This window comes from Pseudomonas sp. BMW13 (assembly GCF_013357275.1).
In the GTDB taxonomy this organism is placed as follows: Bacteria; Pseudomonadota; Gammaproteobacteria; order Pseudomonadales; family Pseudomonadaceae; genus Aquipseudomonas; species Aquipseudomonas khazarica.
In genome coordinates, this window is the sequence record NZ_SUKD01000002.1 from 1 (window position 1) to 52,513 (window position 52,513).

The 52,513-nt window shown below is 64.1% G+C and carries 67 protein-coding genes, 1 pseudogene and 2 riboswitches (1 of these 70 cut by a window edge); of the genes and pseudogenes, 55 read left to right on the forward strand and 13 right to left on the reverse strand.

Translation table 11 applies throughout. The features are described 5' to 3' along the window. The 31 genes and pseudogenes from E4487_RS00995 to bfr form a co-directional block, all read left to right on the forward strand. Positions 1 to 76, forward strand: a pseudogene (locus E4487_RS00995) (elongation factor Tu); the annotation flags it as partial. A gap of 155 nt (positions 77 to 231) precedes the next feature. Next, positions 232 to 543, forward strand: a complete 312-nt coding sequence (rpsJ, locus tag E4487_RS01000) for a 30S ribosomal protein S10 (protein WP_003243886.1) — start codon at positions 232 to 234, stop codon at positions 541 to 543. Between the two features lie 83 nt (positions 544 to 626). After that, positions 627 to 1,256: a 50S ribosomal protein L3 gene (gene rplC, locus E4487_RS01005; protein WP_013717347.1), complete on the forward strand. Its 630-nt coding sequence runs from the start codon at positions 627 to 629 to the stop codon at positions 1,254 to 1,256. 14 nt (positions 1,257 to 1,270) lie between these two features. Beyond that, positions 1,271 to 1,873: a 50S ribosomal protein L4 gene (gene rplD, locus E4487_RS01010; RefSeq protein ID WP_037055711.1), complete on the forward strand. Its 603-nt coding sequence runs from the start codon at positions 1,271 to 1,273 to the stop codon at positions 1,871 to 1,873. After that, positions 1,870 to 2,169, forward strand: coding sequence for a 50S ribosomal protein L23 (gene rplW, locus E4487_RS01015; protein ID WP_021444331.1), 300 nt, complete (start codon positions 1,870 to 1,872; stop codon positions 2,167 to 2,169). Before rplD ends, rplW begins: the two co-directional genes overlap by 4 nt. A gap of 14 nt (positions 2,170 to 2,183) precedes the next feature. After that, positions 2,184 to 3,008 (forward strand): 50S ribosomal protein L2, encoded by an 825-nt coding sequence (gene rplB / locus E4487_RS01020; protein WP_037055713.1) that lies wholly within the window; start codon positions 2,184 to 2,186, stop codon positions 3,006 to 3,008. Positions 3,009 to 3,024: 16 nt separating this feature from the next. Then, positions 3,025 to 3,300 carry a 30S ribosomal protein S19 gene (rpsS, locus tag E4487_RS01025; protein WP_003243896.1) on the forward strand — a complete coding sequence of 92 codons (276 nt, stop codon included), beginning with the start codon at positions 3,025 to 3,027 and terminating at the stop codon, positions 3,298 to 3,300. Between the two features lie 11 nt (positions 3,301 to 3,311). After that, the gene (rplV, locus tag E4487_RS01030) at positions 3,312 to 3,644 is read left to right on the forward strand and encodes a 50S ribosomal protein L22 (protein ID WP_003103908.1); all 333 of its coding nucleotides are present in this window, start codon (positions 3,312 to 3,314) and stop codon (positions 3,642 to 3,644) included. 13 nt (positions 3,645 to 3,657) lie between these two features. Continuing rightward, the gene (gene rpsC / locus E4487_RS01035) at positions 3,658 to 4,344 is read left to right on the forward strand and encodes a 30S ribosomal protein S3 (protein ID WP_003243898.1); all 687 of its coding nucleotides are present in this window, start codon (positions 3,658 to 3,660) and stop codon (positions 4,342 to 4,344) included. Between the two features lie 12 nt (positions 4,345 to 4,356). Beyond that, the gene (gene rplP / locus E4487_RS01040; protein ID WP_003243901.1) at positions 4,357 to 4,770 is read left to right on the forward strand and encodes a 50S ribosomal protein L16; all 414 of its coding nucleotides are present in this window, start codon (positions 4,357 to 4,359) and stop codon (positions 4,768 to 4,770) included. After that, on the forward strand, positions 4,770 to 4,961 hold the full coding sequence (gene rpmC / locus E4487_RS01045) for a 50S ribosomal protein L29 (RefSeq protein ID WP_003243902.1): 192 nt from the start codon (positions 4,770 to 4,772) through the stop codon (positions 4,959 to 4,961). Before rplP ends, rpmC begins: the two co-directional genes overlap by 1 nt. Before the next feature lie 2 nt (positions 4,962 to 4,963). Then, complete coding sequence (gene rpsQ / locus E4487_RS01050; protein WP_003243904.1) at positions 4,964 to 5,230, forward strand: 30S ribosomal protein S17; 267 nt, start codon at positions 4,964 to 4,966, stop codon at positions 5,228 to 5,230. Positions 5,231 to 5,253: 23 nt separating this feature from the next. Beyond that, the gene (rplN, locus tag E4487_RS01055; RefSeq protein WP_003243907.1) at positions 5,254 to 5,622 is read left to right on the forward strand and encodes a 50S ribosomal protein L14; all 369 of its coding nucleotides are present in this window, start codon (positions 5,254 to 5,256) and stop codon (positions 5,620 to 5,622) included. An 11-nt stretch (positions 5,623 to 5,633) separates the two neighbouring features. Further along, on the forward strand, positions 5,634 to 5,948 hold the full coding sequence (gene rplX / locus E4487_RS01060) for a 50S ribosomal protein L24 (RefSeq protein WP_003463290.1): 315 nt from the start codon (positions 5,634 to 5,636) through the stop codon (positions 5,946 to 5,948). 19 nt (positions 5,949 to 5,967) lie between these two features. Further along, the gene (gene rplE / locus E4487_RS01065) at positions 5,968 to 6,507 is read left to right on the forward strand and encodes a 50S ribosomal protein L5 (protein ID WP_003243911.1); all 540 of its coding nucleotides are present in this window, start codon (positions 5,968 to 5,970) and stop codon (positions 6,505 to 6,507) included. A gap of 14 nt (positions 6,508 to 6,521) precedes the next feature. Beyond that, positions 6,522 to 6,827 (forward strand): 30S ribosomal protein S14, encoded by a 306-nt coding sequence (rpsN, locus tag E4487_RS01070; RefSeq protein ID WP_037055718.1) that lies wholly within the window; start codon positions 6,522 to 6,524, stop codon positions 6,825 to 6,827. A gap of 194 nt (positions 6,828 to 7,021) precedes the next feature. After that, entirely contained in the window at positions 7,022 to 7,414 is a 393-nt protein-coding gene (gene rpsH / locus E4487_RS01075; protein ID WP_003243915.1) for a 30S ribosomal protein S8, read from the forward strand. Between the two features lie 12 nt (positions 7,415 to 7,426). Further along, positions 7,427 to 7,960 carry a 50S ribosomal protein L6 gene (gene rplF / locus E4487_RS01080; RefSeq protein ID WP_037055721.1) on the forward strand — a complete coding sequence of 178 codons (534 nt, stop codon included), beginning with the start codon at positions 7,427 to 7,429 and terminating at the stop codon, positions 7,958 to 7,960. Between the two features lie 11 nt (positions 7,961 to 7,971). Continuing rightward, on the forward strand, positions 7,972 to 8,322 hold the full coding sequence (gene rplR / locus E4487_RS01085; RefSeq protein WP_017675612.1) for a 50S ribosomal protein L18: 351 nt from the start codon (positions 7,972 to 7,974) through the stop codon (positions 8,320 to 8,322). A gap of 3 nt (positions 8,323 to 8,325) precedes the next feature. Continuing rightward, on the forward strand, positions 8,326 to 8,826 hold the full coding sequence (gene rpsE / locus E4487_RS01090; RefSeq protein WP_037055724.1) for a 30S ribosomal protein S5: 501 nt from the start codon (positions 8,326 to 8,328) through the stop codon (positions 8,824 to 8,826). A gap of 2 nt (positions 8,827 to 8,828) precedes the next feature. Beyond that, positions 8,829 to 9,008, forward strand: coding sequence for a 50S ribosomal protein L30 (gene rpmD / locus E4487_RS01095; RefSeq protein ID WP_003243922.1), 180 nt, complete (start codon positions 8,829 to 8,831; stop codon positions 9,006 to 9,008). A 2-nt stretch (positions 9,009 to 9,010) separates the two neighbouring features. Continuing rightward, positions 9,011 to 9,445 (forward strand): 50S ribosomal protein L15, encoded by a 435-nt coding sequence (rplO, locus tag E4487_RS01100; RefSeq protein ID WP_037055727.1) that lies wholly within the window; start codon positions 9,011 to 9,013, stop codon positions 9,443 to 9,445. Then, positions 9,446 to 10,774, forward strand: a complete 1,329-nt coding sequence (gene secY, locus E4487_RS01105; RefSeq protein WP_037055730.1) for a preprotein translocase subunit SecY — start codon at positions 9,446 to 9,448, stop codon at positions 10,772 to 10,774. A gap of 28 nt (positions 10,775 to 10,802) precedes the next feature. Continuing rightward, positions 10,803 to 10,919 (forward strand): 50S ribosomal protein L36, encoded by a 117-nt coding sequence (rpmJ, locus tag E4487_RS01110; protein ID WP_002555468.1) that lies wholly within the window; start codon positions 10,803 to 10,805, stop codon positions 10,917 to 10,919. Positions 10,920 to 11,052: 133 nt separating this feature from the next. Continuing rightward, complete coding sequence (gene rpsM, locus E4487_RS01115) at positions 11,053 to 11,409, forward strand: 30S ribosomal protein S13 (RefSeq protein ID WP_003463275.1); 357 nt, start codon at positions 11,053 to 11,055, stop codon at positions 11,407 to 11,409. Positions 11,410 to 11,439: 30 nt separating this feature from the next. After that, a complete protein-coding gene (gene rpsK, locus E4487_RS01120) occupies positions 11,440 to 11,829 on the forward strand; it encodes a 30S ribosomal protein S11 (protein ID WP_003243933.1) in 390 nt (129 codons plus the stop codon). A 17-nt stretch (positions 11,830 to 11,846) separates the two neighbouring features. Further along, positions 11,847 to 12,467 (forward strand): 30S ribosomal protein S4, encoded by a 621-nt coding sequence (gene rpsD / locus E4487_RS01125; RefSeq protein ID WP_003243935.1) that lies wholly within the window; start codon positions 11,847 to 11,849, stop codon positions 12,465 to 12,467. Between the two features lie 22 nt (positions 12,468 to 12,489). Continuing rightward, complete coding sequence (locus E4487_RS01130; RefSeq protein WP_037055733.1) at positions 12,490 to 13,491, forward strand: DNA-directed RNA polymerase subunit alpha; 1,002 nt, start codon at positions 12,490 to 12,492, stop codon at positions 13,489 to 13,491. Positions 13,492 to 13,535: 44 nt separating this feature from the next. After that, entirely contained in the window at positions 13,536 to 13,922 is a 387-nt protein-coding gene (gene rplQ, locus E4487_RS01135; protein ID WP_037055738.1) for a 50S ribosomal protein L17, read from the forward strand. Between the two features lie 260 nt (positions 13,923 to 14,182). Further along, positions 14,183 to 16,333, forward strand: a complete 2,151-nt coding sequence (katG, locus tag E4487_RS01140) for a catalase/peroxidase HPI (RefSeq protein ID WP_037055741.1) — start codon at positions 14,183 to 14,185, stop codon at positions 16,331 to 16,333. A 135-nt stretch (positions 16,334 to 16,468) separates the two neighbouring features. Beyond that, a complete protein-coding gene (gene bfr, locus E4487_RS01145; protein WP_037055744.1) occupies positions 16,469 to 16,933 on the forward strand; it encodes a bacterioferritin in 465 nt (154 codons plus the stop codon). 80 nt (positions 16,934 to 17,013) lie between these two features. Here bfr and uvrA read toward each other — a convergent pair whose 3' ends face one another. Beyond that, positions 17,014 to 19,875 (reverse strand): excinuclease ABC subunit UvrA, encoded by a 2,862-nt coding sequence (gene uvrA, locus E4487_RS01150; protein WP_037055746.1) that lies wholly within the window; start codon positions 19,873 to 19,875, stop codon positions 17,014 to 17,016. 134 nt (positions 19,876 to 20,009) lie between these two features. On the opposite strand from uvrA, the gene E4487_RS01155 reads away from it, so the two are divergent. The 4 genes from E4487_RS01155 to E4487_RS01170 are packed head-to-tail and all read left to right on the forward strand — an operon-like array spanning position 20,010 to position 23,725. Next, positions 20,010 to 21,404 (forward strand): MFS transporter, encoded by a 1,395-nt coding sequence (locus tag E4487_RS01155; protein WP_037055747.1) that lies wholly within the window; start codon positions 20,010 to 20,012, stop codon positions 21,402 to 21,404. A 9-nt stretch (positions 21,405 to 21,413) separates the two neighbouring features. Beyond that, entirely contained in the window at positions 21,414 to 21,905 is a 492-nt protein-coding gene (locus E4487_RS01160; RefSeq protein ID WP_125881396.1) for a single-stranded DNA-binding protein, read from the forward strand. A 19-nt stretch (positions 21,906 to 21,924) separates the two neighbouring features. Next, positions 21,925 to 22,809 (forward strand): sugar nucleotide-binding protein, encoded by an 885-nt coding sequence (locus tag E4487_RS01165; protein WP_134675805.1) that lies wholly within the window; start codon positions 21,925 to 21,927, stop codon positions 22,807 to 22,809. Then, positions 22,802 to 23,725: an NAD-dependent epimerase/dehydratase family protein gene (locus E4487_RS01170; RefSeq protein ID WP_037055754.1), complete on the forward strand. Its 924-nt coding sequence runs from the start codon at positions 22,802 to 22,804 to the stop codon at positions 23,723 to 23,725. The genes E4487_RS01165 and E4487_RS01170 overlap by 8 nt, the downstream gene beginning before the upstream one ends. A gap of 54 nt (positions 23,726 to 23,779) precedes the next feature. Here E4487_RS01170 and E4487_RS01175 read toward each other — a convergent pair whose 3' ends face one another. Next, a complete protein-coding gene (locus tag E4487_RS01175) occupies positions 23,780 to 24,472 on the reverse strand; it encodes an OmpW family protein (RefSeq protein ID WP_037055756.1) in 693 nt (230 codons plus the stop codon). A 193-nt stretch (positions 24,473 to 24,665) separates the two neighbouring features. On the opposite strand from E4487_RS01175, the gene E4487_RS01180 reads away from it, so the two are divergent. Genes E4487_RS01180 through E4487_RS01205 form a run of 6 tightly spaced genes read left to right on the forward strand, consistent with a single transcriptional unit; the run spans position 24,666 to position 29,531 of the window. Further along, entirely contained in the window at positions 24,666 to 25,439 is a 774-nt protein-coding gene (locus tag E4487_RS01180; protein ID WP_047584896.1) for a DUF3450 domain-containing protein, read from the forward strand. Continuing rightward, a complete protein-coding gene (locus tag E4487_RS01185) occupies positions 25,436 to 26,785 on the forward strand; it encodes a MotA/TolQ/ExbB proton channel family protein (RefSeq protein ID WP_037055759.1) in 1,350 nt (449 codons plus the stop codon). The genes E4487_RS01180 and E4487_RS01185 overlap by 4 nt, the downstream gene beginning before the upstream one ends. Beyond that, the gene (locus E4487_RS01190) at positions 26,778 to 27,326 is read left to right on the forward strand and encodes a MotA/TolQ/ExbB proton channel family protein (protein WP_037055760.1); all 549 of its coding nucleotides are present in this window, start codon (positions 26,778 to 26,780) and stop codon (positions 27,324 to 27,326) included. Before E4487_RS01185 ends, E4487_RS01190 begins: the two co-directional genes overlap by 8 nt. 11 nt (positions 27,327 to 27,337) lie before the next feature. Continuing rightward, complete coding sequence (locus E4487_RS01195; protein ID WP_003463247.1) at positions 27,338 to 27,748, forward strand: biopolymer transporter ExbD; 411 nt, start codon at positions 27,338 to 27,340, stop codon at positions 27,746 to 27,748. Next, positions 27,748 to 28,431, forward strand: a complete 684-nt coding sequence (locus tag E4487_RS01200; RefSeq protein WP_037055761.1) for an energy transducer TonB — start codon at positions 27,748 to 27,750, stop codon at positions 28,429 to 28,431. The genes E4487_RS01195 and E4487_RS01200 overlap by 1 nt, the downstream gene beginning before the upstream one ends. A 2-nt stretch (positions 28,432 to 28,433) precedes the next feature. Then, complete coding sequence (locus E4487_RS01205) at positions 28,434 to 29,531, forward strand: tetratricopeptide repeat protein (RefSeq protein WP_134675802.1); 1,098 nt, start codon at positions 28,434 to 28,436, stop codon at positions 29,529 to 29,531. A 117-nt stretch (positions 29,532 to 29,648) separates the two neighbouring features. Here the strand turns inward: E4487_RS01205 and E4487_RS01210 are convergent, their stop codons facing one another. The 4 genes from E4487_RS01210 to E4487_RS01225 all read right to left on the reverse strand — a co-directional run bounded on the left by E4487_RS01210 (position 29,649) and on the right by E4487_RS01225 (position 32,914). Then, positions 29,649 to 30,170 (reverse strand): DUF3299 domain-containing protein, encoded by a 522-nt coding sequence (locus tag E4487_RS01210; protein ID WP_152489698.1) that lies wholly within the window; start codon positions 30,168 to 30,170, stop codon positions 29,649 to 29,651. A 58-nt stretch (positions 30,171 to 30,228) separates the two neighbouring features. Continuing rightward, positions 30,229 to 31,494, reverse strand: coding sequence for an ABC transporter permease (locus E4487_RS01215; protein ID WP_175252543.1), 1,266 nt, complete (start codon positions 31,492 to 31,494; stop codon positions 30,229 to 30,231). 1 nt (position 31,495) lies between these two features. Next, positions 31,496 to 32,203, reverse strand: a complete 708-nt coding sequence (locus E4487_RS01220; RefSeq protein ID WP_175252544.1) for an ABC transporter ATP-binding protein — start codon at positions 32,201 to 32,203, stop codon at positions 31,496 to 31,498. Between the two features lie 111 nt (positions 32,204 to 32,314). Then, a complete protein-coding gene (locus tag E4487_RS01225) occupies positions 32,315 to 32,914 on the reverse strand; it encodes a DUF2796 domain-containing protein (protein WP_175252545.1) in 600 nt (199 codons plus the stop codon). Positions 32,915 to 33,027: 113 nt separating this feature from the next. Between E4487_RS01225 and E4487_RS01230 the strand changes: the two genes are divergently transcribed. Beyond that, a complete protein-coding gene (locus E4487_RS01230; RefSeq protein ID WP_047584876.1) occupies positions 33,028 to 33,375 on the forward strand; it encodes a hypothetical protein in 348 nt (115 codons plus the stop codon). 72 nt (positions 33,376 to 33,447) lie between these two features. On the opposite strand, the gene trxA is transcribed toward E4487_RS01230, so the two are convergent. From trxA to E4487_RS01245, 3 genes are read right to left on the reverse strand one after another with little or no spacing between them, the layout of a single operon-like run. After that, complete coding sequence (gene trxA, locus E4487_RS01235) at positions 33,448 to 34,320, reverse strand: thioredoxin (RefSeq protein WP_175252546.1); 873 nt, start codon at positions 34,318 to 34,320, stop codon at positions 33,448 to 33,450. A 54-nt stretch (positions 34,321 to 34,374) separates the two neighbouring features. Next, a complete protein-coding gene (locus E4487_RS01240; RefSeq protein WP_134675799.1) occupies positions 34,375 to 35,034 on the reverse strand; it encodes a methyltransferase in 660 nt (219 codons plus the stop codon). Continuing rightward, a complete protein-coding gene (locus E4487_RS01245) occupies positions 35,031 to 35,465 on the reverse strand; it encodes a hypothetical protein (RefSeq protein ID WP_175252547.1) in 435 nt (144 codons plus the stop codon). Before E4487_RS01245 ends, E4487_RS01240 begins: the two co-directional genes overlap by 4 nt. 101 nt (positions 35,466 to 35,566) lie before the next feature. Between E4487_RS01245 and nrdR the strand changes: the two genes are divergently transcribed. The 13 genes from nrdR (at position 35,567) to E4487_RS01310 (ending at position 45,443) form a co-directional block, all read left to right on the forward strand. Beyond that, positions 35,567 to 36,031 carry a transcriptional regulator NrdR gene (gene nrdR / locus E4487_RS01250; RefSeq protein WP_037055795.1) on the forward strand — a complete coding sequence of 155 codons (465 nt, stop codon included), beginning with the start codon at positions 35,567 to 35,569 and terminating at the stop codon, positions 36,029 to 36,031. Continuing rightward, complete coding sequence (gene ribD / locus E4487_RS01255) at positions 36,031 to 37,149, forward strand: bifunctional diaminohydroxyphosphoribosylaminopyrimidine deaminase/5-amino-6-(5-phosphoribosylamino)uracil reductase RibD (protein ID WP_175252548.1); 1,119 nt, start codon at positions 36,031 to 36,033, stop codon at positions 37,147 to 37,149. Before nrdR ends, ribD begins: the two co-directional genes overlap by 1 nt. A 150-nt stretch (positions 37,150 to 37,299) precedes the next feature. Then, positions 37,300 to 37,454: riboswitch (FMN riboswitch) on the forward strand. 126 nt (positions 37,455 to 37,580) lie between these two features. Further along, positions 37,581 to 38,243, forward strand: coding sequence for a riboflavin synthase (locus tag E4487_RS01260; RefSeq protein ID WP_037055799.1), 663 nt, complete (start codon positions 37,581 to 37,583; stop codon positions 38,241 to 38,243). An 11-nt stretch (positions 38,244 to 38,254) separates the two neighbouring features. Then, a complete protein-coding gene (gene ribBA, locus E4487_RS01265) occupies positions 38,255 to 39,334 on the forward strand; it encodes a bifunctional 3,4-dihydroxy-2-butanone-4-phosphate synthase/GTP cyclohydrolase II (protein ID WP_037055800.1) in 1,080 nt (359 codons plus the stop codon). Between the two features lie 258 nt (positions 39,335 to 39,592). Beyond that, positions 39,593 to 40,069: a 6,7-dimethyl-8-ribityllumazine synthase gene (gene ribE / locus E4487_RS01270; protein ID WP_012019761.1), complete on the forward strand. Its 477-nt coding sequence runs from the start codon at positions 39,593 to 39,595 to the stop codon at positions 40,067 to 40,069. Then, on the forward strand, positions 40,066 to 40,545 hold the full coding sequence (nusB, locus tag E4487_RS01275) for a transcription antitermination factor NusB (RefSeq protein ID WP_175252549.1): 480 nt from the start codon (positions 40,066 to 40,068) through the stop codon (positions 40,543 to 40,545). The genes ribE and nusB overlap by 4 nt, the downstream gene beginning before the upstream one ends. Positions 40,546 to 40,590: 45 nt before the next feature. Then, the gene (gene thiL / locus E4487_RS01280) at positions 40,591 to 41,544 is read left to right on the forward strand and encodes a thiamine-phosphate kinase (protein ID WP_175252550.1); all 954 of its coding nucleotides are present in this window, start codon (positions 40,591 to 40,593) and stop codon (positions 41,542 to 41,544) included. A gap of 15 nt (positions 41,545 to 41,559) precedes the next feature. After that, on the forward strand, positions 41,560 to 42,087 hold the full coding sequence (locus E4487_RS01285) for a phosphatidylglycerophosphatase A (RefSeq protein WP_037055806.1): 528 nt from the start codon (positions 41,560 to 41,562) through the stop codon (positions 42,085 to 42,087). 9 nt (positions 42,088 to 42,096) lie between these two features. Beyond that, positions 42,097 to 42,831 carry an ABC transporter substrate-binding protein gene (locus E4487_RS01290; protein WP_037055809.1) on the forward strand — a complete coding sequence of 245 codons (735 nt, stop codon included), beginning with the start codon at positions 42,097 to 42,099 and terminating at the stop codon, positions 42,829 to 42,831. An 18-nt stretch (positions 42,832 to 42,849) separates the two neighbouring features. Continuing rightward, a complete protein-coding gene (locus tag E4487_RS01295; RefSeq protein WP_175252551.1) occupies positions 42,850 to 43,494 on the forward strand; it encodes a TIGR02281 family clan AA aspartic protease in 645 nt (214 codons plus the stop codon). 124 nt (positions 43,495 to 43,618) lie between these two features. After that, entirely contained in the window at positions 43,619 to 44,239 is a 621-nt protein-coding gene (gene ribA / locus E4487_RS01300; protein WP_037055814.1) for a GTP cyclohydrolase II, read from the forward strand. Beyond that, the gene (locus E4487_RS01305) at positions 44,236 to 44,649 is read left to right on the forward strand and encodes an MFS transporter (protein ID WP_150606691.1); all 414 of its coding nucleotides are present in this window, start codon (positions 44,236 to 44,238) and stop codon (positions 44,647 to 44,649) included. The genes ribA and E4487_RS01305 overlap by 4 nt, the downstream gene beginning before the upstream one ends. Continuing rightward, positions 44,649 to 45,443: a cobalamin-binding protein gene (locus E4487_RS01310; protein WP_134675793.1), complete on the forward strand. Its 795-nt coding sequence runs from the start codon at positions 44,649 to 44,651 to the stop codon at positions 45,441 to 45,443. Before E4487_RS01305 ends, E4487_RS01310 begins: the two co-directional genes overlap by 1 nt. 204 nt (positions 45,444 to 45,647) lie before the next feature. On the opposite strand, the gene E4487_RS01315 is transcribed toward E4487_RS01310, so the two are convergent. From E4487_RS01315 to E4487_RS01330, 4 genes are all read right to left on the reverse strand, one after another. Further along, positions 45,648 to 47,513, reverse strand: coding sequence for a TonB-dependent receptor domain-containing protein (locus tag E4487_RS01315; protein WP_175252552.1), 1,866 nt, complete (start codon positions 47,511 to 47,513; stop codon positions 45,648 to 45,650). An 83-nt stretch (positions 47,514 to 47,596) separates the two neighbouring features. Next, positions 47,597 to 47,800: riboswitch (cobalamin riboswitch) on the reverse strand. Between the two features lie 122 nt (positions 47,801 to 47,922). Beyond that, complete coding sequence (dxs, locus tag E4487_RS01320; protein ID WP_175252553.1) at positions 47,923 to 49,824, reverse strand: 1-deoxy-D-xylulose-5-phosphate synthase; 1,902 nt, start codon at positions 49,822 to 49,824, stop codon at positions 47,923 to 47,925. Positions 49,825 to 49,906: 82 nt separating this feature from the next. After that, complete coding sequence (locus E4487_RS01325) at positions 49,907 to 50,857, reverse strand: alpha/beta fold hydrolase (protein ID WP_175252554.1); 951 nt, start codon at positions 50,855 to 50,857, stop codon at positions 49,907 to 49,909. Positions 50,858 to 50,863: 6 nt separating this feature from the next. Further along, on the reverse strand, positions 50,864 to 52,513 hold the 3' portion of the coding sequence (locus E4487_RS01330) for a carboxyl transferase domain-containing protein (protein ID WP_175252555.1). 1,623 nt of this gene lie beyond the right edge of the window; the window shows 1,650 of its 3,273 coding nt (coding positions 1,624-3,273); the start codon falls outside the window, past its right edge; it ends in the stop codon at positions 50,864 to 50,866.

Sequence of the window (52,513 nt, forward strand, 5' to 3'; positions counted from 1 at the left end):
AGACGGCCTGCGCTTCGCGATCCGCGAAGGCGGTCGTACCGTCGGCGCCGGCGTGGTTGCCAAGATCGTCGAGTAATCAACGATCCGCTTGAAAGAAAGGGGCCCTTCGGGGCCCTTTTCTTTTGAACTGGTTAAAAGTTGACACCCCTGGGGGGCATCCGTACAATTGCGCCTCCCTCGAACGGGCGTAGTCCGTCTGTGGGGATTAGCAGCTTGGAATCTGAGGTCAAAATGCAAAACCAACAAATCCGTATTCGGTTGAAGGCTTTTGACCATCGCCTGATCGATCAATCTACCCAGGAAATCGTGGAAACCGCGAAACGTACTGGTGCTCAGGTGCGTGGTCCGATTCCTCTGCCTACTCGTAAGGAGCGGTATACCGTTCTGATTTCCCCGCACGTCAACAAAGACGCGCGTGATCAGTACGAAATCCGCACTCATAAGCGTGTTCTGGACATCGTCCAGCCGACGGATAAAACCGTTGATGCGCTGATGAAGCTCGACCTTGCGGCAGGCGTGGAAGTGCAGATCAGCCTCGGCTAAAACCTGGCGGTTTTAGTCGTGTAACGCTCTGAAATGGGCGGCCATAGCGGGTGAAAGCCCCGTACACTCATGAGGTTTACAACATGACTATTGGTGTAGTCGGTCGTAAGTGCGGTATGACCCGCATTTTCACCGAAGAAGGTGTCTCCATTCCGGTCACGGTCATCGAGATCGAACCGAATCGCGTCACCCAGTTCAAAAACGAGGAGTCCGATGGCTATCGTGCAGTGCAGGTCACTGTCGGCGAGCGTCGCGCTTCGCGTGTTAGCAAGGCTCAGGCTGGCCACTTCGCCAAGGCGAACGTCGCGGCAGGTCGTACTGTTCTGGAATTCCGTCTTGAAGAAGGCGACTACCAGGCTGGCGATCTGATCAACGCTGAAATTTTCCAAGCTGGTCAACTGGTCGACGTGACCGGTCAGTCCAAAGGTAAAGGCTTCGCCGGTACCATCAAGCGTTGGAACTTCCGCGGCCAGGACAACACTCACGGTAACTCCGTTTCGCACCGTGTACCGGGTTCCATCGGTCAGTGCCAGACTCCGGGTCGTGTATTCAAGGGCAAGAAGATGTCCGGTCATATGGGCGCCGAGCGCGTGACCGTGCAGTCCCTGGAAGTTGTTCGCGTAGACGCCGAGCGTAACCTGCTGCTGGTCAAGGGTGCCGTTCCGGGCGCTACTGGCGGCGACGTTATCGTTCGTCCGGCTGTCAAGGCGTAAGGGGAGAATCTGAGATGCAATTGAATGTAAATGGCGCTCAGGCGATCGAAGTGTCCGAAGCGACCTTTGGTGGCGAGTTCAACGAGACCCTGGTTCACCAAGCAGTCGTGGCCTACATGGCCGGCGGCCGTCAGGGCACCAAAGGCCAGAAGTCCCGTTCCGACGTTTCCGGTGGCGGTAAGCGCCCGTGGCGTCAGAAGGGCACCGGTCGTGCTCGTGCGGGTACCACCCGTGGTCCGATCTGGCGTGGCGGTGGTGTGACCTTCGCAGCGTCCACCCGTAACCATGATCAGAAGCTGAACAAGAAGATGTACCGCGCAGCCCTGCGCTCCATCCTTGCTGAGCTGGTTCGTACCGACCGTCTGGTAGTGGTTGAAGACTTCGCTGTCGAAGCGCCGAAAACCAAGGCTCTGCTGAGCAAGCTGAACGGCCTGGGTCTGAACGATGTGCTGATCGTATCCGACGCGGTCGATCAGAACCTGTACCTGGCTGCCCGCAACCTGCCGCACGTCGATGTACGTGACGTCCAGGGTTCCGATCCGGTCAGCCTGATCGCGTACGAAAAAGTGCTGGTCACTGTTTCGGCCGTGAAGAAATTCGAGGAGCTGCTGGGATGAACCAGGAACGCGTATTCAAAGTGCTGCTTGGCCCGCACATCTCCGAGAAGGCCACGGTTCTGGCTGACAAGCAAGGTCAGTTCGTTTTCAAAGTCGCTACCGATGCGACCAAGCTGGAAATCAAGAAGGCCGTCGAAAGCCTGTTCAGCGTGAAGGTTGAGCGCGTTACTACCCAGAACGTTCTGGGCAAGAGCAAGCGCACCGCTCGCGGTCTGGGCAAGCGTAACGACTGGAAGAAGGCAGTTATCTCCCTTCAGCCGGGCCAAGATCTCGATTTCACCAGCAGTGCTGAGTAAGGAAGGGGTGCATCATGGCAATCGTTAAATGCAAACCGACTTCCGCTGGCCGCCGTTTTGTGGTCAAGGTGGTCAATCAGGAGCTGCACAAAGGCGCTCCGTACGCTCCGCTGCTCGAGAAGAAGTCGAAGTCCGGTGGTCGTAACAACAACGGCCGTATCACCACGCGTCACGTTGGTGGTGGTCACAAGCAGCATTACCGTCTGGTCGACTTCCGTCGCAACGACAAAGATGGCATCCCTGCCACTGTCGAGCGCGTGGAATACGATCCGAACCGTACTGCTCACATCGCTCTGCTGAAGTACGCCGACGGTGAGCGTCGCTACATCATCGCCCCGAAAGGCGTTGTAGCTGGCGACCAACTGATCGCGGGCATCATGGCTCCGATCAAGGCCGGTAACAGCCTGCAGCTGCGCAACATTCCGGTGGGTTCGACCGTTCACGGTATCGAGCTGAAGCCGGGTAAAGGCGCGCAGATCGCTCGTTCCGCCGGTGCTTCCGCTCAGCTGATCGCGCGTGAAGGTGCTTATGTGACTCTGCGTCTGCGCTCCGGCGAAATGCGCAAAGTCCTGGCTGAGTGCCGTGCGACCCTGGGCGAAGTCTCGAACTCCGAGCACAGCCTGCGTTCGCTGGGTAAGGCTGGCGCCAAGCGCTGGCGTGGTGTTCGTCCGACCGTTCGTGGTGTTGCCATGAACCCGGTTGATCACCCGCACGGTGGTGGTGAAGGTCGTACCTCCGGTGGTCGTCATCCGGTGTCGCCATGGGGCTTCCCGACCAAGGGCGCGAAGACCCGTGCTAACAAGCGCACCGACAACATGATCGTCCGTCGTCGCAAGTAAATAGAGGGATACGACAGTGCCACGTTCTCTGAAAAAAGGTCCTTTTATCGATCTTCACCTACTGAAGAAGGTCGAAGCGGCGGTGGAAAAGAACGATCGCAAGCCGGTTAAAACCTGGTCGCGTCGTTCGATGATCCTGCCGCAGATGGTCGGTTTGACCATCGCCGTGCATAACGGTCGTCAGCATGTCCCGGTTCTCGTGAACGAAGACATGGTCGGCCACAAACTGGGCGAATTTGCCGGCACTCGTACCTATCGTGGTCACGTTGCCGACAAGAAAGGCAAGCGTTAAGGGGTTTGGAAATGGAAGTAGCCGCTAAGTTGTCGGGCGCTCGCATCTCCGCCCAGAAAGCTCGCCTGGTCGCCGACCAGATCCGCGGGAAGAAGGTGGGCGAAGCGCTCAACCTGCTGGCTTTCAGTAGCAAGAAAGCCGCCGAGATCATGAAGAAAGTGCTGGAGTCGGCCGTTGCCAACGCCGAGCACAACGAAGGCGCAGACGTTGATGACCTGAAGGTCAGCACCGTTTTCGTCAACGAAGGGCGTTCGCTTAAGCGCATCATGCCGCGTGCCAAAGGCCGTGCTGATCGCATCGTCAAGCGGTCTTGCCATATCACTGTCAAGGTTGCGGACAAGTAACGGAGTCGATCAGATGGGTCAGAAAGTACATCCCGTTGGCATCCGCCTGGGAATCGTCAAGGATCACACCTCGGTCTGGTACGCAGACGGTCGCAATTACGCCGACTATCTGAATGCCGACCTGAAGGTTCGTGCATACCTGCAAGACAAACTAAAAAGCGCGTCCGTTAGCCGTATCGACATCGCTCGTCCGGCTCAAACCGCACGCATCACCATCCACACCGCTCGTCCCGGCATCGTGATCGGCAAGAAAGGTGAAGATGTTGAGAAGCTGCGTCAGGACCTGACCAAGCAAATGGGTGTGCCGGTGCACATCAACATCGAAGAGATCCGCAAGCCGGAGCTCGACGGTATGCTGGTTGCGCAGAGCGTAGCTCAGCAGCTGGAGCGTCGCGTTATGTTCCGTCGCGCCATGAAGCGCGCTGTACAGAACGCCATGCGCATTGGTGCCAAGGGCATCAAGATCCAGGTGAGTGGTCGTCTCGGCGGCGCTGAAATCGCTCGTACCGAGTGGTATCGCGAAGGTCGTGTGCCCCTGCACACCCTGCGTGCCGACATCGATTACGCCACCTACGAAGCGCACACCACTTACGGTGTGATCGGCGTCAAGGTTTGGATCTTCAAGGGTGAGGTCATTGGTGGCCGCACTGAAGAGCTGAAGCCGCAAGCGCCCGCTCCTCGTAAAGCTGCTAAGAAATAAGGAGTACGCATCATGTTGCAACCAAAGCGTACGAAGTTCCGCAAGCAGATGACCGGCCACAACCGTGGTCTGGCTCAGCGCGGTAGCAAAGTCAGCTTCGGCGAGTTCGCGCTGAAGTCTGTCGCCCGCGGTCGTCTCACCGCTCGTCAGATCGAGTCCGCTCGTCGTGCTCTGACTCGTCACGTAAAACGTGGCGGCAAGATCTGGATCCGCGTCTTCCCGGACAAGCCGGTTACCAAGAAGCCTCTCGAAGTGCGTATGGGTAAAGGTAAGGGTGGCGTTGAATACTGGGTAGCCCAGATCCAGCCAGGCAAGGTCCTGTACGAGATCGAAGGCGTATCCGAAGAGCTGGCGCGCGAGGCCTTCGCCCTGGCTGCTGCAAAGCTGCCGCTCGCCACCACCTTTGTTAAGCGGACGGTGATGTGATGAAAGCGACCGAACTTCGTGAAAAAAGCGCACAGCAGCTGAACGAGCAACTGCTCGAGCTGCTGCGCGACCAGTTCAATCTGCGTATGCAGAAGGCAACTGGCCAGCTGGGGCAGTCGCACCTGCTCTCGCAAGTGAAGCGCGACATCGCTCGCGTCAAGACTGTCCTCAGCCAGCAGGCAGGTAAGTGATCATGGCCGAAGTTGAAAAAACAGTCCGTACGCTGACCGGCCGTGTTGTCAGCGACAAGATGGACAAGACCATCACCGTTCTGATCGAGCGTCGCGTGAAGCACCCGATCTACGGTAAATACGTCAAGCGTTCGACCAAGCTGCACGCTCACGACGAATCCAACCAGTGCAAGATCGGCGACAAGGTTTCCATCCGTGAAACCCGCCCGCAGTCCAAGACCAAGTCCTGGGCGCTGGTTGAAGTCGTTGAACGCGCCGTAGAAGTCTAAGAGCTAAGGGTCGGAGAAATTTTATGATTCAGACTCAATCCATGCTCGATGTGGCTGACAACAGTGGTGCACGTCGCGTCATGTGCATCAAGGTGCTGGGCGGCTCGCATCGTCGCTACGCCGGCATCGGCGACATCATCAAGGTCACCGTCAAGGAAGCAATTCCGCGCGGCAAAGTGAAGAAAGGTCAGGTCATGACCGCAGTGGTCGTTCGTACCCGTCACGGCGTTCGCCGTGCCGACGGTTCGATCATCCGCTTCGACGGCAACGCTGCTGTTCTGCTGAACAACAAGCAAGAGCCGATCGGTACCCGTATTTTCGGGCCAGTGACCCGTGAACTTCGTTCCGAGAAGTTCATGAAGATCGTCTCGCTCGCCCCTGAAGTGCTTTAAGGAGATCCGACATGCAAAAGATTCGTCGTGACGACGAGATCATCGTGATCGCCGGCAAAGACAAAGGTAAGCGTGGCAAGGTGCTCAAGGTTCTCGCTGACGACCGTCTGGTCGTTGGCGGCATCAACCTGGTGAAGCGCCACACCAAGCCGAACCCGATGTCGGGCGTTCAAGGCGGTATCGTCGAGAAAGAAGCGCCGCTGCACGCTTCCAACGTTGCCATCTTCAACTCTGAAACCAACAAGGCTGATCGCGTTGGCTTCAAGGTCGAAGACGGCAAGAAAATTCGTGTCTTCAAGTCCACCCAAAAGCCGGTTGGCGCTTGAGAATCATAGGTAGAACACCATGGCACGACTGAAAGAGATTTACCGGAAGGAAATCGCGCCCAAGCTGAAGGAAGAACTGAAGCTGGCCAACGTGATGGAAGTTCCGCGCATCACCAAAATCACCCTGAACATGGGCCTGGGCGAAGCGATCGGTGACAAGAAAGTCATCGAGAACGCCGTTGCCGACCTCGAGAAGATCACCGGTCAGAAAGTCGTCGTGACTCATGCCCGCAAGTCGATCGCAGGTTTCAAGGTTCGTGAAGGCTGGCCGATTGGCGTCAAGGTCACTCTGCGTCGCGAGCGTATGTACGAGTTCCTGGATCGTCTGCTGTCCATCTCCCTGCCGCGCGTGCGTGACTTCCGCGGCCTGAATGCCAAGTCCTTCGACGGCCGCGGCAACTACAGCATGGGCGTGAAAGAGCAGATCATCTTCCCGGAAATCGATTACGACAAGATTGATGCGCTGCGTGGTCTGGACATCACCCTGACTACCACTGCCCGTAACGATGATGAAGGCCGCGCTCTGCTGCGTGCTTTCAACTTCCCGTTCCGCAACTGATCGGAGTCTGGAAAATGGCCAAAATGAGCATGAAGAACCGTGAGCTGAAGCGTCAGCAAACGGTTGCCAAGTACGCCAAGAAGCGTGCCGAGCTGAAAGCGATCATCGTTAACCCGAACTCCACTCCGGAAGCTCGTTGGGAAGCGCAGGTCGCCCTGCAGAAGCAGCCACGTGACGCCAGCGCCTCGCGCCTGCGTAACCGTTGCCGCATCACCGGCCGTCCGCACGGCGTTTACCGCAAGTTCGGTCTGTCGCGTAACAAGCTGCGCGAAGCCGCCATGCGCGGTGACGTACCGGGCCTGGTGAAAGCCAGCTGGTAATCAGCGGTAGCTGAAAGCAGAGCCGGCCTTGTGCCGGCTTTGCCTTTTATTGAACAAGCCCCTTTTGGGGCTTGCTTCATTTTTGATCGGTCTCTAGAATGTCCGGCTCTCCTGAGCCTGGTATTTCCGTGCCGAGCTTTTGGATGATCCCACAGCCCTCGGGCTGTTCTTTTTGTATCAGGAGCGTCTAGCCCATGAGTATGCAGGACCCGTTAGCGGACATGCTAACTCGTATCCGTAATGCCCAGATGGCTGAAAAGTCCGTCGTAAGCATGCCGTCTTCCACTCTGAAGGTGGCTGTAGCCAAAGTTCTGAAGGACGAGGGTTACATTGCGGGTTACGAAGTAAATGGCGAAGCCAAGCCACAACTGTCCATCGAGCTGAAGTACTTCGAAGGCCGTCCGGTCATCGAGGAAGTCAAGCGCGTGAGCCGTCCTGGCCTTCGTCAATACAAATCCGTCGATGACCTGCCGAAGGTTCGTGGCGGTCTCGGTGTTTCCATCGTCTCCACCAACAAAGGTGTGATGACGGATCGCGCTGCGCGCGCTGCCGGTGTCGGCGGCGAAGTGCTCTGCACCGTGTTCTAAGGGGGGATAAGCATGTCTCGCGTTGCTAAGAACCCCGTCGCGCTGCCAGCTGGTGTCGAGATCAAACTCGCCGGTCAGCAGCTCTCGGTGAAGGGTGCCAAGGGCACTCTGGAACTGAACGTTCATTCGTCCGTGGAAGTGATCCAGGAAGGTAGCGAGCTGCGTTTCGCTGCTCGTAACGGCGACCAGCAGAACCGTGCCATGGCCGGTACTACTCGCGCTCTGGTGAACAACATGGTCATCGGTGTCAGCCAAGGCTTCGAGCGTAAGCTGCAACTGGTAGGTGTGGGCTACAAAGCTCAAGCCAAAGGCCAGGTGCTGAACCTTGCTCTGGGCTTCTCCCACCCGATCGACTACGAACTGCCGGAAGGTGTCGTGGCCGAAACCCCGAACCAGACCGAAATCCTGATCAAGGGTATCGACAAGCAACTGGTGGGTCAGGTGGCTGCGGAGATCCGTGACTTCCGTCGTCCTGAGCCGTACAAGGGCAAAGGCGTTCGTTACGCGGATGAAGTTGTCCGTCGTAAAGAAGCCAAGAAGAAGTAAGGGGCTGAGAAATGACCGACAAAAAAGTTACTCGTCTGCGTCGCGCTCGCAAAGCACGCCTGAAAATGCACGAGCTCGAAGCCGTGCGTCTGTGCGTGTATCGCTCTTCGCAGCACATCTATGCCCAGGTCATCTCGGCCGACGGCAGCAAGGTTCTGGCCAGCGCCTCTACCTTGGACAAAGCTCTGCGTGATGGCGCCACCGGCAACGTCGACGCAGCCAAGAAAGTTGGTGCGCTGGTTGCTGAGCGTGCGAAAGCCGCTGGTGTGACTCAAGTGGCATTCGACCGTTCTGGCTTCAAGTACCACGGCCGCGTCAAGGCGCTGGCTGATGCTGCTCGTGAAGGCGGGCTGGAGTTCTAAGTTATGGCAAATAACGACCAAAAGCGCGACGAAGGCTACATCGAGAAGCTGGTTCAGGTTAACCGCGTTGCCAAGACCGTCAAAGGTGGCCGTATCTTCACCTTCACCGCACTGACCGTAGTGGGTGATGGCAAGGGTCGCGTCGGTTTCGGCCGTGGCAAGTCCCGTGAAGTACCGGCTGCCATCCAGAAGGCGATGGAAGCTGCGCGTCGCAACATGATCCAGGTGGATCTGAACGGCACCACTCTGCAGTACCCGATCAAGTCCGCTCACGGCGCCTCCAAGGTGTTCATGCAGCCGGCTTCCGAAGGTACCGGTATCATCGCCGGCGGCGCCATGCGTGCCGTGCTGGAAGTGGCTGGTGTGCAGAACGTTCTGGCCAAGTGCTACGGCTCGACCAACCCGGTGAACGTGGTTCATGCCACTTTCGAAGGTCTGAAGACCATGCAGTCTCCGGAATCCGTTGCGGCCAAGCGTGGCAAGAGCGTCGAGGAGATTCTCTAACCATGGCTAACACCGTCAAAGTGACTCTGATCAAGAGCACCAATGGCCGTCTGGCCAATCACAAAGCTTGCGTCAAGGGCCTGGGCCTGCGCCGCATCGGTCACACCGTAGAGGTTCTGGATACTCCGGAAAACCGCGGCATGATCAACAAGGCTTACTACCTGCTGAAGGTGGAGGGTTAATCATGCAACTGAACGATCTGCGTTCCGCGCCGGGTGCCCGTCGCGAAAAGCACCGTCCGGGCCGTGGTATCGGTAGCGGTCTGGGCAAGACTGGTGGCCGTGGTCACAAAGGTCAGACCTCCCGCTCCGGTGGCTCCATCGCTCCGGGCTTCGAGGGTGGTCAGCAGCCGCTGCACCGCCGTCTGCCGAAGTTCGGCTTCGTTTCCCTGAAGGCTATGGATCGCGCTGAACTGCGTACCTCCGAGCTGAACAAGGTTGAAGGCGATGTCGTTACTCTGCAGGCTCTGAAGGATGCCAACCTGGTAGGCCAACACGTACAGCGCGTCAAAGTCATGCTGTCCGGTGAGGTTACCCGTGCGGTCACCCTGAAAGGTATCGCCGCCACCAAGGGTGCGCGTGCGGCTATCGAAGCAGCTGGCGGTAAGTTCGAGGACTAAATGGCTAAGCAAGGTGCTCTCTCAGCGCTGGCAGGTGGCGGGTTGTCCGAACTCTGGGCTCGACTGCGCTTCCTGTTCCTGGCGATCATCGTCTACCGGATAGGTGCGCACATCCCGGTTCCTGGCATCAACCCAGACCGACTGGCGGATCTGTTCCGGCAGAATGAGGGGACCATTCTTAGCTTGTTCAACATGTTTTCCGGCGGCGCGCTGGAGCGGATGAGCATCTTTGCACTGGGGATCATGCCGTACATCTCGGCATCGATCATCATGCAGCTGATGACCGCCGTCAGCCCGCAGCTGGAGCAGTTGAAGAAGGAAGGTGAAGCTGGCCGTCGCAAGATCAGCCAGTACACCCGCTACGGCACTCTCGCCCTGGCATTTGTCCAGGCCATCGGCATGTCCGTTGGTCTGGCCAGTCAGGGCGTAGCGTTCTCGGTCGATTTCGGCTTCCACTTCGTGGCGGTCACCACTTTTGTGGCGGGCGCGATGTTCATGATGTGGCTGGGCGAGCAGATCACCGAGCGTGGTGTCGGCAACGGTATCTCGATGCTGATTTTTGCTGGCATCGTGGCCGGTCTGCCGGCGGCAATCGGGCAGTCTTTCGAGTCTGCCCGTCAAGGCGATATCAATATCTTCGCCCTGATTGCCATCGGCCTGCTGGCAGTAGCGATCATCGGTTTCGTGGTGTTCATCGAGCGTGGTCAGCGTCGCATTGCGGTGCACTACGCCAAGCGTCAGCAGGGCCGCAAGGTCTTCGCTGCGCAGACCAGCCACTTGCCGTTGAAGGTGAACATGGCGGGCGTGATCCCGGCCATTTTCGCCAGCAGCCTTCTGCTGTTCCCGGCCTCGCTGGGGTCTTGGTTCGGTCAGTCCGAAGGTCTGGGCTGGCTGCAGGACATTTCGCAGGCTATCGCTCCTGGTCAGCCGTTGAACATTCTGCTGTTTAGTGCAGGGATCATTTTCTTCTGCTTCTTCTACACAGCGCTGATGTTCAACCCGAAAGACGTAGCGGAAAACCTGAAGAAGTCCGGTGCCTTTATTCCGGGCATCCGTCCGGGCGAGCAGTCGGCACGCTATATCGATGGCGTACTGACCCGCTTGACCATGTTCGGTGCTCTGTACATGACGGCCGTGTGCCTGTTGCCCCAGTTCCTGGTGGTGGCGGCCAACGTTCCGTTCTACCTTGGCGGGACCTCGTTGCTGATCGTGGTCGTGGTTGTCATGGACTTCATGTCCCAAGTGCAATCTCACCTCGTGTCTCACCAGTACGATTCCCTGATGAAGAAAGCCAACCTGAAGGGTTATGGCAGCGGCATGCTCCGCTGATCCACCCGTAAGGTTCGAGGAGTTGGTAATGAAAGTTCGTGCATCGGTGAAAAAGCTGTGCCGTAACTGCAAAATTATCCGTCGCGAAGGTGTCGTGCGGGTGATCTGCAGCGCAGAGCCGCGTCACAAGCAGCGCCAAGGCTGAGTGTGAACCACGCGTGATAAGCCCGGCAGCTAGTGCGCTGCCGGGTTGATTATTTGTTTTTACAGCGTTAATATCTCGCGCCCTATTTCTTGGCTTCCGGGGCGTAGGTAGCTGTCAATTGGAGTTCCACTGAATGGCCCGTATTGCAGGCGTTAACATTCCGGATAACAAGCACACTGTTATCTCGCTGACCTACATCTTCGGTGTTGGTCGCACCACTGCACAGAAAATCTGTGCCGCTACCGGCGTAAATCCGGCTGCGAAAATCAAGGATCTGACTGACGAGCAGATCGAACAGCTGCGTGGCGAAGTAGCCAAGGTGAATACCGAAGGCGACCTGCGTCGTGAAGTGAATATGAAGATCAAGCGCTTGATGGATCTGGGTTGCTACCGCGGCCTGCGTCATCGTAAAGGTCTGCCGGTTCGCGGTCAGCGTACCAAGACCAACGCTCGCACCCGTAAGGGCCCGCGTAAGCCGATCCGCAAGTAATCGCATTCGCGAATCGACAGGAATTTAGTCATGGCAAAACCTGCTGCTCGTACTCGTAAAAAAGTCAAAAAGACAGTGGTTGATGGCATCGCCCACATCCACGCGTCTTTCAACAACACTATCGTGACCATCACCGACCGTCAGGGCAACGCCCTGTCCTGGGCTACCTCCGGTGGTTCGGGCTTCCGCGGCTCGCGTAAGTCCACTCCGTTCGCCGCCCAGATCGCCGCCGAGCGCGCTGGTCAGGCTGCACTGGAGTACGGTCTGAAGAACCTCGACGTGAACGTCAAGGGTCCAGGCCCAGGTCGCGAATCCGCTGTGCGTGCTCTGAACGCCTGCGGCTACAAAATCGCCAGCATCACCGACGTGACGCCTATCCCGCACAACGGGTGCCGTCCGCCGAAGAAGCGTCGCGTGTAAACAGGAGACAGTGAGAAATGGCTCGTTACATTGGTCCCAAGTGCAAACTGTCTCGTCGTGAAGGCACCGATCTCTTCCTGAAGAGTGGTGTTCGCGCGCTTGAATCTAAGTGCAACATCGAAGCAGCTCCCGGTATTCACGGTCAGCGCCGTGGTCGTCAATCCGACTACGGTACCCAGCTGCGTGAGAAGCAGAAAGTCCGTCGTATCTACGGCGTTCTGGAGCGTCAGTTCAGCGGTTACTACAAGCAAGCTGCCAGCCAGAAGGGCGCCACCGGCGAAAACCTGCTGCAACTGCTGGAGTGCCGTCTGGATAACGTGGTTTACCGTATGGGCTTTGGCGCTACCCGTGCCGAATCCCGTCAGCTGGTTTCGCACAAAGCAATCAGCGTCAACGGTCAGACCGTAAACGTACCGTCCTACCAGGTTAAAGCTGGCGACGTAGTTGCTGTTCGCGAGAAATCGAAGAACCAGCTGCGCATCGCTCAGGCTCTTGAGCTCTGCGCCCAGCGCGGCCGCGTTGAGTGGGTAGAAGTAGACGCCGAGAAGAAGTCTGGTGTGTTCAAGAACGTACCGGCTCGTGGCGATCTGTCCGCTGACATCAACGAGAGCCTGATTGTCGAGCTCTACTCCAAGTAAGGGCTAGAAAATAGGTGCATCCATGCAGATTTCGGTAAATGAGTTCCTGACCCCCCGTCACATCGATGTGCAGGAGGTCAGTCCGACCCGCGCCAAGATCACCCTCGAGCCTCTCGAGCGTGGTTTCGGCCATACCCTGGGCAACGCGCTGCGTCGCATCCTGTTGTCCTCCATGCCTGGCTGTGCAGTAGTCGAGGCCGAGATCGACGGCGTACTCCACGAGTACTCCGCGATCGAAGGTGTGCAGGAAGACGTCATCGAGATCCTGCTCAACCTGAAAGGTCTGGCTATCAAGCTGCACGGCCGTGACGAAGTGACCCTGACTCTGTCCAAGAAGGGCCCGGGCGTCGTTACCGCTGCCGATATTCAGCTGGATCACGATGTCGAAATCGTCAACGGCGACCACGTAATCGCCAACCTGGCCTCCAATGGCTCGCTGAACATGAAGCTCACCGTAGCTCGTGGTCGCGGCTATGAGCCAGCCGACGCTCGCCAGAGCGACGAAGATGAAAGCCGCAGCATTGGTCGCTTGCAGCTGGATGCTTCGTTCAGCCCGGTACGTCGTGTTGCCTACGTGGTGGAAAACGCTCGTGTCGAGCAGCGCACCAACCTGGACAAACTGGTTATCGACCTGGAAACCAACGGTACCCTGGATCCTGAAGAGGCCATCCGTCGTGCCGCGACCATCCTGCAGCAGCAGCTGGCCGCGTTCGTCGACCTCAAGGGTGACAGTGAGCCGGTTGTGGTCGAGCAGGAAGACGAGATCGATCCGATCCTGCTGCGTCCTGTCGATGACCTGGAGCTGACCGTACGTTCGGCCAACTGCCTCAAGGCAGAGAACATCTACTACATCGGCGACCTGATTCAGCGTACCGAAGTAGAGCTGCTCAAAACCCCGAACCTGGGCAAGAAATCCCTGACCGAAATCAAGGATGTTCTGGCTTCTCGCGGTCTGTCCCTCGGTATGCGCCTCGACAACTGGCCGCCGGCAAGTCTGAAGAAAGACGATAAGGCCACTGCCTGATCGTCATCATCACCGAACGAAACAGTTTGGTAAGGAATTGAACCATGCGTCATCGTAAAAGTGGCCGTCACCTCAGCCGCACCAGCGCTCACCGCAAGGCCATGTTCCAGAACATGGCGGTCTCGCTGTTTGAGCACGAGCTGATCAAAACTACCCTGCCGAAAGCCAAGGAACTGCGTCGCGTTGCCGAGCCGCTGATCACCCTGGCCAAGGAAGACAGCGTTGCCAACCGTCGTCTGGCCTTCGACCGTACCCGTTCGAAAGCCATCGTTGGCAAACTGTTCAACGATCTGGGCAAGCGCTACGCCACCCGTAACGGCGGCTACCTGCGCATCCTCAAGTGCGGTTTCCGCGCTGGCGACAACGCCCCGATGGCTTACGTCGAACTGGTTGACCGTCCGGTCGCCGGCTCGGTAGAAGCTGCCGAGTAAGTCGTTTGCTGTACGAGAAACCGGGCCTAGTGCCCGGTTTTTTGTTGCCTGTCATTTCTGCCAGGCCCTCCCGACGTTCTGCGGCCCCACGGCGGGTGGTGCTGCCGCTCGCTCGGCATTCACGGCCTCCTTAGACGAAAGAAAATAGCTATCGGCTCGTTACACTTCATGAATTGGTTCGCCTGACAAAGCGGGTCTAGGCTTGTCCCATTGTTGATTGCACAGGCTGCAATCGACCCGATGAGGAGAAGGAGAGAAGCATGTCGAACCAAGGTAAATGTCCGTTCAACCACGTTGCAGGTGGCGGCACGACCAATCGAGATTGGTGGCCGAATCAGCTTCGTGTGGACTTGCTGAACCAGCATTCCGACCGATCCAACCCGCTCGGCGAGACGTTCAATTACGCCGAAGCGTTCAAGAAGCTCGATTACAAGGCGCTCAAGGCCGACCTGGTCAGGCTGATGACCGACAGCCAGGACTGGTGGCCGGCGGACTTCGGTCACTATGGTCCGCAGTTCATCCGCATGGCCTGGCACTCGGCCGGTACCTATCGCACCACCGATGGCCGTGGCGGCGGTGGTCGTGGCCAGCAACGCTTCGCTCCGCTGAACTCCTGGCCGGACAACGTCAATATCGACAAGTCGCGCCGCCTGCTGTGGCCGATCAAGCAGAAGTATGGCCAGGCGATTTCCTGGGCCGACCTCTACATCCTCGCCGGTAACGTGGCGCTCGAGTCCATGGGCTTCCGTACCTTCGGCTTTGCCGGTGGTCGCGAGGACGTCTGGGAACCGGATCAGGACGTCAACTGGGGCGCCGAGATCGCCTGGCTGGGTGTCGATCCCAAGCGCGTCAACGACGAGCGCGAGCTGGCCGCACCGTTCGGTGCCACCCACATGGGCCTGATCTACGTGAACCCGGAAGGTCCGAACGCCAGCGGTGACTACCTGGAGGCCGCCAAGGACATCCGCGCCACCTTCAACCGCATGGCCATGGATGACGAAGAGATCGTCGCGCTGATCGCGGGTGGTCACACCTTCGGCAAGTGCCACGGTGCAGCCCCTGAATCGCACAAGGGACCGGAGCCGGAAGGCGCGCCCATCGAGGCCCAGGGCCTTGGCTGGACCAGCGACTTCGGCACTGGCCATGGCAAGGACACCGTATCCAGCGGCCTCGAGGTTACCTGGACGAAGACCCCGGCGCTGTGGAGCAACAACTTCTTCGAGAACCTGTTCAAGTTCGAATGGGAGCTGACCAAGTCGCCGGCTGGTGCCAAGCAGTGGGTGGCCAAGGATGCACCGGAGATCATTCCCGATGCACACGTGCCCGGTAAATTCCACAAGCCGACCATGCTGACCACTGACCTCAGCCTGCGTTTCGACCCTGGGTTCGGCAAGATCTCCAAGCACTTCTACGAAGATCCGCAGGCGTTCGCCGATGCCTTCGCCCGTGCCTGGTACAAGCTGACGCACCGCGACATGGGGCCGAAAGCGCGCTACCTCGGCCCGGAAGTGCCGAAGGAAGACCTGATCTGGCAAGACCCGTTGCCAGCCGCCACGCACAACCCGAGCGCCGCCGATATCGCCGACCTGAAGGCGAAGATCGCGGCCTCCGGTCTGTCGGTCGGTGACCTGGTGTCCGTGGCCTGGGCTTCGGCCTCGACCTTCCGCGGTGGTGACAAGCGCGGTGGCGCCAATGGTGCGCGTCTGGCCCTGGCGCCGCAGAAGGATTGGGCGGTCAACCAGCGTGCGATCAAGGTGTTGCCGAAGCTGGTGGAGATCCAGCAGGCCTCCGGCAAGGCGTCGTTGGCGGATGTGATCGTGCTCGCCGGTAACGTGGGCGTGGAGCTGGCTGCCAAGGCTGCTGGCGTCACGGCTGAGGTGCCGTTCGCTGCTGGCCGTGTCGATGCACGTCAGGACCAGACCGATGTCGAGTCGTTCGATGTGCTGGAGCCGGCAGCCGATGGCTTCCGCAACTACAGCAAGGGCAATCTGGGTGTGCCGACCGAAGCGATGCTGGTCGACAAGGCGCAGATGCTGACCCTGACAGCGCCCGAGCTGACGGCGCTGGTGGGTGGCCTGCGTGTACTGGGTGCCAACCATGACGGCAGCCAGCATGGCGTGTTCACCGACAAGGTCGGCGTGCTGTCCAACGACTTCTTCGTCAACCTGCTGGACATGGGCACTGAGTGGAAGGCCACCGACAGCAGCAGCGAGGTGTTCGAAGGGCGGGCTCGCAAGGATGGCCAGGTGAAGTACACCGCCACCCGTAACGACCTGGTGTTCGGCTCCAACTCGGTACTGCGTGCCTACGCCGAGGTCTATGCCAGTGGCGACGGCAAGGAGAAGCTGGTCAAGGACTTCATCGCCGCCTGGACCAAGGTGATGAACCTGGATCGTTTCGACCTGGCCTGAGCCTGAAGGACGCACAGCCGTGCGTCAGTAGACCGCAACGCCTCCCCCGTGGAGGCGTTGTGCTTTTGCTTGACCGAATCAGGTGTGAGGCGGAGCATTGCACTCTGCCAACGAACGCTACAAGGATTGCCCGGCATGAAAGGCCACACCGAAGTCATCGACTACCTCAAGCACCTGCTCAAGGGTGAGCTGGCCGCCCGCGACCAGTACTTCATCCATTCGCGGCTGTATGAGGACTGGGGCTTCAGCAAGCTCTACGAGCGCATCAATCACGAGATGGAAGAGGAAACCCAGCACGCTGATGCCCTGCTCAAGCGCATCATCTTCCTGGAGGGCGTGCCGGACATGGCGCCGAACGCCTTCACCTACGGGCAGACGGTGCCCGAGGCGCTGAAGCTGGACCTGGCCCTGGAGTACGAAGTGCGTGCGGCCCTCAGCAAGGGCATCGAGCTGTGCGAGCAGCATCAGGATTACCCGAGCCGCGACATCCTGCTGGCGCAGCTCAAGGACACCGAGGAAGATCATGCCTACTGGCTGGAAATCCAGCTGCAACTGATCGACAAGCTGGGGCTCGAGAAGTACCTGCAAAGCCAGATGTGAGCGGCAAGCTGCAAGCCACAAGAAAAAGCCAGAGCTAATGCTCTGGCTTTTTGTTTCCGCTCTGGCTTGCCGCTTGCGACCTATCGCTTGTCGCTGTCTCTTTCCAGCAGTGGCTTGAGGAAGTGCCCGGTATGCGATGCCGGGTTCGCCGCCACCTCTTCGGGCGTACCGGTCGCGATGATCATGCCGCCCTTGGAGCCACCCTCCGGACCGAGGTCGACCAGCCAGTCGGCGGTCTTGATCACGTCCAGGTTGTGTTCGATGACCACCACGGTGTTGCCGTGGTCGCGCAGGCGATGCAGCACGTCCAGCAGTTGCTGGATGTCGGCGAAGTGCAAGCCGGTGGTCGGCTCGTCGAGGATGTACAGGGTCTTGCCCGTGTCGCGCTTGGACAGCTCGCGGCTCAGCTTGACTCGCTGCGCCTCGCCGCCGGACAACGTGGTCGCGCTCTGGCCCAGCTTGATGTACGAGAGGCCGACGTCCATCAGGGTCTGCAGCTTGCGGGCGATCGCCGGCACGGCGTCGAAGAAGGCGCGGGCATCCTCGATGGTCATGTCGAGCACTTCGGTGATGCTCTTGCCCTTGTACTTCACTTCCAGGGTTTCGCGGTTGTAGCGCTTGCCCTTGCACACGTCGCACGGCACGTAGATATCCGGCAGGAAGTGCATCTCCACCTTGATCACGCCGTCGCCCTGGCAGGCTTCGCAGCGCCCGCCCTTGACGTTGAAGGAGAAGCGCCCCGGCCCGTAGCCGCGCGAGCGTGACTCCGGCACGCCGGCGAAGAGTTCGCGGATCGGCGTGAACAGGCCGGTATAGGTCGCCGGGTTGGAGCGTGGCGTACGGCCGATCGGGCTCTGGTCGATGTCCACCACCTTGTCCAGGTGCTGCAGGCCGTCGAACGAGTCGTGCGGCGCGGCTTCCAGGCTGGTGGCGCCATTCAGCGCGGTAGCGGTGATCGGGAACAGGGTGTTGTTGATCAGCGTCGACTTGCCCGAGCCGGAGACACCGGTGACGCAGGTGAGCAGGCCGACCGGAATCTCCAGGTCGACCTTGCGCAGGTTGTTGCCGCGCGCACCCTTGAGTTTCAGCGACTTCTTCTTGTCGCGCGGGGTGCGGGTCGCCGGGTACTGGATCTTCTTGCGCCCGGACAGATAGCTGCCGGTCAGCGACTCGGGGTCGGCCATGACCTGGTCCGGTGTGCCCTGGGAGACGATCCGACCACCGTGCACGCCGGCGCCCGGGCCGATGTCCACCACGTAGTCGGCCAGGCGAATGGCGTCCTCGTCGTGTTCGACCACGATCACCGTGTTGCCCAGGTTGCGCAGGTGGGTGAGGGTGGCCAGCAGGCGCTCGTTGTCGCGCTGGTGCAGGCCGATGGACGGCTCGTCGAGGATGTACATGACGCCGACCAGGCCGGCGCCGATCTGGCTGGCCAGGCGGATGCGCTGCGCCTCGCCGCCGGAGAGGGTGTCGGCGCTGCGGTCGAGGGTCAGGTAGTCGAGGCCGACATTGACCAGGAACTGCAGGCGCTCGCGAATCTCCTTGAGGATCTTCTCGGCGATCTCGCCGCGTCGTCCGCTCAGGTGCAGCTCGCCGAAGTAGTCGCAGGCATCGCCCACCGGCAGGCCGGTGACCGCCGGCAGGGTCTTCTCGCCGACCCAGACGTGGCGTGCCTCGCGGCGCAGGCGGGTGCCGCGGCAATCCGGGCAGGGCTGGGTGCTGAGGAACTTGGCCAGCTCTTCGCGCACGCTGGCCGACTCGGTTTCGCGGTAGCGGCGCTCGAGGTTGGGGATGATGCCCTCGAAGGGGTGCGAGCGCTTGACGATGTCGCCACGGTCGTTGAGGTACTTGAAGTCGACGCTCTGCGTGCCGCTGCCGAACAGGATCACCTTCTGGTGCTCGGCCGCCAGTTCGTCGAACGGCTCTTCCAGGCTGAAGCCGTAGTGGCTCGAGAGCGAGCCGAGCATCTGGAAGTAGTAGACGTTGCGGCGGTCCCAGCCGCGAATGGCGCCTTCAGCGAGGGTCAGCTCGCCGTTGACCAGGCGCTTGGTGTCGAAGAACTGCTTCACCCCCAGGCCGTCGCAGGTGGGGCAGGCGCCAGCGGGGTTGTTGAAGGAGAACAGCTTGGGTTCCAGCTCGCTGATCGAGTGGCCGCAGTGCGGGCAGGCGAAGCGTGCGGAGAAGATGATCTCGTCACCTTCCTCGCCCTGCTCTTTGTCGCCTTCGGCTGGGAGGGGCGCCACCAGGGCGATGCCGTCGGCCAGGCCGAGGGCGGTCTCGAAGGATTCCGCCAGGCGCTGCTGCAGGTCTTCGCGCACCTTGAAGCGGTCGACCACCACGTCGATGGAGTGCTTCTTCTGCTTGTCCAGCTTGGGCAACTCGTCCAGCTCATGCAGCTTGCCGTTGATCCGGGCGCGTACGAAACCCTGCGCGCGCAGCTCCTCGAACACCGAGAGGTGCTCGCCCTTGCGTTCGCGGATCACCGGGGCCAGCAGCATCAGCTTGCGCCCTTCCGGCAGGGCCAGCACCTGATCGACCATCTGACTGACGGTCTGTGCCTCCAGCGGCACGTCATGGTCCGGGCAGCGCGGGGTGCCGACGCGGGCATAGAGCAGGCGCAGGTAGTCGTAGATCTCGGTGATGGTGCCGACGGTCGAACGCGGGTTGTGCGAGGTGGATTTCTGCTCGATGGAAATCGCCGGGGACAACCCCTCGATGGTGTCGACGTCAGGCTTCTCCATCATCGACAGGAACTGCCGGGCATAGGCCGACAGCGACTCGACGTAGCGGCGCTGGCCCTCGGCGTAGAGCGTGTCGAACGCCAGGGAGGACTTGCCGGAGCCGGACAGGCCGGTGATCACGATCAGCTTGTCGCGCGGCAGGGTCAGGTCGATATTCTTCAGATTGTGGGTGCGGGCCCCACGGATCAGGATTTTGTCCACTTACAACGGCCTCGCTGGGCGGGCGGAAAACGGTCGAGTATAGGGCTTGCGCCTAGCCTGCGGCAAAGTGTGTGCCTGTGCCGAAACGGCGGCGGCTGCTAGAATCGCCGGCTGATTTCCTCGGGATTGATTCGATGCACGATCCGCACAGCGAGCGCATGAGCAGTAGCGAGACCCGCGCGGCCGGTGGCCTGGCGATGGTCTTCGCGTTTCGTATGCTGGGCATGTTCATGGTGTTGCCGGTGCTGGCCACCTACGGCATGGATCTGGCCGGCAGTACACCGGCACTCATCGGGCTGGCGATTGGCGCCTACGGTCTGACCCAGGCCGTGCTGCAGATTCCGTTCGGCATCATCAGCGACCGCATCGGGCGGCGCCCGGTGATCTATGTGGGCCTGCTGATCTTCGTCGCCGGCAGCCTGGTAGCAGCCAACGCCGATTCCATCTGGGGCGTGATCGCCGGGCGCGTGCTGCAGGGCGCGGGCGCCATTTCGGCGGCGGTGATGGCGCTGCTGTCCGACCTGACCCGCGAGCAGCACCGCACCAAGGCCATGGCCATGATCGGCATGAGCATCGGTCTGTCGTTCGCCGTGGCCATGGTGGTCGGCCCGCTGCTGACCCGCGCGTTCGGTCTGTCCGGCCTGTTCTGGGCGACGGCGGGCATGGCGCTGCTGGGCATCCTGATCGTCGCCGGCGTGGTGCCCAGGGATGCCGGGCCGCTGCAGCATCGCGAGTCCGGCGTGGCCGCCCAGGCGCTATGGCCGACCCTGAAGCATGGCGACCTGCTGCGCCTGGACTTCGCCATCCTGGCGCTGCATGCGGTGCTCATGGCCAGTTTCGTCGCGCTGCCGCTGGCGCTGGTGGAAGAGGGCGGGCTGGTCAAGGAGGAGCACTGGTGGGTCTACCTGACCGCGCTGCTGATCGGCTTCTTCGGCATGGTGCCGTTCATCATCTATGGCGAGAAGAAACGCCAGATGAAGCGCGTGCTGCTCGGCGCCGTCAGCGTCCTGCTGGCCTGCGAGCTCTATTTCGCCCTGTTCGGCCACAGCCTGCGTGCGCTGGTGCTGGGCATCGTGGTGTTCTTCACCGCGTTCAACCTGCTCGAGGCGTCGCTGCCGTCGCTGGTCAGCAAGGTGGCACCGGCCGGTGGCAAGGGGACGGCGATGGGGGTCTATTCCACCAGCCAGTTCCTCGGCGCGGCGCTGGGCGGCATTCTCGGTGGCTGGCTGTACCAGCATGTCGGCCTGGGCGGGGTGTTCATCGGCTGTGCAGTGCTCTGTGCGATTTGGCTGGCCATTGCTGTTACTATGCGCGAACCGCCGTACGTGACCAGTTTGCGCCTGCCGCTCGATGCCGCGGCACTGGCCGATGTCGAACTGGTCGAACGCCTCAAGGCGACGCCGGGAGTGGCGGACGCCGTGGTGGTGGCCGATGAAGCGGCCATCTATATCAAAGTCGATACCCAACAAGTGGATCGCACGTCTCTGGAGCGCCTGATCGCATCGGCACCAGTGGCGTGCCGAGTCTAGGAGAACGTTATGGCCCGTGGGGTTAACAAAGTCATTCTGGTCGGCACCTGCGGCCAGGACCCGGAAACACGCTACCTGCCCAGCGGCAATGCGGTCACCAACCTGAGCCTGGCCACCAGCGAGCAGTGGACCGACAAGCAGACCGGTCAGAAGGTCGAGAAGACCGAGTGGCACCGCGTTGCCCTGTTCGGCAAGGTCGCCGAGATCGCCGGCGAATACCTGCGCAAGGGTTCGCAGGTGTACATCGAGGGCAAGCTGCAGACCCGCGAGTGGGAAAAGGACGGTATCAAGCGTTACACCACCGAAATCATCGTCGACATGCAGGGCACCATGCAGCTGCTCGGCGGTCGTCCGAGCGGTGACGACGGCGGCGCACCGCGCCAGTCGCGCCCGGCGCCTCAGCGTGAGCCGCAGCAGGCCCCGCGTCAGGAGCGTCCGGCTCCGCAGCAGGCCCAGCCGGCGCCTGACTACGACAGCTTCGACGACGATATCCCGTTCTAAGCGGAGCGGGCTCTAGCCTATGCGAATGCGCCTGATGCTGCTGGGCGGCGGCAGTGCCCTGGGGCAAGCGCTGATCCGTCTGGGTGCCGAGGAGGACATTGGCTTCCTCGCGCCCAGGCCGCCGGAGAACGGTTGGGATGCCGCGAGCCTGACCGACCTGCTCGACGACACGCGTCCTGACGCGCTGATCAACCTGGCGTACTACTTCGACTGGTTCCAGGCCGAGTCGGTCGCCGAGTCGCGCCTGGCGACCCAGGAGCGTGCGGTGGAGCGTCTGGCCGAGCTGTGCCAGCACCATTCCATCGTGCTCTTGCAACCTTCCAGCTACCGGGTGTTCGACGGCTCGCGGGTGACGGCCTACAGCGAGAAGGAAGAACCCATCCCCCTTGGCGTGCGCGGCCAGGCCCTGTGGCGCCTGGAGCAGAGCGTGCGGGCGATCTGCCCGCGGCATGTGCTGCTGCGCTTCGGCTGGCTGCTCGATGACAGTCGCGAGGGCCGCCTGGGGCGTTTCCTGCTGCGTGCCGAGCGTGACGACGCCTTGTTCCTGGCCGATGATCGGCGCGGCAACCCGACGCCGGTGGACGACGCCGCGCGGGTGATTCTCGCCGTGCTCAAACAACTCGATTGCGAGTCACCGCTGTGGGGTACCTACCACTATGGCGGGCATGAGGCGAGCACGTCGCTGAGCCTGGGTCAGGCGGTGCTGACGGAGGCGCGCAACTACCGCAGCAACCTGGTCGAGGACGTGTCGGCGCAAGCCCATGCCGCTCGCCCGGATGCCGCCGATGAACCGCAGCATGCGGTACTGGCCTGCAAGAAGATTCTTCACACTTTCGGTATCAAGCCGCGCGCCTGGCGTGCGGGTCTGTCCAACCTACTGGATCGCTACTATCGCCATGGCTGAATTTCTCGTAACGGGCGGGGCCGGCTTCATCGGCTCGAATCTGGTCGACGCACTGCTTGCGGCCGGTCATGACGTGCGCGTGCTGGACAACCTGTCCATGGGCAAGCGCAGCAACCTGCCGCTGGACAACCCGCGCCTGCGCTTCATCGAGGGCGACGTGGCCGACGCGCAGATCGTCGCCGAAGCCGTCGCCGGCTGTGCAGGGGTCGCGCACCTGGCAGCGGTGGCCTCGGTACAGGCCTCGGTGGATGACCCTGTCGCGACGCACCAGAGCAATTTCATCGGTACCCTGAACGTCTGCGAGGCCATGCGCCAGCAGGGCGTGCGGCGTGTCGTCTACGCCTCCAGCGCGGCCATCTACGGCAACAATGGCGAGGGCGTGGCGATCGACGAGGCCACCGCCAAGGCGCCGTTGACGCCCTATGCCTCGGACAAGCTGGCCGGCGAGCATTACCTCGATTTCTATCGTCGCCAGCATGGCCTGGAGCCGGCGGTGTTTCGGTTCTTCAATATCTTCGGGCCGCGCCAGGATCCGTCCTCGCCGTATTCCGGGGTGATCAGTATCTTTACCCAGCGTGCGCAGCAAGGCCTGCCGATCAGTGTCTTCGGCGATGGCGAGCAGACGCGCGATTTCTTCTATGTGGGCGATCTGGTCGCGTTGCTGATGCAGGGCCTGCTCAACCAGCAGGCAGTGCTCGAACCGGTCAACGTCGGCTGGAGCCAGGCGGTCAGCCTCAACCAGCTGCTGGCCGAGATCGGCACGCTGTACGGCGGCCTGCCACAGGTGACGCACCTGCCGGCACGGGCTGGCGATATCCGCCATTCGCGGGCCGACAATTCGCGCCTGCAGGCGCACTATGCCATGCCGGAGCAGACGCCCTTGCGCGAAGGGCTGCGACTGTTGCTCGGGCTCTGAGCAGAGGAAAAGAAAAAGCCGGCGAAAGCCGGCTTTTTCTTTTGCCCGGGGTTATCAGAACTTGTAACCCAGACCCACCATGTAGACGAAGGGGTCGACGTCCACGTCCACCTTGGCCCGTACGCCAAGCGCGGTGTTATCGACGTAGGCGGTGGTGTCGATATCGATGTAGCGAACCTGGGCGTTGATCATCAGGCTGTCGGTCAGCATGTAGTCGGCGCCCACCTGCCAGGCCAGGCCCCAGGAGTTCTTGGCGCGGAAGTTGTCGAAGCCGTTGGCGCTGGCGTCGCTGCCGACATGTTCGTCGAAGATCCAGGTGTAGTTGATACCGGCACCGAGATAGGGCTGGAAGGCCGACTTGGCGTCAAGCGGGTAGTACACCAGGCTCAGGGTCGGCGGCAGGTGCTTTAGGGTGCCCAGCTTGCCATTGGCGGCATCGAGGACGGTGCCCTTGATCTTCACGTCGTGCTCGAACGGTGTGGCCGCCAGCAGCTCGATGCCCAGGTTGTCGGTGAGCATGTAGGCGAAGTTCAGACCCAGCTGAGTGTCACTGCTCATGGTCGCCTTGCCGCCGAGGTCGGTACCGGCGAGGCCGCCACGGTCGACCTTGACGCTGGAGGAGTCAGCGTCCGGATTGACGGTGATGGCACCGGCCCGAACGATGATGTCGCCAGCCTGGTGGGCCTGAGCGACGGGGGCAGCGATGGCGAGGGCCAGCAGTGAGGCAGTGAACAGTGACTTGTACATAGCGAGCTCCAGTTCGAGTCGGTTGTGTCTTTGGCTGGAATCAATGCTAAGCCAAGCAACAATTCGCTTTTTGACCTGGCTCAATAGATCGGTGGGCTCTGCCACGGAGCTTTGTCCCATTGCTTAGAATGCATCTCTAGATGATAATGTTTCTCTTTTTGAAGCAAGCCTGTCTGTCGAGGACCCCCTGCGCATGAATCGCTTCCCCCTCCGTTCCCTGGCCGTCGCCCTGCTGTTGGCGAGCGGCTCGCTGGCTGCTGCGCCGCTGGATGCCGCGCTGGACGAAAGCCAGCGTCTGGCCGCCGAGGCCAAGGCCTCCCAGGGCCGCGTCGAGCAGCTGGATGATGCCAGCCGCGAGATGCTCAATGAGTACCGCAATGCCTTGCAGCAGGCTGAAGCTTTGAAAGGTTATAACAGTCAGCTGCGCGACCTGGTCGACGCCCAGCGCCAGGAGCTGGCCAGCTACCAGAAGCAGCTCGACGGCATCGAACGTACCCAGGAGGCGGTGAGCCCGCAGATGGTCCGGATGGTCGAGGTGCTGGGCGAGTTCATCGCCGCCGACCTGCCGTTCCTGCCGGAGGAGCGTGAGGATCGCCTGGCCCAGCTCAAGGACCTGCTGCCGCGTGCCGACGTCAGCCTGGCCGACAAGTACCGCCGCATCCTCGAGGCCTATCAGATCGAAAGTGACTATGGCCGCACCCTGGAAGCCTGGCGCGGCGAGCTGAGCCAGGCCGACGGCAGCTCGCGCAGCGTCGAGTTCCTGCGTCTTGGCCGCAGCATGCTGTATTACCAGACCCTGGATGCGCACGAGAGCGGCTGGTGGAACCCGCAGGCCAAGGCCTGGCAGGTGCTCGACGGCGGTGCTCGACGTCCGCTGACCCAGGCCATCGCCATCGCCCGCCAGCAGCAGGCGCCCGCCGTGCTGTCCCTGCCGATCAAGACCCTGGCCGAGGAGGCCGCACAATGAGTCGTCGTGTTGTAGCCGTACTGGCGCTCAGCCTGTTGCCGGCATTGGCCGCCGTGGCCGAAACCCTGAGTCCCGATCAACTGCTGCAGCGCATTCGCAGCGAGCGTGCGGCCGAAGCCAGCGCCATGCAACAGCGCGAGCAGGCATTTCTGGCCAAGCGCAGCGAGCAGGCGCAACTGCTCGCGAGCGCTCGTTCCGCGCTGAATGCGCAGAAGGCCGAGAGCGAACGCCTGAAGGCCGAATTCGACCGCCAGGAGGCCGAACTGGCCGAGCAGGAGAAACTGCTGGCACAGCGTGTCGGCCACCTGGGTGAATTGTTCGGCGTGGTTCGCCAGAGCGCCGGGGATGTTGCCGGTCAATGGCAGGACAGCCTGCTCAACGCGCAGTACCCGGAGCGCCTGAAGCGTCTCAAGGCATTGGCCGAGAGCCGTTCGCTGCCGTCCGCCGATGACCTCGACAGCTACTGGATGCTGCTGCTCGAAGACCTGGCCGCCAGTGGCCGCATCGAGCGCGTGACGCTGCCGGTGGTCAATGCCGATGGCTCGCGCCAGGAGCAGCAGGTGCTGCGTGTCGGCACCTTCGGCGCCTATGGCGAGGATGCCTTCCTGCGTTACGACGCCGACGCCGGGCAGCTGGTCGCTCCGCCGCGCCAGCCGTCGGGCCTGGGACAGGTCGAGGATTATCTGAGCAGCACCGAGGCGCTGGCGACCCTGCCTGTCGATCCGAGCCGTGGCAGCCTGCTGGCGCAGCTGCAGCAGCAGCCGACGTTGTGGGATCGCCTGCAGCAGGGCGGCCTGGTCGGTTGGGTGATCGTCGTGCTGGGCGGCCTGGGCCTGCTGCTGGCGTTGTGGCGGATGGTCTATCTGGCTCGCGTGGGCAGTGGCGTCAAGGCGCAGATGCATGACCTCAGCGCGCCGCGTGACGACAATCCGCTCGGGCGGGTGATCGGCGTGCTGGGCGCCAAGCCGCAGCTGGCCGACCTGGAAACCCTGGAGCTGAAACTGGACGAGGCGATCCTCCAGGAAACACCGCCGCTGGAGAAAGGCCAGGGCCTGCTCAAGCTACTGGCCGCCGTCGCCCCGCTGCTGGGGCTGCTGGGTACCGTGACTGGCATGATCGTGACCTTCCAGGCCATCACCCAGAGTGGTGGCGGGGACTCGCGCCTGATGGCCGATGGTATTTCCCAGGCGCTGGTGACCACCGTGCTGGGCCTGGTGGTGGCGATCCCGCTGCTGTTCCTGCACAGCCTGCTGGCCAGCCGCAGCAAGGGGCTGATCCAGGTTCTGGAGCAGCAGAGCGCGGGCCTGATCGCCCTGCACCTGTCGGGAGCGTCGCGCCGTGACTGATCTGTTCGCCTTCTGGCTGCGTGCGGTCGACAGCGCCTATGCGCTGCTCGACTTCATGAGCGCCGGTGGCGTGGTGATGTGGGCGCTGGCGGTGCTCTGCATCCTGTTCTGGACCCTGGTGTTCGAGCGCTTCTGGTACATGCGCAGGATCTTCCCGCTCTGGGTCCACGAGCGCCGCGAGGCCTGGCAGCAGGTGCTGGCGGACGACAACGGCAACTGGCAGCGCGCCGTGCGCCTGGCCTGGCTGGCGCAGGCGCGCCAGCAGCTGGCGGCGCCATTGCGCCTGGGCAAGACCCTGGTGGCGTTGTATCCGCTGCTGGGCCTGCTCGGCACCGTGCTGGGCATGATCGCGGTGTTCGATGTGCTTGCCCTCAACGGCACCGGTAACCCGCGCGGCATGGCCGCAGGCGTCTGGCAGGCGACCCTGCCGACCATGGCCGGCATGGTCCTGGCCATTCCCGGATTGTTCAGCCTGGCGCGCCTCGAGCGCGAAGCCAGCCAGGCCATCGAGCGGCTGGCCGACCAGCTGCGTCACGACTGAGATCGCCCAACATGAGAATGCGTCGCCACCACCAGCAGGACGAAGACACCGGCATCGACCTTACGCCGATGCTCGACGTGGTCTTCATCATGCTGATCTTCTTCATCGTCACCAGCTCCTTCATTCGTGAGTCCGGGGTCGAGGTCCAGCGCCCGCAGGCGGAAACCGCCAGCCCGCAGGACAAGGGCAACATCCTCATCGCCGTCACGGCCGACGGGCAGATCTGGATGGACAAGCAACCCGTGGATATCCGCAGCGTGCGTGCGCACGTCGAGCGCATGCGCGTCGACCAGCCGGATGGCGCGGTGGTGGTGCAGGCCGACCAGGACGCACGCACCGGCCTGGTGGTCCAGGTGATGGATCAGGCGCGTCTGGCCGGTGTGCAGGACGTCGCCCTGGCTGCCGGTAGCGGAGTCAACTGATGCGCCTGCCGCTGTCGTTTCTCGGTGCCTGCCTGATGGCCCTGGGGCTGTTCGCCCTGATGCTCTACATGGTTGCACCGCCCAGCGCGAAGGTCAGCCAGGACCCGGTCAGCGTGGCCAACTTCGTGCGCATGGATGGCAACGCCAGCGAGACGGCCAGCCGCACTCGCCAGCAGGCGCCCCAGCCACCGCAACCGCAGACCCCGCAACCGCCCACGCCGCCGACCCCGCAGACGGCCACGCCGAATGCCAACCTGCCGGCACTGGACATCCAGCTGCCCAGCCTGGCCAGCGGCATCGCCGTCAACAGCGCGCCGGCGCCGAGCCTGTCCGGGCTGGCTCCGGGTGCGCCGGCACCGACCCCGCCGAGCAATGCCAGCGAGTCGGGCGGACAGATGGGCGGTATGGAAAGCGAAGTCATGCCGCTCAACGACGTGCGTCCCAAGTACCCGGATCACGCCCTGCGCCGTGGCATCGAAGGTTTCGTCAAACTGGCTTTCACCATCAATCGTGCCGGCAGCGTGGAGAACATCCGCGTGCTGGAGGCCAGCCCCCGTAACGTGTTCGAGCGCGAAGCGCGTCGGGCTGCTGCACGCTGGCGCTTCGCACCTCGGACCGAGGGCGGTCTCGCGGTGGATCGCGAAGCGGTGAAAACCCTCTACTTCCGACTGGAAAGGAGCTGACCATGTACCGTTGGTTGTTGCTCGTGATGCTCAGTGCTACGGCCGTGCCCGGCATGGCCCAGCAAACCGTCGACCCGGCCGTGTTCCGTGCCCTGAACAGCGCGCAGGTCGCGCAGCAGAAGGGCGACTATGCGGCGGCCCGCAAGGCACTGGACGCGGTCAAGGCGTCTGGCGGCAGCCTCGAGGAGGCGCTGATCTGGCGCAGCAAGGCCTATGTGGCCTGGTCGGCGGGCAACAACGCGCAGGCCATCGACTGGCTGGACAAGGCGGTACGCAGCGGCAAGCTGGACGACGAGATGCTGGTCGTCGAACGCCTCAACCTGGCCAAGCTCAACCTGGGCGAGCGGCGTTACGCCAAGGTCGTCGAGCTGCTGGCGCCGGGCCAGGGCAGTGCCTCCGAGGAAGTGCTGCAGATGCTGGTGCAGGCCTATCAGGGCATGAACCAGCCAGCCAAGGCGCTGCCGCTGGCCGAGCGCTACGTGCAGGCCAACCCGCGTGCTGCGGATATCTGGCTGCAGTTCCTGGTGGGCGCCAATGCCGATCTGAAGCGTTATGCCCAGGCCGAGCGCTGGCAGCGCCAGTTGCTGGCGCGCAAACCGGACGATGCCAAGGGCTGGCGCCAGCTGGCCGGCCTGCAGCAGATGGCTGGCAGCAACGACAAGGCCCTGGCCACCCTGCGTGCAGCGCACAGCAAGGGCCTGCGTTTCAGCGAGTCGGAACTGGACAACCTGGTGCTGCTGGCAGGCGCTGCCGACCAGCCCTGGCAGGGCGCGAAGCTGCTCAAGGGCATGCTCGACAGTGGCCTGCTGGCCAACACGGCTGCCCGTCAGGAGCGCCTGGGGCTGTTCTGGTGGCAGGCGCGTGACCGCGTCGCCGCCGTGCGTGTGCTGCGGCCGCTGGCCGAGCGCAGCGGCAACGGCAAGCACTGGCTGTACGTGGCGCAGCTGGAACTGGAGCAGTCGCGCTGGCAGGCCGGCCTGGAGGCGCTGGCGCGTGCCGAGCGCAACGGCGCCGAGCGGTCCAAGGTGCGCTCCTGGCGGCAATGGGCGGAAAGCGAGCTGCGCTTCGAGCGAGACAAGCGCGTCGCCAGTCGTGGCTGATGCTGACGGACATGAAAAAGCCAGACGCGATGTCTGGCTTTTTCATGTCCGGGATCTGTTCGTCGTTCATTTCGCGGCTGAAGCCGCTCCTACAACCGCTCCTACAGCCGATCCGGATCAACTGTCGGGCAGTTCGTAGGCGTAGATCTTGTCCGCTTCCATCTGGTAGCCGACCTCGGCCAGTTCGCTGGTGACGTGCTCCACCTTCATCGGTCCCTCGATCCAGAACGGCTGGTACAGCGCATCGAGCAGCACGCCGAGCTCACTGGTGACATGCACGATCTGGTTCGACGGCGGTGGCGGTACGTGGATGCAGGCACCGAAGTAAGGCACCAGCAGGAATTCCACGACCCGCCCTTCATCGGTAACGTCGAGCGGTACGATGTAGCCTGGCAACTTGACCTTCTGCCCGTTCAGCTCCTTCACCACCGGTGCTGCCGGCGCCTGCTGCGTGGCGGCCGGGCCCGACTCGGACAGGGCATCCGCCAGCTGCGAGAGGTCGTGGATGGGCGCCGGGTCGACAATCTGCGGCGGGGCGTTGGGCGGAATCAGTTCGGACCAGGTGAGTTCGCGCACCTCGGCGGCGGCCAGTGGCAGTGCCAGAGTCAGCAGCAGGGTGGCGAGCAGGGGGCGGGACATGAAGAACCTCGTTTCAGGGGCGCCCGCGCAGTGTACGCCAGACGCCCCCTGTTTGGCCTCAGAGCCTGATCGACAGGCCGTCGGCCAGTGACTGCCGGTAGGCGCGCCAGGCGGGCACGCTGCCCATCAGCAGGGCGGCGAGGAGGATGCTCCCGAGCAATTTCCACTCGTAGCCCGTTGGAGCACTGAGTGCCAGGTACAGGCCGTAGTTGGCCTGCACATGGCCCTGAGCGAGGGCGATGCCCAGGTACAGCAGGGCGAGACCGAACAGCACGCCGGCGAGGGCCAGGGCGAAGGCCTCCAGCACCAGCAGGCTGGCGATATGCCAGGGGCGGGCGCCGACCGAGCGCAGAATGGCCATCTCCCGGCGACGTTCGTTGAGGCTGGTGAGAATCGCCGTGAGCATGCCGATCAGGCCGGTCAGCACGACGAACAGCGACACCACGAACAGTGCCTGCTCGGCGGTGCCCATCAGGCTCCACAGTTCTTGCAGCGCCACCCCGGGCAGGATCGCCAGCATCGGCTCGCCACGGAATTCGTTGATCTCGCGTTGCAGGCTGAAGGTGGCGATCTTGCTGTTGAGGCCGAGCATGAAGGCGGTGATCTGCTTGGGTTGCAGGTCCATGGCGCGTGCCTGATCGGCACTCACCCGCGCATCGCCACGGGCCGGCATGCCGTTCTGCCAGTCGACGTGCAAGGCCTCCATGCCCGCCAGCGAGATGTGCAGGGTGCGGTCGACGGGAGTGCCGGTCCGCTCGAGGATGCCGACCACGGTGAAGGGCTTGTCATCGTGCTTGACCAGGCTGATGGTGGCGACGCCATGGGCCAGCACGATCTTCTCGCCGAGGCCGTAGCCCAGCGCTTGTGCGACTTCGGCGCCCAGTACCACCTCGAACGGATCGTCGGCGAAGGCGCGGCCCTGGGCCAGCCGCAACGACTGGCTGCGGGCATAGCGGTAGTGGTCGAAATAGGCACCGCTGGTGCCCATTACCCGGTAGCCGCGGTGTGAGTCGCCGAGGGAAATGGGGATGGCCCATTTCACCTGGCGATGATTGGCGAAGTGCTCGAAGCTGTCCCAGCGGATGTTGTTGGTGGCGTTGCCGATGCGGAACACCGAGTACAGCAGCAGGTTCACGCTGCCGGAACGGGCGCCGACGATCAGGTCGGTACCGCTGATGGTGCTGGCGAAGCTGGCGCGGGCCTCGGTGCGTACGCGCTCGACAGCCAGCAGCAGGCAGACCGACAGGGCGATGGCGAACACCGTGAGCAGGGCGGTGAAGCGGCGGTTGGCCAGGCTGGCCAGGGCGATACGGATCAGATGCATCTCAGACCTCGACGGGCTTGGCGGCGCGGTTCAGCTCGCTCAGCGAGACATTGCGGTCGAACAGCGCGGCCAGGCTCTGGTCATGGCTGACGAACAGCAGGCTGGCGCTTGCGGCGCGGCATTCGGCGAACAGCAGCTGGAGAAAGGCTTCGCGGGCGTCGAAGTCCAGGGCCGAGGTGGGTTCATCGGCGATGACCAGTTCCGGCTGGCCGATCAGGGCACGGGCCGCCGCGACGCGTTGCTGCTGGCCGATCGACAGCTCGTCAGCACGACGCTCGAGCAGCTCGGCGCGCAGGCCCAGGTGTTCGAGCAGTGCCGTGGCGGCCGCATCGATGCTGCCGTGGCGCTGTTGCGCGCGTTCGGCGCGCTGGCGCGAGAAGCGGCAGGGCAGCTCGACATTTTCGCGTACCGAAAGAAACGGCAGCAGGTTGAACTGCTGGAAGATGTAGCCGGTGTGGTCGACGCGGAAACGGTCGCGCGCGGCGGCGGAGAGCTGTGCGAGGTCCTGTCCCAGCAGGCGGATGTGGCCGCTCTGGGCGCGCTGCACGCCGCCGAGCAGGCCGAGCAGCGTGGTCTTGCCGCTGCCGCTCGGGCCTTTGAGGAACAGGGTTTCACCGCGCGCCAGGGTGAAGTTGGGGATGTCCAGCAACTGCGCCTGTCCGGGCCAGGCGAAGCCGAGGTTGGCGAGTTCGATCAGAGGTTGGGTCATGGTCTGCTGCGTGTCGGGAAAATGCGCTCAGCGAGGAGCGAGCCGTGCGCTCGAACGGGCCAATGGCAACGGCGCGGCGAACAGGGCTCGCTCCTGCAACGGGACGTGGCGTCAGAAACTCAGGCGCGGTTGTGCCGGTGTCAGTTGCATCCCTTGCTGGCCGTTCGGGCCGATCAGTTGTACCTGAATCTTCTCGGTCGCGGGGAAACGCTTGAACAGTTCGCTGAGATCCAGTTGCTGCAATTTGGCGCTGCTGGCGCATTCGAAGCGATAGAAGGCCTGGATATCGCTGTGCTCGCCTTCATGCTCATGATGCTCGTGCTCGTGCTCGTGCTCGTGCTCGTGCTCGTGCTCGTGGTCCGCGTCGCCGAACAACGGGCTTTCCAGCTCCACCTCGCGGGTCTTGCAGTCACCGCTGGCCAGGGCGAACAGGCCGATGGGCTGTTCCAGCTCACGCCTGGTTGCCGCGACCTTGGCTTTGTCGGCCTCGCTCTTGGCGGCATGCTCGAAACCGACCAGGTTCATGGCCGGGCTTTCCAGCTGCAGCTCCAGCAGGTTGCCGTCCAGTGCCACGTTCAGGCTGGCGACACCATGTTCATGGGCGCCCAGGCTGTCATGGGCGTGTTCGTCATGGTCATGGTCATGCTCGTGGGCCTGGGCGGCGACCAGGGGCAGCAGAGCGAAGGGCAGGGCGAGCAACAGGTGGCGCATGGGAGTCTCCGGCGTGAGGGTAATAAATTTGTTACGTTATAACAACTTTATTGCTCGGCTGGCCAGCCTGTCGTCGTCATGGGAGCATGGCGGCTTCGAATGGGAGGGTGAGTATGGTGCGTATCCGTGGGCGGATCGGGGATTGGCCAGTGGACCTGACGCTGGAGCTGGATGCCGAGGACTGGGCGCAGCTGGCGCAGCGTGTCGCCGTCGCGCCCGTCGCCGCTGAGGGGCCGTCAGCCGCCCCGGTCGAAGCGGCGGACGCCCTGTGGCAGACCGCATTGCAACTGGTGCGCGATGCCGGGCAGGTCGAAGGACCGAGGTTGCTGGCACAGTTGGCGGCGCTGGCAGGGGGCGAGGCCGCGGGCAAGCGCTTGCTGGTACGCCTGCGCCACTGCGAGCAGATCCGGATGGAGACCGGCGCGGATGCGCCGATCTATCACTGGCAAGAGCAGCGGTAAGCTACAAGCTGTAGGAAGGCGCATGGCTCCTGATTCCGCTTGCAGCTTGAGACTTGCCGCTTGCAGCTGCTCTCAGTAGATCGCCTGGTACAGCTTGCGGCGGTAGGCGGTGACCAGTGGATGGTCGCCGCCGAGCAGGTCGAACACCTGTAGCAGGGTCTTGTGCGGCAGGCCGTCCTGGTAGCTGCGGTTGCGCACGAACAGCCTGAGCAGGGCGTCCAGCGCGGCCTCGTACTGCTGGCGGGCCAGTTGCTGCACCGCCAGCTGGTACACCGCTTCGTCATCCTCCGCGTTCTGTGCCAGGCGGCTCTTCAGGGTGGCGACTTCCGGCAGGTCGGAAGCCTGGCGCAGGAAGGTCAGCTGGGCCTTGGCGCCAGCCAGAGCCTGCTTGTGCTCGTCGCCTTTCACGGCGTTGAGCACGGCTTCGGCTTCACCCAGTTCACCGCGTTCGGCCAGGCAGCGGGCGTAGAGAATCAGGGCGGCAGCATGCTCGTTGTCCTCGGTCAGCACCTGCTTGAGCAGGGCCTCGGCCTCGGCGAAACGGCCCTCGCTGAACAGCGCCTGGGCGGCCTCCATGGGGTCGGCGGCGGCGGGCGCCGGCTCGGCCACGTGCGGCTTGAGCATTTCCCGAATCGCCGCTTCCGGCTGGGCGCCGGCGAAGCCGTCCACCGGCTGGCCGTCCTTGAACAGCACCACGGTCGGCAGGCTGCGGATACCGAAGCGCATGACGATGTCCTGCTCGATATCGCAGTTGACCTTGGCCAGCAGCAACTCGCCGGCATATTCCTCGGTGATCTTTGCCAGCATCGGCATCAGCGCCTTGCAGGGCGCGCACCACTCGGCCCAGAAGTCCACCAGCACCGGTTTGTGGAAGGAGTTCTCGATGACCAGTTGCTCGAAGCTGGCAGCGCCGGAAATGTCGAAGATGTAAGGGGAGTCGCTCATGTTCGGTCTCGCAAGGGCAGGCAATGGTCTATTAATGCGGGCGGTGAGGCCCGGTTACAAGGGGCGGGTCGCGTGGTACAGGCTGACCTCGCGGAACTCGGCGGGCTCGGCCAGATCCGGCCAGGTACAGCCATCGAGCAGCGCCAGGCGGCGATAGAGCGGGTGCTGGAAGTCCTTGACCCGTGAATCGGCCACCAGGGCCTGGCGCCCGCGACTGAGGAAATGATCGAGCAGTGGCAGGTTGGCGCGGTCGTAGAGTACGTCGGCGACCAGGATCAGGTCGAAGCGATCCGCTTCGGCGAAGAAGTCCGCCGAGTAGCTGAGCGTCACCCCGTTGAGCGCGGCGTTGGCGCGGCAGGCGGCCAGCGCCAGCGGGTCGAGGTCGCAGGCCACCACCTCCGCAGCCCCGGCCTTGGCCGCCGCGATGGCGGCGACGCCTGAGCCGGCGCCAAAGTCCAGCACGCGCTTGCCGCGCACCCACTCGGGGCGTTCGGCCAGCCAGCGTGCCAGCACCAGGCCGCTGGCCCAGCAGAAGCACCAGTAGGGCGGTTCCTCGAGGATGCGCCGGGTCTCTTCGGCGTTGAAGGCTCGGTCCATGTTGCTGGCATCGATCAGCCACAGGGCGATCTCGCTGCCGGGCAGCGTTTCGGCGACCAGACGGGCGTCGCCGAGCAGTTCGCCGAGGGCCTGTTGCAAAGCCTGTGGGGCGTTCATGGAGCCGGTACCAGGTGCAGGGGGCCGAGGTCCTGGTCGTGCAGGTGGGTGATGGCGCGTGCCGGCAGGCGCTGCACCAGGCGTCCGGCCTGGCTCACGCGGCCGCGCAGCTCCACGCGCTGCGTCTGGCTGGGCGGCACGACGTTCAGCGGCAGGTGGAACGGCAGCGCCTGCCCGTCGCCCCGCAGGTGCGCCTGCCCGAGCAGGGCGGTTGGCCGCCCGCTGAGGTCGATGGCCAGCAGCGCCAGCTCCACGTCTGCACCCGGTGCGACGCCCAGCAGTTGCCCGCGCAGGGCGGGTGTTGGCGTGGCGACGCTGGCGGGAGGCGCGTCCGTCTCGGGGGCGGGGGCCGGCACTGCCGGCTGCTCGCTGGCGCAAGCGACCAGCAGGCCGCTCAGGGCCAGAACAAAGGGGTTGCGGTAGCGGGTCATCACATCCTCGATATCTCGTGCGGGCGCCCCTATAGCTTAATTTGTCTTGCTGCTTCTATGCGCTACCATGGCGCCTTTGCCGCCATCAGCCCGCGCCTGCCATGCACTGTCCGTTCTGTGATGCCAACGACACCAAGGTCATCGATTCCCGTCTGGTCGCCGAGGGCGACCAGGTTCGCCGCCGTCGCGAATGCGTGGCCTGCGGTGAGCGCTTTACCACCTTCGAAACCGCCGAACTGGTGATGCCGCGCCTGATCAAGCAGGACGGCAGCCGGCAGCCGTTCGACGAGGAAAAGCTGCGTGCCGGCATGCAGCGTGCGCTGGAGAAGCGTCCGGTCAGCGTCGAGCGGCTGGAAGAGGCCATCGCCCGTATCAAGCAGCAGCTGCGTGCCACCGGCGAGCGTGAAGTGAAGTCGCTGGTGCTCGGCGAGCTGGTGATGAGCGAGCTGAGCAAGCTCGACGAGGTGGCCTACATCCGCTTCGCGTCGGTCTATCGACGCTTCCAGGACCTCAACGAGTTCCGCGAAGAAATCGAGCGCCTGGCTCGTGAGCCGTCGAAAAGCTGATGAGCGAGCGCGATCATCTGTTCATGGCGCGGGCACTGAAGCTGGCGCGCAAGGGGCTTTACTCCACTCATCCCAACCCACGGGTCGGCTGCGTCATCGTGCAGGACGGGCGGATCGTCGGCGAGGGCTGGCATGCCCGTGCCAGCGAGCCTCACGCTGAGGTGCACGCGTTGCGCCAGGCCGGCGACAAGGCGCGTGGTGCCACGGCCTACGTCACCCTGGAGCCCTGCAGCCACCATGGACGCACGCCGCCCTGCGCCGACGGGCTGATCGCCGCTGGCGTCGGCCGGGTCGTGGCGGCCATGCAGGACCCCAACCCGCAAGTGGCAGGCAACGGTCTGCGGCGTCTGGCCGAGGCGGGTATCGCGGTCAGTTGCGGTGTGCTGGAGAGCGAGGCGCGGGCGCTGAATGCCGGCTTCATCAAACGCATGGAGCAGGGCTTGCCGTTCGTGCGGGTCAAGCTGGCGATGAGTCTGGACGGGCGCACGGCCATGGCCAGTGGCGAGAGCCAGTGGATCACCGGGCCGTCGGCGCGCGCCGAGGTGCAGCGCCTGCGCGCGCAGGCCAGCGTGGTGCTGAGCGGCGCCGATACGCTGCTGGCCGATGACGCGCGGCTGACCGTACGCCCCGACGAACTGGGCCTGGGCGCGGAGCTGACGGCGCTGGCGCAGCGTCGTCCGCCGCTGCGCGTGCTGGTCGATGGGCGTCTGCGGGTGCCACTGAGCAAGGCATTCTTCCAGGTCGGCCCGGCGCTGGTGGCGACCTGCGCCGCCGCCACCGCACGCGATCGTTATCTCGCCGAAGGGCATGAGCTGCTGGCCGTGCCCGGCAGCAATGGCCATGTCGACCTGCGCAAGCTGTTGCTGGAACTGGCGGCGCGCGGTGTCAACGAGGTCCTAGTCGAGGCCGGGCCGCGTCTCGCCGGCGCCTTCGCGCGGGCCGGGCTGGTGGATGAGTACCGCATCTTCATGGCCCCCAAGTTGCTGGGCTCCAGCGCGCGCCCGCTGCTCGAACTGCCGCTCAACCGCATGGCCGAGGCGCCGCAGTTGAAGATCCTGGATATCCGCGCGGTCGGCGACGACTGGCAGGTCACGGCCGTTCCCGAGCGCCAGCCTTAGGCGGCGAGCCCGTTCCACGCCTGGCTGGAATGCGCGCTCGGCGCCTGTGCGGGGGCTGCCTGGGCAACACGTGGGCGTCCACGAGCGGGCGCTCTGTAGCCGGCAGCGGCTTCGTTATGGTAAAACGCCACGCGGCCATTCGCTTGGCCGCAACGTTCTCAGGGCGGGGCGCAATTCCCCACCGGCGGTAATGGTTCGCAGAACCTAGCCCGCGAGCGCTCGCCACGGCACCTGCCGTGCGAGGTCCAGCAGACCCGGTGCGATTCCGGGGCCGACGGTATAGTCCGGATAAAGAGAGAGCGGGATTCCCTCCACGGGCGCCTCGTGCGTGTCCGCGAAATCCCTATCGATCGGCATTGCCCTGTTTTTGACCAAAACAGGAGTTCGTCCATGCTGTTCAGCACCATCTTCAACGTGAAACCGGAGGGCGCATGTTCACCGGCATAATCGAAGCCATCGGCAGCATCCGCGCCATGACGCCCAAGGGCGGCGACGTGCGCGTCTACGTGGCCACCGGCAAGCTCGACCTCGGCGACGTCAAGCTCGGCGACAGCATCGCCGTCAACGGCGTCTGCCTGACCGCCGTGGAACTCCCTGGCGACGGCTTCTGGGCCGACGTCAGCCGCGAGACCCTGGCGCGTACCGCCTTCGTCGACCTGAAGCCCGGCAGCGCCGTCAACCTGGAAAAGGCGCTGACGCCTACCAGCCGCCTTGGCGGGCATCTGGTCAGCGGTCATGTCGACGGCGTCGGCGAGATCGTCGCCCGTGCCGATAACGCCCGCGCCGTGCAGTTCAAGGTGCGCGCGCCGCGCGAGCTGGCCAAGTACATCGCGCACAAGGGCTCGATCACCGTCGACGGCACCAGCCTGACCGTCAACGCGGTCGACGGCGCCGAGTTCGAGCTGACCATCGTCCCGCATACCCTGGCCGAGACCATCATGGTCGACTACCAGGCCGGGCGTAAGGTCAACCTCGAGGTGGACCTGCTGGCGCGTTACCTGGAGCGCCTGCTGCTCGGCGACAAGGCCGCCGAACCCAAGGCCTCGGGCCTGACCGAAAGCTTTCTCGCCGAACACGGCTACCTGAACAAGTGAGATGCGCCACCATGGCCCTGAATACCGCTGAAGAACTGATCGAAGACATCCGCGCTGGCAAGATGGTCATCCTCATGGATGACGAGGACCGCGAGAACGAAGGCGACATCATCATCGCCTCCGAGTGCGTCACGGCCGAGCACATCAACTTCATGGCCCGCTTCGCCCGTGGCCTGATCTGCATGCCGATGACCCGCGAGCGCTGCGAGTTGCTCAACCTGCCGCTGATGGCACCGCGCAACGGTTCCGGTTTCGGCACCAAGTTCACCGTCTCCATTGAGGCCGCCGAAGGTGTGACCACCGGCATCTCCGCAGCCGACCGCGCTCGCACCGTGCAGGCCGCGGTGGCCCGCAGCGCCGTGGCCGAGGACATCGTCAGCCCCGGTCACATCTTCCCGCTGATGGCGCAGCCCGGTGGCGTACTGGCGCGTGCCGGCCACACCGAGGCAGCCTGCGACCTGGCGCGCATGGGCGGGTTCGAGCCGAGCGGCGTGATCTGCGAGATCATGAACGAAGACGGCACCATGGCGCGTCGTCCGGAGCTGGAGAAGTTCGCCGAGGAGCACGGTCTCAAGATCGGCACCATCGCCGACCTGATCCACTATCGCCTGATCCACGAGCGCACCGTCGAGCGCATCAGCGAGCAACCGCTGGACACCGAGCTGGGCCAGTTCAACCTGGTGACCTACCGCGATGGCGTGGAGAACACGGCGCACATGGCGCTGACCCTGGGCACCATCTGTGCCGAGGAACCGACCCTGGTGCGGGTGCACAACATGGACCCGCTGCGTGACCTGTTCATGGTCAATCAGCCGGGGCGCTGGAGCATGCGTGCGGCCATGGCCGAGGTCGCCAAGGCTGGTAGCGGTGTGGTGCTGCTGCTGGGCAACCCGATGACCGGGCCGGAACTGCTGGCGCTGATCAGCCGCCAGCAGCCTGCCAATCCGGCGACCTACAGCACCGTCGGTGCCGGTTCGCAGATCCTGCGTGACCTCGGCGTGCGCAAGATGCGCCTGATGAGCTCGCCGATGAAGTTCAACGCGATATCCGGCTTCGATCTCGAGGTTGTAGAATACCTGCCGGCTAAATAAGAAGCGGCTCGACAGAGGCGCATCCGATGACCCTCTCCCTCTGGGGGAGGGTGCCCGCAGGGCGGGAGAGGGCTGCACCGCATGCCCTCTCCCACAGCCCCTCTCCCATGAATGGAAAGGGGAGCTAAGACTGGTAGCCCGGATGCAATCCGGGGACATCGGCACACTGGCTCCGGATGGCATCCGGGCTACGCTGATCAACGAATTCGTTTTCGGAGCGCGCGACGCTCCGGCTCTTTAACCCATGTGAGACCTGTCATGACCCTGAAGACCATCGAAGGTACCTTCATCGCCCCCAAGGGCAAATACGCCCTGGTGGTAGGCCGTTTCAACAGCTTCGTCGTCGAGAGCCTGGTTAGCGGCGCCATCGATGCCCTGGTCCGCCACGGCGTGAGCGAGAGCGACATCACCATCATCCGCGCACCGGGTGCCTTCGAGATCCCGCTGGTCACCCAGAAGGTCGCCCAGCGTGGCGAGTACGCGGCCATCATCGCCCTTGGCGCGGTGATCCGTGGCGGTACTCCGCACTTCGAATACGTTGCCGGCGAGTGCACCAAGGGTCTGGCCCAGGTTTCCATGGAATACGGCGTGCCGGTCGCCTTTGGCGTGCTGACCGTCGACTCCATCGAACAAGCCATCGAACGTTCCGGCACCAAAGCGGGTAACAAGGGTGCCGAAGCTGCGCTGTCTGCCCTGGAAATGGTCAGCCTGCTGGCGCAGTTGGAGGCCAAGTGAGCAATTCCGCTAACGGCCAGCCGGCCAAGAAGGGTCCGAGCGGCAAGATCCTCGCGCGTCGCGAGGCTCGTACCCTGGCCATGCAGGCCCTGTACTCCTGGCATATCGCCGGGCAGCCGCTGAACGAGATCGAAGCGCAGTTTCGCGTCGACAACGACTTCAGCAAGGTCGATGGCGCCTACTTCCACGAGATCCTGCACGGCGTGCCGCGGCAGAAGACCGAACTGGACGAGGCCTTCACGCCGCTGCTCGACCGCCCGCTGGAAGACATCGATCCGGTCGAACTGGCCATCCTGCGGCTGTCCACCTACGAGCTGAAGAACCGCGTTGACGTCCCCTACAAGGTGGTGATCAACGAGGGGATCGAGCTGGCCAAGGTGTTCGGTGCCACCGACGGGCACAAGTTCGTCAACGGCATCCTCGACAAGCTCGCACCCAAGCTGCGTGCCGCCGAAGTCAACGCCAACAAGCGCTGATCATGACGCTGGCAGTGGCTCGGGCGCGCCCATGGGGAATGCACTGTGGGTGAGTTCGAGCTGATCCGCCGCTACTTCGCCAGCGCCCTGTGTGCCCGACAGGGTGATGGCGTGGTGCGCGGCATCGGTGATGACTGCGCGCTGCTGAGCGTGCCTGCCGGCGAACAGCTGGCGATCTCCACCGACACGCTGGTTGCCGGGGTGCACTTCCCCGAGGCCTGCGATGCCTTCCTGCTCGGCCAGCGCGCGCTGGCCGTGTCTGCCAGTGACCTGGCCGCCATGGGCGCTACGCCACTGGCGTTCACCCTCGCCATCACCCTGCCGGATGCCAGCGATGCCTGGCTGGCCGACTTCGCCCGTGGCTTGCAGGTCATGGCGCAGGACTGCGCGCTGGCGCTGGTCGGTGGCGACACCACGCGCGGCCCGCTGAGCCTGACACTGACCGTGTTCGGTCGTGTGCCGGCCGGGCAGGCGCTGCTGCGCAGTGGCGCACAGATCGGCGACCTGCTCTGCGTGGGCGGTGAGCTGGGCGATGCCGCCGGTGCCTTGCCGCTGGTGCTCGGGCAGCGCGAGGCGGGGGGCGACAGTGGCGCAGCGTTGCTGGCCCGCTACTGGTCACCGCAGCCGCAGCTGGCCCTCGGCCAGGCGCTGCGCGGGCGTGCCACGGCGGCGCTGGATATCTCCGATGGCCTGCTCGCCGATTGCGGACACATCGCCAGCGCGTCGCAGGTCGCCTTGCAGATCGAGCTGGAGCGGCTGCCATTGTCGGCGCCGCTGCGTGCTTTCGCCGGCGAGCAGCAGGCGCGGGTCTGCGCGCTCAGTGGTGGCGACGACTACCGCCTGGCCTTTACCCTACCGCCAGCCTTGTTCGACGAGCTGCAGGCAGACTGGCCCGAGGTACGGGCCATCGGCCGCGTGCTGGCGGGCAGTGGCGTGCAGTTGCTGGATGCGAACGGCCAGCCCATCGAGTCGCCACGTGGCGGCTACCAACATTTCTGACAGGACGGAGTGCGCGTGACCGATCACCCCAACCAGGTTCCCGCCGAATACGTGCCGCCCTCGGTATGGCGCAATCCCTGGCATTTCATCGCCTTCGGCTTCGGCTCCGGAACCCTGCCCAAGGCGCCCGGCACCTGGGGCTCGCTGGTGGCGCTGCCGTTCGTGCCGCTGTGGCAGATGCTGCCCGACTGGGGCTACTGGCTGATGCTCGGGGTGACCATGCTGTTCGGCTTCTGGCTGTGCGGCAAGGTCGCCGACGACCTGCGTGTGCATGACCACGAGGGCATCGTCTGGGACGAAATGGTCGGCATGTGGATCACCCTCTGGCTGGTGCCCGAGGGTTGGCTCTGGTTGCTGCTAGGCTTTCTCATGTTCCGCCTGTTCGACATCGTCAAACCCTGGCCGATCCGCTGGATCGATCGTCACGTGCACGGTGGCGTGGGCATCATGCTCGACGACATCATCGCCGGGGTGTTCGCCTGGCTGGCCATGCAGGGGCTGGTCTGGGGCTGGGACAGGTATGGGGCCGTGCTGGGTTTCTGAGGGGCTGCGATGCGGATTAGACACGGATGGCTGTGCCTGCTGCTGATGCTGGGCAGCATGACCTGCGCCCAGGCTCGGGATGATCTGCCGCACGAGATACGTCTGGCCAGCGAGGTCTGGGAGGCGTACACCGAGGCGGATGGTACGGGCCTGGGCTGGGACATCATGCGCAAGGTCTTCGAGCCGGAGGGCGTGAGCCTGGCCATCCACAGCGTGCCCTACACCCGTTCGGTGGGGCTGGTGCAACGCAACGAGGCGGATGCCTGGGTCGGCTCCTACCGCGATGAGGTCGAGGACAGGGTGTTCTACCCCAAGCACCATTACGACACCGACCGTATCGTCGCGCTGAGCCTCGAGGACAAGCCGGTGCCGACGCTGGAGAGCCTCGGCCAGTACCGGCTGGTCTGGGTGCGTGGCTACGAATATCAGGAATATCTGCCGAATGTGCACGATTACCGGGAAGTGCAGCGGCGTGGCGGTATTCTCGGCATGCTCGACCTTGGGCATGCGGACTTCTACATCGATGCGCGTCCCGAGGCCGAGTACGTGCTCAAGGCTGCCAGCCATCCGGAGCGTTATCGCCTGACCGAGCTGACCCGCCTGCCGTTGTTCCTCGGCTTTGCCGACACGCCGCGTGGTCACGCCCTGGCCGAGCTGTATGACCGGCGCATGGCCGCGCTGATCGCCAGTGGCGAACTGCGGCCGATCTTCACGCACTGGCATCAACCTTACCCATTCGACTGAGCCGGGAGACCACTGCTCATGCTGCTACGCCACTGTCTTGCCGCCCTCGTGCTGTCGTGCTCGGGCCTTGCCTGGGCTGCTTCGCAGGTGCAGGTGGTCGGCCTGTTTCCGGGGGCGGCGGTGCTCAACGTCGATGGCCAGCGCAAGATGGTGCGCGTCGGGCAGACCGGCCCGGGCGGCGTCCAGGTGGTCAACGTCGACAAGCAGGGCGCGCTGCTGCGCGTGGATGGCGTCGAGCGCATGTATCCGCTCAGCCGTGAATACAGCGCCGGGTTCGCCGAGCCGGTGCGCAAGCGCCTGAGCATCGCCAAGGGCATTGGCGGCCACTACTGGGTGGCGGGCTCGGTCAATGGCCAGACGGTGCAGTTCCTGGTCGATACCGGTGCCACCAGCGTCGCGCTCAATGACGCGCATGCCAGGCGCCTGGGAATCGACTACCGGGTTTCCGGGCGCCCCCTGCAGGTCAGCACTGCCAGCGGCGTCACCCGTGGCTGGCGGGTGATGCTCGACCGGGTCAAGGTCGGCGATCTCGAGGTGCTTGGCGTCGAGGCCGTGGTGCTCGAGGGCAGCGCGCCCAGCGATGCCCTGCTGGGCATGAGCTTCCTCGGACGGGTTGGCTGGCGCGAGGAGCAGGGCATGCTGGTGCTGGAGTCGAAGCACTGAGCCCTGCGCCGGGATAGTCGATCATTTCTCTCGATACTGATGATCGGCAATTCTGACTGACCTGCCAGCGGGGGCTGCTGATACAATGCCGGCCCTGTTTCGTACTCATTGCTAGGAGTATCCGGTGTCCGTCGTGTTTGTCGCCGCCTCCCAACTGCCCACCCCCTTCGGTGTGTTCACCATGCACGGCTTCCTCGATGAAGCGACCGGCAAGGAGCACGTCGCCCTGACCTTCGGCGAAGTGGCCGACGGCGCACCGGTGCTGGGGCGGCTGCATTCCGAATGCCTGACCGGTGACGCCCTGTTCAGCCTGCGCTGCGACTGCGGGGCTCAGCTGCAGGCGGCATTGCAGGCCATCGCCAACGAAGGTCGTGGCGTGCTGCTCTATCTGCGTCAGGAAGGCCGTGGCATCGGCCTGCTGAACAAGATTCGCGCCTATGAGCTGCAGGACGGTGGCGCCGATACCGTTGAGGCCAACGAGCGCCTGGGCTTCGGTGCCGACCAGCGCGACTACGCGATCTGCCTGCCGATGCTCGAACACCTGGGCATCCAGAGCCTCAAGCTGATGACCAACAACCCGCGCAAGGTGAAAGCCCTGGGCGACATGGGCATCGCCGTGGATCACCGTGTGCCGCTGCAGATCGCGCACAACCCCTACAACAAGCGTTATCTCGCCACCAAGGCCGGCAAGCTCGGCCACATGCTGGGCAACCAGCACCAGGGCGAGACCGAGGAAAGCCTGTGACCCGAGGCCAGGTGAAGCGCCGCCTGGCGCTGGCCTGGTGGCGTCAGCTGGGCGTCGCACTGGCGCCGCTTGTCGTGTTCAACCTGCTGTTCGGCGGCGGTAGCACTACGGTGCTGACCATGCCGCTGTTCGTCGCCGGCCTGGCCGCGATGTTCGTCAGCCTGCCGCTGTTCGCCACCTACAAGCGCGCCCTGGTGGCCACCGAGAAGGCCCTCGACAGCGATGACGAAGCGGCTGCCTGGCTGGAGCTGGATCGTGTGCGCCTGCGCGCGCTGCTCGCTGCCGCGTTGCCCGCCTGGATCGCGGCGCTGGCGGTACTCGCCGGGCTCGAGGCGATTCCCCTGATGCTCCTGGCGCTGTCGTCCATCGTGCTGCACTGTCTCTATCGCATTCCCCGCCAACTGGGCTGATGCGCGCGCTGCTGCTGACCCTGTGCGTGCTGGCGCTACCACTGCCGGCTGCCGAGCGGGTGATCAGCCTGGCGCCTTCGCTCAGCGAAATCATGCTCGACCTGGGCGCTGGCGACCGGCTGGTCGGTGTGCTCGAAGGGGAACAGCAGCCCGCCGGCGTGGCCCATCTGCCGACGGTCGGCCGTTATGGTCAGCTCGAATTCGAGCGCCTGCTGCAGCTCGCCCCCGACCTGATCCTGATCGCCCCGGGCAGCGTGCCGCCGGCACAGCAGGCGCAGTTGCAGCGTTTCGACATCCCGCTGCTGGTGATCGAACCGGCCCGCCTCGACCTGCTGGGTGATGCCTTCGTGCAGATTGGCCAGCGGGTGGGCCGGGCGGAGCAGGGCGAACGGCTGGCCGCCGAGTTTCGCGAGCGGCTGGCGGCGCTGCGTCAGCGCTATCGGCGCGAACGACCGCTGGCTGTGTTCTATCAGATCTGGCATCAGCCGCTGTACACCATCGGTGGCGAACAGTTGATCGGCGATGCGCTGCAGGTGTGCGGCGCACGGAACCTCTTCGCCGAGCTGCCGCAGCCTGCGCCACAGGTCAGTGTGGAGGCCGTGCTGGCGCGCGATCCGGACATCATCCTGGGCGGCAGCAATGCCGAACTGAGCGCCTGGCAGGCCTGGCCGCAGCTGCATGCCGTGCGCCAGGGCCAGGTATGGACGGTGCCGGACAAGGGCCTGGAACGGCCCAGTCTGCAGATGCTCGGGGCGATCGAGCAGTTGTGCGAGCGGATGGCCGGGGCGCGCTAGTGCCACGGGACGTGCAGTGCTTTCGCAGGCAGGCTTGGCCGCCTGTGGATGTTGCTGGCGTGGGTTGCGCTCTATGTGGCGCTAACCCACCACCGCTGCCATGCGTTCCAACGCTGGTGGGTTACGCGGCGCTCCCGTTCATCGGCACTTGCCAGATTGGCGTTCGGCGCCGCTAACCCACCCTACGCGGGCTGTGCAACGACATCAGATCTGCGGCGTCCAGGTTACGGCGAACAGTGCGGTGCGTCCGGCACTGTTGTAGCCGAAACGCCCGTTGGGCGTGCTGTACGTGGCTTCTGCGTAGTCCCGGTCCAGCAGGTTATCCAGCTTCAGGCTCAGCCCCAGTTCCTGGGTGGCCTGCCAGGCTGCGCGCAGGCTGAGCAGGCCGTAGCCGCTCATCCTGATCTGGTTCTCGGCATCGTCGTAACGACCACTGAGCGCACGCCAGCCAGCGCCAATCGACACGTCACCGAAGCGGCGGTCGATATCCAGCGTCAGCGTGCGTTTGGCGCGACGCTGCAGGGTATGACCGCTGTCGCGATCGCGCGGGTCGATCAGGGCCAGGGCCAGGTTGCCTTGCCAGCCGAACAGTTCCTGCTGCACTGTGGCTTCGAAACCATTGATCCGGGCAGTCTGGACGTTCTGCGGAATGAAGTTCTCGTCCAGAACGATGGCATCTTCGATCTCGGTTCGGTAAACGGAGGCCTGCAGCGAGCCTGTGTCGCTGTACCGGCTGCGCCATTGCAGTTCGTAGCTCCTGGAGCGTTCCGGGGTGAGCTCGGGGTTAGCGCTGGGGAAACACATGCTGCCGAAGCAGAAGTCCGGGTAATACAGGTCATTGAAGGTTGGCGCGCGGAAGCCTTCGCTATACGACAGAATCAGATCGTTGGCGTTGCCCAGCGGCAGAGTCAGTGCCGCATTCCAGGTGTTTTCGTCGCCGAACTGCTGGTTGTCGTCATGGCGCAAGCCGATCTCGGTGGAAAAGTTTTCCCCGCTATAACGATGCTGGATGAAGGCTGCGCGGTTCCAGCGCGAATCCTCGACGAAGTCCGTGGTGCCCTGGGCTCGATCCTCGTACCAGTCCAAGCCCAGCAGCAACTGATGGTTCTCGGTGAGTGTCAGCGTGTTCAGCCAGTTGGCGGCGTCACGGTATGTGTTGAACTGGCTGACTGAGCCACCCGGTTGATCATTGCCGCTATCGCGTTTGTCTTCGCTGTGGCCCAGCTCCAGGCGACTGCTCCAGCTATCGCTGAGCTGTGCGTCGATGAAGCCGGAAGCACTGCTGAGCAGGTAGTCGGTAGTCGGCAGCGAGCCGCTGAAGACATCGTCGTACTCCACCTGGCCACGCTGGTCGAGCAGGTTGAAACCGATCTGCAGGCTGTCATCGAAGCGGTGCGACAGACTCAGGCTCAGTGAGCGGTTGCGGTAGGCATCGTCGTCGCCATTGGCGCCGAAACCGTCGCGGGTCGCGTCGATACCGGCCGTCTCGTCCAGTGCAGCGCCCAGGTGAAAGCGGGTGCGCTCATCGCCACCGGAAAGACCAAGGCTGCGCTGGTAGGTACTGTCGCTGCCGGCTGCCAGGCGCACGTAAGGGGCGAGCCCCTGGTCATCGCCCTTGCGCGTGAAAATCTGTATCACCCCACCGATGGCATCGGAGCCGTAGAGTGCCGAACGGGCGCCACGCACGACCTCGATACGCTCGATCTGCTCGGGGGCGAGAAATTCCAGGCTGCTGGTACCACTGGATGCCGCGGCGATGCGTTGGCCATCGACCAGCACCAGCGTTTGTGCCGTGCTGGTGCCGCGCAGAAACACGCCCGTCTGGCTGCCAGTACCGCCACTGCGGACGACGCTAAGACCGGGAACGCGCTGCAGCAGCTCTGCAACGCTGCTGACCTGCAAACGCTCGATATCGTCACGCTCGAACACGGTGCTGGCCGCCGTGGCCTGGGCTTGTGGTTCGGGGGTGCGGCCCGAGGTGATGACCAGGGGCTCGGCCACATAGGGTTCGCTGGCCAGTGACAGGCCAGGCACGACGGCAATGGCCAGGGCCAGGCGAGACGCTCTCATGATGATTTCCTCAAGGTCGGCAGACTTTCGAGGAGGACAGCAGCCAGCGCGTGGGCGGCGCTTGACCGTGCTGCCCTCCGCAACACCAGTCGATCCGCCTTGGCCGGTCTCCGGGCTCTCGACCCCTATCCGCCTTCCCGGGGGCTCCCAGTGGCGGTTGGATAGGGACAAGCGTGATGCTTGCAGTCGATTACCGTTGCGGGGGCAGCGTCGGGATTGCTCATGGAGAGCGCACCGACTTCCCGTTCAGCAGTCCGTTGAAAACTACCTGCGTTGGCGTTTTTTCAACGGCTTGCTGACGCCGCTTGCGCAGCGCACCCTGGCGGAACATGAAGTGCGCGCACCTTAGTGCGCGCGCAGCGGCATGGCAAGCAAGCCCGGCTCATTCGGCGATGAGCGGGGCTCATGCTCAGAGCAGGTTCAGGCGTTCGCGTACCGCGCGTTCGATGCCGGCATCGTCCAGGCCACACTCGGCGAGCATCTGGCTGGGCTTGGCATGCTCGACGTAGTAGTCCGGCAGGCCGAGGTGCAGCATCGACACCTGGCGGTTCTCGGCGGCGAAGAATTCGCTGACCGCGCTGCCGGCACCGCCCATCACGGCGTTTTCCTCGAGGGTCACCAGCAGCTCATGACTGCTCGCCAGTTCGCGCAGCAGGGCCTCGTCCAGCGGTTTGACGAAGCGCATGTCGACCACGCTGGCGTCCAGCGTCTCGCCAACCCGCAGGGCTTCGGCCAGTTGCACGCCGAAGGCCAGCAGGGCGACGCGCTTGCCCTGGCGACGGACCACGGCCTTGCCGATTTCCAGCGGTTCGAGGCCCGCATCGAGCGGGGCGTTGGGGCCGGTGCCACGCGGGTAGCGCACGGCTGCCGGGCCGTCGAACAGGTGGCCGGTGGTGAGCATGCGGCGCATCTCGTTCTCGTCGCTCGGCGTCATCACCAGCATGCCGGGGATGCAGCGCAGGTACGACAGGTCGAAGCTGCCGGCATGGGTCGGGCCGTCTTCGCCGACCAGGCCGGCGCGGTCGATGGCGAACAGTACGTCGAGGTGTTGCACGGCCACGTCATGGATCAGCTGGTCATAGGCGCGCTGGAGGAAGGTGGAGTAGATCGCCACCACCGGCTTGGCACCCTCGCAGGCCATGCCGGCCGCCAGGGTCACGGCATGCTGTTCGGCGATGGCGACATCGAAGTAGCGCTCGGGGAAACGCTCGCTGAAGGCCACCAGGTCGGAGCCTTCCTTCATCGCCGGGGTAATGCCGACCAGGCGCTCATCGGCCTCGGCCATGTCGCACAGCCACTGGCCGAACACGTTGGAGTACTTCGGACCGCTCGGCCGCTTCGGGCTGGAGAGCGCTGCGGCCGGCGGCGTCACCGGCTCCAGCTTGGTGATGGCGTGATAGCCGATCGGGTCGGCCTCGGCCGGCGCGAAGCCCTTGCCCTTCTTGGTCACCACGTGGAGGAACTGCGGGCCGTCCAGGTCGCGCATGTTGCGCAGGGTGGCCAGCAGGGTCGGCAGGTCGTGGCCGTCGATGGGGCCGACGTAGTTCCAGCCCAGTTCCTCGAACAGGGTGCCGGGTACCAGCATGCCCTTGGCGTGCTCCTCGACCTTGCGCGCGATTTCCCAGGCACCGGGCAGGCGCGAGAGCATCTTCTTGCTGCCTTCGCGCATGCTGGCGTAGGTGCGGCTGGAGATGATCTTGGCCAGGTAGTTGGACAGGCCGCCGACGTTCTTGGAGATCGACATGTCGTTGTCGTTGAGGATCACCAGCATGTTGGCGCCGACGTCGGTGGCATGGTTGAGCGCTTCGAAGGCCATGCCGGCGGTCAGGGCGCCATCGCCGATCACCGCCACGCTCTTGCGCTTCTCGCCCTTCAGGCGGGCGGCGATGGCCATGCCGAGGGCGGCGCTGATGCTGGTGCTGGAGTGGCCGACGCCGAAGGTGTCGTACTCGCTCTCGCTGCGACGCGGGAAGGCGGCCAGGCCGTCACGCTGGCGCAGCGTGCCCATGCGCTCACGGCGACCGGTGAGGATCTTGTGCGGATAGGCCTGATGGCCGACGTCCCACACCAGGCGGTCGTCGGGCGTATCGAAGACGTAGTGCAGGGCGATGGTCAGTTCGATCACGCCGAGGCCGGCACCGAAGTGACCGCCACTCTGGCCGACGCTGTAGAGCAGGTACTGGCGCAGCTCGTCGGCGAGGGTTTCCAGGTCCGCTTCGGCCAGGCGACGCAGTTCGTCCGGCGTATTGGCGCTGTCCAGCAAGGGCGTCAACGGGCGCTCGCGGGGGATCTCGTGGAAAGTGGTCGGCATCAGGCGAATCGTTATAGGTGTAAAAGATGCGGCAGTTTACCTGATGCCAGGAAAACAGCCCAATCCGCTGACCAGATCGCCGTCAGCGGTAGTGCCGCGTGAGAAACGCCAGCAGCAGTTCGCTCACCCGCTCGCCGCACTCGGCCTGCAGCCAGTGGCCGGCGCCCGGCAGGTCGTGGCGCTCCAGGTGCGGCACCTTGTCGCCCATGCGCTTGAGCGTCGGTGCCTCGAAACGGCCGACCGGGTCGTGTTCGCCGAGCAGGAACAGCGTTGGCTGCATCACCTGAAGTGCGGCCAGATGCTCGGTGCGTTGCCAGTTGCGCTCGAAGTTGCGGTACCAGTTCAGCGCGCCGCGAAAGCCGTGGCGTTCGAAGGTGCGCAGGTAGTGGGCGAACGTCGCCTCGCTGCACCAGGGCGGCAGCGGGATGTCGGCCGGCATGCCGTCGAACAGCCGCGCATCGGCCGGTTTGTCCGTTGCCAGCAGGGCATCGCCCAGGCCGCCGAGCAGCAGGCGCAGGCTGCGGCCGATGTCCGCGTCCAGTTCGGCCTCGGCCAGCCCCGGCTGCTGGAAGTAGAGGATGTAGTGGAAGCGTCCGGCGTAGGCCTCGCGCATCATCTCGATGGCCGGGCGTTTCGGCCGGCCGCCGAAGGGCACCGACAGTGCGCCCAGGGCCCTGACCCGTTGCGGCTCGAGCAGGGCCAGATGCCAGGCCACCGGCGCGCCCCAGTCATGACCGACCACCGCGACCTCGCGCTGGCCGAGCAGGTCCATGGCCGCCTGGATGTCGCCGCACAGGCTGAGCAGGTCGTAGGCTGCAGGATCGCTCGGCGCGCTGCTGGCGCCATAGCCGCGCATCTCCGGGGCGAACACGCGGTAGCCGGCACTGGCCAGCGCCTCGATCTGCGGGTACCAGGCGTACCAGCATTCGGGAAAACCGTGCAGCAGCCACAGCGGCCGACCGTGCTCGGGACCGGCGCTGTACAGGCTGAGTTCGATGCCGTTCACGGCGAGCAGACGATGTTCGATGTGCATGGGTGTTTACCAGGTGTCGATGAAGGGACGCTTCTTGCCCTCACGCCGGGGTGAGCGCGGCGCCGCATTGAGACCACGCAGCAGCCAGGCGCGGCTGTCGGCCGGATCGATCACGGCATCGATCTCCAGGTAGCTGGCCATGTTCAGGGCCTTGCCGTTGTCGTAGGCCTTGGCCACCAGCTTGTCGAACAGGGCCTGGCGGGCGGCCTCGTCCGGCTGGGCGGCCAGCTCCTTGGCGAAACCCAGGCGCACGGCACCCTCCAGACCCATGGCGCCGAACTCGGCACTGGGCCAGGCGGCGGTGAACAGCGGCGAGTGGAAGCTGCCGGCCGCCATGGCCTGGGCGCCAAGGCCGTAGCCCTTGCGCAGGACCAGGGTGAAGAAGGGCACCGTAAGGCTGGCGGCGGTGACGAACAGGCGCGAGACATGGCGCACCGTGGCCTGCTTCTCCGCTTCCGGGCCGACCATGAAACCGGGGGTGTCGCACAGCGATACCACGGGCAGGTCATGCGCCTCGCACAGCTGCAGGAAGCGCGCGGCCTTGTCGCCGGCCACGGCATCGATGGCGCCGCCCAGGTGCGCGGGGTTGTTGGCGATCAGGCCGAAGGGCTTGCCCTCGATGCGGATCAGCGCGGTGATCAGCCCCGGAGCGAACTGGCGGCGCAGTTCCAGCACGCTGTGCTGGTCGGCGAGCCGTTCGATGACCTGGCGCATGTCGTACACGCGCAGGCGGTTTTCCGGGATCACGTGGCGCAGTTCGCGGTTATCGCTGGCGTGCCAGTCGCTCAGCGCTCCCTGGAAGTAGCCCAGGTACTGCCTGGCCACGGCGACCGCCTCGGCTTCGTCTTCCACCAGCACGTCGATCACCCCGTTGGGCCCCTGCACGCTGCTCGGGCCGACCTGCTCGGGTTTGAAGCTGCCCAGGCCGCCGCCTTCGATCATCGCCGGGCCGGCCATGCCGATGCTGGCATTGCGCGTAGCGATGATCACGTCGCAGCAGCCGAGCAACGCGGCGTTGCCGGCGAAGCAGCGCCCGGACACGACCCCTACCGTCGGCACCAGGCCGGAGAGCTTGGCCATGGCGACGAAGGTGTGGCAGTCCAGCCCGGCCACGCCGACGAAATCGGTATCGCCCGGGCGGCCGCCGCCGCCTTCGGCGAACAGCACCACGGGCAGGCGCCATTGTTCGGCCAGCGCCAGCATGCGGTCGGTCTTCTTGTGATTCATCACCCCCTGGGTGCCGGCGAACACCGTGTAGTCGTAGGCGATGGCCATGCAGCGTGCGGCCTCGCTGCCGAAGCGTTCTGCGCCCACGGTGCCGATGCCGGCAACCAGGCCGTCGGCCGGGCTCAGTTCCAGCAGCTCTTCGGGCGAACGCCGGCGGCGCTGGGCGGCGAGGGCCATGGCGCCGTATTCGATGAAGCTGTCGGCGTCGAGCAGGTCCGCCAGGTTCTCGCGCACGGTGCGCTGGCCGGTCCTGCGGCGCTTGGCCACGGCCTCGGGGCGGCGGGCGTCGGTCAGGCGGGCATGGCGTTCGAGCACTTCGGCCAGGTCGGCGCGGACGTGAGCCAGGTCGATGGCCTGCTCGCCGTGCAGCGCGCCGCCATCGACCTCGGCCGGTTCGACGAACAGCAACGTCTGGCCCTCGCTCACCGC

Bases quoted from the DNA above. Each gene is read 5' to 3' on its own strand.
- rpsJ (WP_003243886.1), top strand. From the start codon at position 232: ATGCAAAACCAACAAATCCGTATTCGGTTGAAGGCTTTTGACCATCGC.
- rplC (WP_013717347.1), top strand. From the start codon at position 627: ATGACTATTGGTGTAGTCGGTCGTAAGTGCGGTATGACCCGCATTTTC.
- rplD (WP_037055711.1), top strand. From the start codon at position 1,271: ATGCAATTGAATGTAAATGGCGCTCAGGCGATCGAAGTGTCCGAAGCG.
- rplW (WP_021444331.1), top strand. From the start codon at position 1,870: ATGAACCAGGAACGCGTATTCAAAGTGCTGCTTGGCCCGCACATCTCC.
- rplB (WP_037055713.1), top strand. From the start codon at position 2,184: ATGGCAATCGTTAAATGCAAACCGACTTCCGCTGGCCGCCGTTTTGTG.
- rplV (WP_003103908.1), top strand. From the start codon at position 3,312: ATGGAAGTAGCCGCTAAGTTGTCGGGCGCTCGCATCTCCGCCCAGAAA.
- rpsC (WP_003243898.1), top strand. From the start codon at position 3,658: ATGGGTCAGAAAGTACATCCCGTTGGCATCCGCCTGGGAATCGTCAAG.
- rplP (WP_003243901.1), top strand. From the start codon at position 4,357: ATGTTGCAACCAAAGCGTACGAAGTTCCGCAAGCAGATGACCGGCCAC.
- rpmC (WP_003243902.1), top strand. From the start codon at position 4,770: ATGAAAGCGACCGAACTTCGTGAAAAAAGCGCACAGCAGCTGAACGAG.
- rpsQ (WP_003243904.1), top strand. From the start codon at position 4,964: ATGGCCGAAGTTGAAAAAACAGTCCGTACGCTGACCGGCCGTGTTGTC.
- rplN (WP_003243907.1), top strand. From the start codon at position 5,254: ATGATTCAGACTCAATCCATGCTCGATGTGGCTGACAACAGTGGTGCA.
- rplX (WP_003463290.1), top strand. From the start codon at position 5,634: ATGCAAAAGATTCGTCGTGACGACGAGATCATCGTGATCGCCGGCAAA.
- rplE (WP_003243911.1), top strand. From the start codon at position 5,968: ATGGCACGACTGAAAGAGATTTACCGGAAGGAAATCGCGCCCAAGCTG.
- rpsN (WP_037055718.1), top strand. From the start codon at position 6,522: ATGGCCAAAATGAGCATGAAGAACCGTGAGCTGAAGCGTCAGCAAACG.
- rpsH (WP_003243915.1), top strand. From the start codon at position 7,022: ATGAGTATGCAGGACCCGTTAGCGGACATGCTAACTCGTATCCGTAAT.
- rplF (WP_037055721.1), top strand. From the start codon at position 7,427: ATGTCTCGCGTTGCTAAGAACCCCGTCGCGCTGCCAGCTGGTGTCGAG.
- rplR (WP_017675612.1), top strand. From the start codon at position 7,972: ATGACCGACAAAAAAGTTACTCGTCTGCGTCGCGCTCGCAAAGCACGC.
- rpsE (WP_037055724.1), top strand. From the start codon at position 8,326: ATGGCAAATAACGACCAAAAGCGCGACGAAGGCTACATCGAGAAGCTG.
- rpmD (WP_003243922.1), top strand. From the start codon at position 8,829: ATGGCTAACACCGTCAAAGTGACTCTGATCAAGAGCACCAATGGCCGT.
- rplO (WP_037055727.1), top strand. From the start codon at position 9,011: ATGCAACTGAACGATCTGCGTTCCGCGCCGGGTGCCCGTCGCGAAAAG.
- secY (WP_037055730.1), top strand. From the start codon at position 9,446: ATGGCTAAGCAAGGTGCTCTCTCAGCGCTGGCAGGTGGCGGGTTGTCC.
- rpmJ (WP_002555468.1), top strand. From the start codon at position 10,803: ATGAAAGTTCGTGCATCGGTGAAAAAGCTGTGCCGTAACTGCAAAATT.
- rpsM (WP_003463275.1), top strand. From the start codon at position 11,053: ATGGCCCGTATTGCAGGCGTTAACATTCCGGATAACAAGCACACTGTT.
- rpsK (WP_003243933.1), top strand. From the start codon at position 11,440: ATGGCAAAACCTGCTGCTCGTACTCGTAAAAAAGTCAAAAAGACAGTG.
- rpsD (WP_003243935.1), top strand. From the start codon at position 11,847: ATGGCTCGTTACATTGGTCCCAAGTGCAAACTGTCTCGTCGTGAAGGC.
- E4487_RS01130 (WP_037055733.1), top strand. From the start codon at position 12,490: ATGCAGATTTCGGTAAATGAGTTCCTGACCCCCCGTCACATCGATGTG.
- rplQ (WP_037055738.1), top strand. From the start codon at position 13,536: ATGCGTCATCGTAAAAGTGGCCGTCACCTCAGCCGCACCAGCGCTCAC.
- katG (WP_037055741.1), top strand. From the start codon at position 14,183: ATGTCGAACCAAGGTAAATGTCCGTTCAACCACGTTGCAGGTGGCGGC.
- bfr (WP_037055744.1), top strand. From the start codon at position 16,469: ATGAAAGGCCACACCGAAGTCATCGACTACCTCAAGCACCTGCTCAAG.
- E4487_RS01155 (WP_037055747.1), top strand. From the start codon at position 20,010: ATGCACGATCCGCACAGCGAGCGCATGAGCAGTAGCGAGACCCGCGCG.
- E4487_RS01160 (WP_125881396.1), top strand. From the start codon at position 21,414: ATGGCCCGTGGGGTTAACAAAGTCATTCTGGTCGGCACCTGCGGCCAG.
- E4487_RS01165 (WP_134675805.1), top strand. From the start codon at position 21,925: ATGCGAATGCGCCTGATGCTGCTGGGCGGCGGCAGTGCCCTGGGGCAA.
- E4487_RS01170 (WP_037055754.1), top strand. From the start codon at position 22,802: ATGGCTGAATTTCTCGTAACGGGCGGGGCCGGCTTCATCGGCTCGAAT.
- E4487_RS01175 (WP_037055756.1), bottom strand. From the start codon at position 24,472: ATGTACAAGTCACTGTTCACTGCCTCACTGCTGGCCCTCGCCATCGCT.
- E4487_RS01180 (WP_047584896.1), top strand. From the start codon at position 24,666: ATGAATCGCTTCCCCCTCCGTTCCCTGGCCGTCGCCCTGCTGTTGGCG.
- E4487_RS01185 (WP_037055759.1), top strand. From the start codon at position 25,436: ATGAGTCGTCGTGTTGTAGCCGTACTGGCGCTCAGCCTGTTGCCGGCA.
- E4487_RS01195 (WP_003463247.1), top strand. From the start codon at position 27,338: ATGAGAATGCGTCGCCACCACCAGCAGGACGAAGACACCGGCATCGAC.
- E4487_RS01200 (WP_037055761.1), top strand. From the start codon at position 27,748: ATGCGCCTGCCGCTGTCGTTTCTCGGTGCCTGCCTGATGGCCCTGGGG.
- E4487_RS01205 (WP_134675802.1), top strand. From the start codon at position 28,434: ATGTACCGTTGGTTGTTGCTCGTGATGCTCAGTGCTACGGCCGTGCCC.
- E4487_RS01210 (WP_152489698.1), bottom strand. From the start codon at position 30,170: ATGTCCCGCCCCCTGCTCGCCACCCTGCTGCTGACTCTGGCACTGCCA.
- E4487_RS01215 (WP_175252543.1), bottom strand. From the start codon at position 31,494: ATGCATCTGATCCGTATCGCCCTGGCCAGCCTGGCCAACCGCCGCTTC.
- E4487_RS01220 (WP_175252544.1), bottom strand. From the start codon at position 32,203: ATGACCCAACCTCTGATCGAACTCGCCAACCTCGGCTTCGCCTGGCCC.
- E4487_RS01225 (WP_175252545.1), bottom strand. From the start codon at position 32,914: ATGCGCCACCTGTTGCTCGCCCTGCCCTTCGCTCTGCTGCCCCTGGTC.
- E4487_RS01230 (WP_047584876.1), top strand. From the start codon at position 33,028: ATGGTGCGTATCCGTGGGCGGATCGGGGATTGGCCAGTGGACCTGACG.
- trxA (WP_175252546.1), bottom strand. From the start codon at position 34,320: ATGAGCGACTCCCCTTACATCTTCGACATTTCCGGCGCTGCCAGCTTC.
- E4487_RS01240 (WP_134675799.1), bottom strand. From the start codon at position 35,034: ATGAACGCCCCACAGGCTTTGCAACAGGCCCTCGGCGAACTGCTCGGC.
- E4487_RS01245 (WP_175252547.1), bottom strand. From the start codon at position 35,465: ATGACCCGCTACCGCAACCCCTTTGTTCTGGCCCTGAGCGGCCTGCTG.
- nrdR (WP_037055795.1), top strand. From the start codon at position 35,567: ATGCACTGTCCGTTCTGTGATGCCAACGACACCAAGGTCATCGATTCC.
- ribD (WP_175252548.1), top strand. From the start codon at position 36,031: ATGAGCGAGCGCGATCATCTGTTCATGGCGCGGGCACTGAAGCTGGCG.
- E4487_RS01260 (WP_037055799.1), top strand. From the start codon at position 37,581: ATGTTCACCGGCATAATCGAAGCCATCGGCAGCATCCGCGCCATGACG.
- ribBA (WP_037055800.1), top strand. From the start codon at position 38,255: ATGGCCCTGAATACCGCTGAAGAACTGATCGAAGACATCCGCGCTGGC.
- ribE (WP_012019761.1), top strand. From the start codon at position 39,593: ATGACCCTGAAGACCATCGAAGGTACCTTCATCGCCCCCAAGGGCAAA.
- E4487_RS01290 (WP_037055809.1), top strand. From the start codon at position 42,097: ATGCGGATTAGACACGGATGGCTGTGCCTGCTGCTGATGCTGGGCAGC.
- E4487_RS01295 (WP_175252551.1), top strand. From the start codon at position 42,850: ATGCTGCTACGCCACTGTCTTGCCGCCCTCGTGCTGTCGTGCTCGGGC.
- E4487_RS01310 (WP_134675793.1), top strand. From the start codon at position 44,649: ATGCGCGCGCTGCTGCTGACCCTGTGCGTGCTGGCGCTACCACTGCCG.
- E4487_RS01315 (WP_175252552.1), bottom strand. From the start codon at position 47,513: ATGAGAGCGTCTCGCCTGGCCCTGGCCATTGCCGTCGTGCCTGGCCTG.
- dxs (WP_175252553.1), bottom strand. From the start codon at position 49,824: ATGCCGACCACTTTCCACGAGATCCCCCGCGAGCGCCCGTTGACGCCC.
- E4487_RS01325 (WP_175252554.1), bottom strand. From the start codon at position 50,857: ATGCACATCGAACATCGTCTGCTCGCCGTGAACGGCATCGAACTCAGC.